Annotated in this window: 57 protein-coding genes, 1 tRNA gene and 2 pseudogenes (2 of these 60 only partly in view); 28 read left to right on the top strand and 32 right to left on the bottom strand. The window is 69.4% G+C overall.

The features are described from left to right. On the top strand, positions 1-829 hold the end of the coding sequence (locus BLS95_RS20950) for a ThuA domain-containing protein (RefSeq protein WP_090933742.1). The gene continues 2,651 nt to the left of window position 1, outside the view; 829 of the gene's 3,480 nt are visible here — the last part of the coding sequence; the start codon falls outside the window, past its left edge; its stop codon occupies positions 827-829. Positions 830-1,009: 180 nt separating this feature from the next. On the opposite strand, the gene BLS95_RS20945 is transcribed toward BLS95_RS20950, so the two are convergent. The 3 genes from BLS95_RS20945 to BLS95_RS20935 all read right to left on the bottom strand — a co-directional run bounded on the left by BLS95_RS20945 (position 1,010) and on the right by BLS95_RS20935 (position 3,348). Continuing rightward, positions 1,010-1,192: a substrate-binding domain-containing protein gene (locus tag BLS95_RS20945; RefSeq protein WP_090933740.1), complete on the bottom strand. Its 183-nt coding sequence runs from the start codon at positions 1,190-1,192 to the stop codon at positions 1,010-1,012. A 764-nt stretch (positions 1,193-1,956) separates the two neighbouring features. Next, complete coding sequence (locus tag BLS95_RS20940) at positions 1,957-2,580, bottom strand: NADPH-dependent F420 reductase (RefSeq protein WP_090933738.1); 624 nt, start codon at positions 2,578-2,580, stop codon at positions 1,957-1,959. A gap of 33 nt (positions 2,581-2,613) precedes the next feature. Then, positions 2,614-3,348 carry an SDR family NAD(P)-dependent oxidoreductase gene (locus BLS95_RS20935; RefSeq protein ID WP_090933736.1) on the bottom strand — a complete coding sequence of 245 codons (735 nt, stop codon included), beginning with the start codon at positions 3,346-3,348 and terminating at the stop codon, positions 2,614-2,616. Positions 3,349-3,492: 144 nt separating this feature from the next. On the opposite strand from BLS95_RS20935, the gene BLS95_RS20930 reads away from it, so the two are divergent. Continuing rightward, positions 3,493-4,134, top strand: a complete 642-nt coding sequence (locus BLS95_RS20930) for a TetR/AcrR family transcriptional regulator (RefSeq protein ID WP_090933734.1) — start codon at positions 3,493-3,495, stop codon at positions 4,132-4,134. Positions 4,135-4,436: 302 nt separating this feature from the next. Here BLS95_RS20930 and BLS95_RS20925 read toward each other — a convergent pair whose 3' ends face one another. Beyond that, positions 4,437-5,348, bottom strand: a complete 912-nt coding sequence (locus tag BLS95_RS20925) for a LysR family transcriptional regulator (protein ID WP_090933732.1) — start codon at positions 5,346-5,348, stop codon at positions 4,437-4,439. Between the two features lie 313 nt (positions 5,349-5,661). On the opposite strand from BLS95_RS20925, the gene BLS95_RS20920 reads away from it, so the two are divergent. Genes BLS95_RS20920 through BLS95_RS20910 form a run of 3 tightly spaced genes read left to right on the top strand, consistent with a single transcriptional unit; the run spans position 5,662 to position 7,969 of the window. After that, entirely contained in the window at positions 5,662-6,252 is a 591-nt protein-coding gene (locus tag BLS95_RS20920) for an NADPH-dependent F420 reductase (protein WP_090933730.1), read from the top strand. A gap of 49 nt (positions 6,253-6,301) precedes the next feature. Next, a complete protein-coding gene (locus BLS95_RS20915; RefSeq protein WP_090933726.1) occupies positions 6,302-7,243 on the top strand; it encodes an SDR family oxidoreductase in 942 nt (313 codons plus the stop codon). Between the two features lie 57 nt (positions 7,244-7,300). Next, complete coding sequence (locus tag BLS95_RS20910) at positions 7,301-7,969, top strand: NADPH-dependent F420 reductase (RefSeq protein ID WP_218135889.1); 669 nt, start codon at positions 7,301-7,303, stop codon at positions 7,967-7,969. An 88-nt stretch (positions 7,970-8,057) separates the two neighbouring features. On the opposite strand, the gene BLS95_RS20900 is transcribed toward BLS95_RS20910, so the two are convergent. The 4 genes from BLS95_RS20900 to BLS95_RS20885 are packed head-to-tail and all read right to left on the bottom strand — an operon-like array spanning position 8,058 to position 11,573. Continuing rightward, positions 8,058-8,948 carry a TauD/TfdA dioxygenase family protein gene (locus tag BLS95_RS20900; RefSeq protein ID WP_090933720.1) on the bottom strand — a complete coding sequence of 297 codons (891 nt, stop codon included), beginning with the start codon at positions 8,946-8,948 and terminating at the stop codon, positions 8,058-8,060. A gap of 22 nt (positions 8,949-8,970) precedes the next feature. After that, complete coding sequence (locus BLS95_RS20895; protein ID WP_090933718.1) at positions 8,971-9,762, bottom strand: ABC transporter ATP-binding protein; 792 nt, start codon at positions 9,760-9,762, stop codon at positions 8,971-8,973. Next, complete coding sequence (locus BLS95_RS20890) at positions 9,746-10,780, bottom strand: taurine ABC transporter substrate-binding protein (RefSeq protein WP_090933717.1); 1,035 nt, start codon at positions 10,778-10,780, stop codon at positions 9,746-9,748. Before BLS95_RS20890 ends, BLS95_RS20895 begins: the two co-directional genes overlap by 17 nt. 31 nt (positions 10,781-10,811) lie before the next feature. Next, positions 10,812-11,573: an ABC transporter permease gene (locus BLS95_RS20885; RefSeq protein WP_090933715.1), complete on the bottom strand. Its 762-nt coding sequence runs from the start codon at positions 11,571-11,573 to the stop codon at positions 10,812-10,814. On the opposite strand from BLS95_RS20885, the gene BLS95_RS59055 reads away from it, so the two are divergent. Beyond that, a complete protein-coding gene (locus BLS95_RS59055) occupies positions 11,572-11,703 on the top strand; it encodes a hypothetical protein (RefSeq protein ID WP_281250024.1) in 132 nt (43 codons plus the stop codon). The genes BLS95_RS20885 and BLS95_RS59055 overlap by 2 nt on opposite strands. Positions 11,704-11,889: 186 nt before the next feature. Here the strand turns inward: BLS95_RS59055 and BLS95_RS20880 are convergent, their stop codons facing one another. Further along, positions 11,890-12,210 carry an LUD domain-containing protein gene (locus BLS95_RS20880; protein ID WP_090933713.1) on the bottom strand — a complete coding sequence of 107 codons (321 nt, stop codon included), beginning with the start codon at positions 12,208-12,210 and terminating at the stop codon, positions 11,890-11,892. A 90-nt stretch (positions 12,211-12,300) separates the two neighbouring features. Here BLS95_RS20880 and BLS95_RS20875 point away from each other — a divergent pair, with 90 nt between their 5' ends. Together BLS95_RS20875 and BLS95_RS20870 are read left to right on the top strand one after the other, a co-directional pair. Next, positions 12,301-12,711, top strand: a complete 411-nt coding sequence (locus tag BLS95_RS20875; RefSeq protein WP_281250018.1) for a winged helix-turn-helix transcriptional regulator — start codon at positions 12,301-12,303, stop codon at positions 12,709-12,711. Between the two features lie 307 nt (positions 12,712-13,018). Next, a complete protein-coding gene (locus BLS95_RS20870) occupies positions 13,019-13,210 on the top strand; it encodes a hypothetical protein (protein WP_090933711.1) in 192 nt (63 codons plus the stop codon). Between the two features lie 9 nt (positions 13,211-13,219). Here BLS95_RS20870 and ssuE read toward each other — a convergent pair whose 3' ends face one another. The 5 genes from ssuE to BLS95_RS56930 are packed head-to-tail and all read right to left on the bottom strand — an operon-like array spanning position 13,220 to position 17,064. Continuing rightward, positions 13,220-13,729, bottom strand: a complete 510-nt coding sequence (ssuE, locus tag BLS95_RS20865) for an NADPH-dependent FMN reductase (protein WP_090933710.1) — start codon at positions 13,727-13,729, stop codon at positions 13,220-13,222. A 14-nt stretch (positions 13,730-13,743) separates the two neighbouring features. After that, positions 13,744-14,895, bottom strand: a complete 1,152-nt coding sequence (locus BLS95_RS20860) for an acyl-CoA dehydrogenase family protein (protein ID WP_090933708.1) — start codon at positions 14,893-14,895, stop codon at positions 13,744-13,746. Then, a complete protein-coding gene (locus BLS95_RS20855; protein WP_090933706.1) occupies positions 14,892-16,046 on the bottom strand; it encodes an LLM class flavin-dependent oxidoreductase in 1,155 nt (384 codons plus the stop codon). The genes BLS95_RS20860 and BLS95_RS20855 overlap by 4 nt, the downstream gene beginning before the upstream one ends. Before the next feature lie 8 nt (positions 16,047-16,054). Beyond that, positions 16,055-16,576: an acyl-CoA dehydrogenase family protein gene (locus BLS95_RS56935; RefSeq protein WP_245765187.1), complete on the bottom strand. Its 522-nt coding sequence runs from the start codon at positions 16,574-16,576 to the stop codon at positions 16,055-16,057. A gap of 50 nt (positions 16,577-16,626) precedes the next feature. Next, positions 16,627-17,064 carry an acyl-CoA dehydrogenase family protein gene (locus tag BLS95_RS56930; protein WP_218135888.1) on the bottom strand — a complete coding sequence of 146 codons (438 nt, stop codon included), beginning with the start codon at positions 17,062-17,064 and terminating at the stop codon, positions 16,627-16,629. 83 nt (positions 17,065-17,147) lie between these two features. On the opposite strand from BLS95_RS56930, the gene BLS95_RS20845 reads away from it, so the two are divergent. From BLS95_RS20845 to BLS95_RS56910, 7 genes and pseudogenes are all read left to right on the top strand, one after another. Beyond that, positions 17,148-18,761, top strand: coding sequence for an ABC transporter substrate-binding protein (locus BLS95_RS20845; RefSeq protein ID WP_176993297.1), 1,614 nt, complete (start codon positions 17,148-17,150; stop codon positions 18,759-18,761). Next, positions 18,749-18,946 (top strand): hypothetical protein, encoded by a 198-nt coding sequence (locus BLS95_RS56925; protein WP_218135887.1) that lies wholly within the window; start codon positions 18,749-18,751, stop codon positions 18,944-18,946. The genes BLS95_RS20845 and BLS95_RS56925 overlap by 13 nt, the downstream gene beginning before the upstream one ends. A 38-nt stretch (positions 18,947-18,984) precedes the next feature. Beyond that, positions 18,985-19,137 (top strand): annotated as a pseudogene (locus BLS95_RS59555) (ABC transporter substrate-binding protein); the annotation flags it as partial. Positions 19,138-19,237: 100 nt separating this feature from the next. Then, positions 19,238-19,516 carry a site-specific integrase gene (locus BLS95_RS58005; RefSeq protein WP_245765186.1) on the top strand — a complete coding sequence of 93 codons (279 nt, stop codon included), beginning with the start codon at positions 19,238-19,240 and terminating at the stop codon, positions 19,514-19,516. A 128-nt stretch (positions 19,517-19,644) separates the two neighbouring features. Beyond that, positions 19,645-20,184 (top strand): winged helix-turn-helix domain-containing protein, encoded by a 540-nt coding sequence (locus tag BLS95_RS20830; protein ID WP_090933700.1) that lies wholly within the window; start codon positions 19,645-19,647, stop codon positions 20,182-20,184. An 83-nt stretch (positions 20,185-20,267) separates the two neighbouring features. Next, a complete protein-coding gene (locus BLS95_RS56915) occupies positions 20,268-20,411 on the top strand; it encodes a hypothetical protein (protein WP_218135885.1) in 144 nt (47 codons plus the stop codon). Positions 20,412-20,422: 11 nt separating this feature from the next. Next, positions 20,423-20,719: a transposase gene (locus tag BLS95_RS56910; RefSeq protein ID WP_218135884.1), complete on the top strand. Its 297-nt coding sequence runs from the start codon at positions 20,423-20,425 to the stop codon at positions 20,717-20,719. Between the two features lie 148 nt (positions 20,720-20,867). Here BLS95_RS56910 and BLS95_RS54305 read toward each other — a convergent pair whose 3' ends face one another. Both BLS95_RS54305 and BLS95_RS54300 read right to left on the bottom strand, forming a co-directional pair. Beyond that, positions 20,868-21,377 (bottom strand): hypothetical protein, encoded by a 510-nt coding sequence (locus BLS95_RS54305; RefSeq protein ID WP_143043813.1) that lies wholly within the window; start codon positions 21,375-21,377, stop codon positions 20,868-20,870. A gap of 377 nt (positions 21,378-21,754) precedes the next feature. Further along, the gene (locus BLS95_RS54300) at positions 21,755-22,249 is read right to left on the bottom strand and encodes a UvrD-helicase domain-containing protein (protein WP_143043812.1); all 495 of its coding nucleotides are present in this window, start codon (positions 22,247-22,249) and stop codon (positions 21,755-21,757) included. 190 nt (positions 22,250-22,439) lie between these two features. On the opposite strand from BLS95_RS54300, the pseudogene BLS95_RS20820 reads away from it, so the two are divergent. The 5 genes and pseudogenes from BLS95_RS20820 (at position 22,440) to BLS95_RS56900 (ending at position 33,222) form a co-directional block, all read left to right on the top strand. Beyond that, a pseudogene (locus tag BLS95_RS20820) lies at positions 22,440-23,708 on the top strand (IS701 family transposase). Between the two features lie 474 nt (positions 23,709-24,182). Further along, a complete protein-coding gene (locus BLS95_RS20815) occupies positions 24,183-31,067 on the top strand; it encodes a DNRLRE domain-containing protein (RefSeq protein WP_176993295.1) in 6,885 nt (2,294 codons plus the stop codon). Between the two features lie 102 nt (positions 31,068-31,169). Next, positions 31,170-31,709, top strand: a complete 540-nt coding sequence (locus BLS95_RS20810) for a hypothetical protein (protein ID WP_090933694.1) — start codon at positions 31,170-31,172, stop codon at positions 31,707-31,709. A 480-nt stretch (positions 31,710-32,189) separates the two neighbouring features. After that, positions 32,190-32,642, top strand: coding sequence for a helix-turn-helix domain-containing protein (locus tag BLS95_RS56905; protein WP_218135883.1), 453 nt, complete (start codon positions 32,190-32,192; stop codon positions 32,640-32,642). Between the two features lie 88 nt (positions 32,643-32,730). Then, positions 32,731-33,222, top strand: coding sequence for an integrase core domain-containing protein (locus BLS95_RS56900; RefSeq protein ID WP_218135882.1), 492 nt, complete (start codon positions 32,731-32,733; stop codon positions 33,220-33,222). Between the two features lie 521 nt (positions 33,223-33,743). On the opposite strand, the gene BLS95_RS20800 is transcribed toward BLS95_RS56900, so the two are convergent. Together BLS95_RS20800 and BLS95_RS20795 are read right to left on the bottom strand one after the other, a co-directional pair. Continuing rightward, positions 33,744-33,817: transfer RNA gene (locus BLS95_RS20800), tRNA-Ile, on the bottom strand. Positions 33,818-34,348: 531 nt separating this feature from the next. After that, on the bottom strand, positions 34,349-35,281 hold the full coding sequence (locus tag BLS95_RS20795; protein WP_090933692.1) for a LysR family transcriptional regulator: 933 nt from the start codon (positions 35,279-35,281) through the stop codon (positions 34,349-34,351). 95 nt (positions 35,282-35,376) lie between these two features. On the opposite strand from BLS95_RS20795, the gene BLS95_RS20790 reads away from it, so the two are divergent. Both BLS95_RS20790 and BLS95_RS20785 read left to right on the top strand, forming a co-directional pair. After that, positions 35,377-35,604 carry a DUF6158 family protein gene (locus BLS95_RS20790; protein ID WP_090933689.1) on the top strand — a complete coding sequence of 76 codons (228 nt, stop codon included), beginning with the start codon at positions 35,377-35,379 and terminating at the stop codon, positions 35,602-35,604. Then, positions 35,601-35,840, top strand: coding sequence for a hypothetical protein (locus BLS95_RS20785; RefSeq protein ID WP_090933687.1), 240 nt, complete (start codon positions 35,601-35,603; stop codon positions 35,838-35,840). Before BLS95_RS20790 ends, BLS95_RS20785 begins: the two co-directional genes overlap by 4 nt. 1 nt (position 35,841) lies before the next feature. Here the strand turns inward: BLS95_RS20785 and BLS95_RS20780 are convergent, their stop codons facing one another. From BLS95_RS20780 to BLS95_RS59050, 3 genes are all read right to left on the bottom strand, one after another. Continuing rightward, positions 35,842-36,528 (bottom strand): hypothetical protein, encoded by a 687-nt coding sequence (locus tag BLS95_RS20780; protein WP_090933685.1) that lies wholly within the window; start codon positions 36,526-36,528, stop codon positions 35,842-35,844. Further along, positions 36,525-37,721, bottom strand: a complete 1,197-nt coding sequence (locus BLS95_RS20775) for a vWA domain-containing protein (protein ID WP_090933683.1) — start codon at positions 37,719-37,721, stop codon at positions 36,525-36,527. Before BLS95_RS20775 ends, BLS95_RS20780 begins: the two co-directional genes overlap by 4 nt. 64 nt (positions 37,722-37,785) lie before the next feature. Then, on the bottom strand, positions 37,786-38,934 hold the full coding sequence (locus tag BLS95_RS59050; protein WP_281250017.1) for an AAA family ATPase: 1,149 nt from the start codon (positions 38,932-38,934) through the stop codon (positions 37,786-37,788). Positions 38,935-39,081: 147 nt separating this feature from the next. On the opposite strand from BLS95_RS59050, the gene BLS95_RS20765 reads away from it, so the two are divergent. Then, positions 39,082-39,864, top strand: coding sequence for a putative hydro-lyase (locus BLS95_RS20765; RefSeq protein ID WP_218135881.1), 783 nt, complete (start codon positions 39,082-39,084; stop codon positions 39,862-39,864). A 1-nt stretch (position 39,865) separates the two neighbouring features. On the opposite strand, the gene BLS95_RS20760 is transcribed toward BLS95_RS20765, so the two are convergent. Then, positions 39,866-40,435 carry a P-loop nucleotide/nucleoside kinase family protein gene (locus tag BLS95_RS20760; RefSeq protein WP_090933679.1) on the bottom strand — a complete coding sequence of 190 codons (570 nt, stop codon included), beginning with the start codon at positions 40,433-40,435 and terminating at the stop codon, positions 39,866-39,868. An 88-nt stretch (positions 40,436-40,523) separates the two neighbouring features. Between BLS95_RS20760 and secY the strand changes: the two genes are divergently transcribed. Then, complete coding sequence (secY, locus tag BLS95_RS20755; RefSeq protein ID WP_090933677.1) at positions 40,524-41,813, top strand: preprotein translocase subunit SecY; 1,290 nt, start codon at positions 40,524-40,526, stop codon at positions 41,811-41,813. Between the two features lie 21 nt (positions 41,814-41,834). Here secY and BLS95_RS20750 read toward each other — a convergent pair whose 3' ends face one another. The 4 genes from BLS95_RS20750 to BLS95_RS20735 form a co-directional block, all read right to left on the bottom strand. Then, positions 41,835-42,494: a response regulator transcription factor gene (locus tag BLS95_RS20750; RefSeq protein ID WP_218135911.1), complete on the bottom strand. Its 660-nt coding sequence runs from the start codon at positions 42,492-42,494 to the stop codon at positions 41,835-41,837. A 74-nt stretch (positions 42,495-42,568) separates the two neighbouring features. After that, positions 42,569-43,843 carry a sensor histidine kinase gene (locus BLS95_RS20745; protein ID WP_090933674.1) on the bottom strand — a complete coding sequence of 425 codons (1,275 nt, stop codon included), beginning with the start codon at positions 43,841-43,843 and terminating at the stop codon, positions 42,569-42,571. A 44-nt stretch (positions 43,844-43,887) separates the two neighbouring features. Continuing rightward, a complete protein-coding gene (locus BLS95_RS20740; protein ID WP_176993294.1) occupies positions 43,888-44,277 on the bottom strand; it encodes a PPOX class F420-dependent oxidoreductase in 390 nt (129 codons plus the stop codon). Positions 44,278-44,311: 34 nt separating this feature from the next. Beyond that, positions 44,312-45,217 carry a phosphotriesterase family protein gene (locus tag BLS95_RS20735; RefSeq protein ID WP_342742738.1) on the bottom strand — a complete coding sequence of 302 codons (906 nt, stop codon included), beginning with the start codon at positions 45,215-45,217 and terminating at the stop codon, positions 44,312-44,314. A gap of 160 nt (positions 45,218-45,377) precedes the next feature. Here BLS95_RS20735 and BLS95_RS20730 point away from each other — a divergent pair, with 160 nt between their 5' ends. Then, positions 45,378-45,833: a TIGR02611 family protein gene (locus BLS95_RS20730; protein WP_090933670.1), complete on the top strand. Its 456-nt coding sequence runs from the start codon at positions 45,378-45,380 to the stop codon at positions 45,831-45,833. Positions 45,834-45,845: 12 nt separating this feature from the next. Here BLS95_RS20730 and BLS95_RS20725 read toward each other — a convergent pair whose 3' ends face one another. Next, entirely contained in the window at positions 45,846-46,166 is a 321-nt protein-coding gene (locus BLS95_RS20725) for a GroES family chaperonin (protein ID WP_090933668.1), read from the bottom strand. Positions 46,167-46,231: 65 nt separating this feature from the next. Between BLS95_RS20725 and BLS95_RS20720 the strand changes: the two genes are divergently transcribed. Then, positions 46,232-47,485 (top strand): ArgE/DapE family deacylase, encoded by a 1,254-nt coding sequence (locus BLS95_RS20720; RefSeq protein ID WP_090934069.1) that lies wholly within the window; start codon positions 46,232-46,234, stop codon positions 47,483-47,485. Between the two features lie 71 nt (positions 47,486-47,556). Here BLS95_RS20720 and BLS95_RS20715 read toward each other — a convergent pair whose 3' ends face one another. Genes BLS95_RS20715 through BLS95_RS20705 form a run of 3 tightly spaced genes read right to left on the bottom strand, consistent with a single transcriptional unit; the run spans position 47,557 to position 50,479 of the window. Then, positions 47,557-48,399 (bottom strand): ABC transporter ATP-binding protein, encoded by an 843-nt coding sequence (locus BLS95_RS20715; RefSeq protein ID WP_090933666.1) that lies wholly within the window; start codon positions 48,397-48,399, stop codon positions 47,557-47,559. Then, positions 48,399-49,406, bottom strand: a complete 1,008-nt coding sequence (locus BLS95_RS20710) for a FecCD family ABC transporter permease (protein WP_090933664.1) — start codon at positions 49,404-49,406, stop codon at positions 48,399-48,401. Before BLS95_RS20710 ends, BLS95_RS20715 begins: the two co-directional genes overlap by 1 nt. Beyond that, entirely contained in the window at positions 49,403-50,479 is a 1,077-nt protein-coding gene (locus BLS95_RS20705; RefSeq protein ID WP_245765185.1) for a FecCD family ABC transporter permease, read from the bottom strand. Before BLS95_RS20705 ends, BLS95_RS20710 begins: the two co-directional genes overlap by 4 nt. 85 nt (positions 50,480-50,564) lie before the next feature. Here BLS95_RS20705 and BLS95_RS20700 point away from each other — a divergent pair, with 85 nt between their 5' ends. Beyond that, positions 50,565-51,566 carry an ABC transporter substrate-binding protein gene (locus tag BLS95_RS20700; RefSeq protein WP_090933660.1) on the top strand — a complete coding sequence of 334 codons (1,002 nt, stop codon included), beginning with the start codon at positions 50,565-50,567 and terminating at the stop codon, positions 51,564-51,566. Here BLS95_RS20700 and BLS95_RS20695 read toward each other — a convergent pair. Further along, complete coding sequence (locus tag BLS95_RS20695) at positions 51,550-53,961, bottom strand: helicase-associated domain-containing protein (protein ID WP_090933658.1); 2,412 nt, start codon at positions 53,959-53,961, stop codon at positions 51,550-51,552. The two genes, BLS95_RS20700 and BLS95_RS20695, sit on opposite strands and share 17 nt — an antisense overlap. Before the next feature lie 79 nt (positions 53,962-54,040). Further along, positions 54,041-54,535 (bottom strand): ATP-binding protein, encoded by a 495-nt coding sequence (locus BLS95_RS20690; RefSeq protein ID WP_090933656.1) that lies wholly within the window; start codon positions 54,533-54,535, stop codon positions 54,041-54,043. 230 nt (positions 54,536-54,765) lie between these two features. Between BLS95_RS20690 and BLS95_RS20685 the strand changes: the two genes are divergently transcribed. Next, positions 54,766-55,236 carry the 5' portion of a helix-turn-helix domain-containing protein gene (locus tag BLS95_RS20685; protein WP_218135910.1) on the top strand. It continues 351 nt past the right edge of the window, so only the first 471 of its 822 coding nucleotides appear in the window; it begins with the start codon at positions 54,766-54,768; its stop codon lies beyond the right edge, outside the window.

Genomic DNA, 55,236 nt, shown 5'->3' with positions numbered 1-55,236 from the left:
CTCCGCCGGTATCACCCTGCAGCCGAAGCACAAACAGGCCGAACACTTCACCGGCTCGTCCGGGATCCGCGTCATCGACGAGTCCGGAGCCGAAGGCGGCAGGCGCATCGGTGACATCTCCAACAATGACTGGATCTCCTTCACCCCGATCAGCCTGTCCGGCATCGACACGGTGTCCTTCCGTGTCTCCGCGCCGTCCGGCACCGGGGCCTCCATCGAACTGCGCGCCGACTCGCCGACCGGAGCCCTCCTCGCCACCAGCACCGTGCCGGCGACCGGGGGCTGGAACACCTACGTGTCGCTGCCCGCGGTGCGGGTCACCGACCCCGGCGGCACACGCAATGTCCACGTCGTGTTCAAGGCGCCGTCCGCGAACGCGTTCGACCTGGACTCCATCACCTTCAACGGCAGGGGCGTCGGCCAGGATGACGGCTCGCCCCCGGACACCACGACCGCGCTGCGAGGCGCCGGGTCGGGCCGGTGCCTGGACGCCGGGTCCTCGCAGGCCGACGGCACACAGGCGCAGATCTGGGACTGCAACGGGCAGGCGAACCAGCAATGGACCACGACCAGCGCGGGCGAGCTGCGGATCTATGGCGGTAAGTGCCTGGACGTGACCGGCGCCGGCACGGCCGACGGCACCGCAGTGGTCATCTGGGGCTGCAACGGCCAGAACAACCAGAAGTGGCGCCTGAACGCCGACGGCACGATCACCGCCGTCGGCGCGAACAAGTGCCTGGACGTGCCCGGCAACGCCACCGCCAACGGCACCAAGCTGACCATATGGTCGTGCAACGGCGGCGCCAACCAGCGCTGGACCCGTTCCTGACTCCGGCCACGGCGGGGGCCGTCGCCGGATCTCCTGGCGACGGCCCGCGCCACGGTCAGGACGCCTGCCTCAGCGACATCACCGTCCAAGGCGAGCACGCCGTCATCGGGCACGGTCAGCGTGTACCCCCGGAGCGAGCCGGCGACCCCGCCGGCGGCCTGAGACAGCCGGGACGACGGCTCAGGCGGTCGGGGGAGGGGCGGTGCTGTCGCGTATGACGAGTTCGGCGGCCGGCTCGACGCGGCTCTGCGCCAGCGGCTCACCCTGGGCCAGGGTCAGCAGCATCGCCGTGGCGGCGGCCATGTCGGTGAGGGGCTGGCGGATGGTGGTGAGCGGGGGGATCGCCCATCTCACCGACGGCATGTCGTCGCGAGGCGGGCCCGGCCAAGGACGGCATCACCACCCTCGGCGAGGCCGTCCTCCGCGCCATCCCCGGCGGCGGCATCAAAGCCCAGAAGGGCACCTGCGTGTCCGTGGCACTGGTCACCGGCGTGGCCGCCCTGCTGGTGAGCATGCAACGCCATCGCGGTCGGCCCCTCGATCGGCTCGCGTGCGCGACGCGCTGCCGGCCACCGCCCGCCCCTGCACCCCCGACCAGGCCCACGGCCGCCCCGAGCGGTGCCTGAACGGCTACCTCGACCTGCGCGCCGCCGCCCCCCTGTTCCCCGACCTGCCGCCGCTGCTGCCCCACCTCCCACCGGCTCCCCCAGCCGTACGCTCCGAGGCCCCGCCGCCACCGGCAGTTCCAAAGGCGGCATCGCGGCTCAGCGTGCGCCTGGTCACTCTCGCCGACCGGCCTGACTTGGCCGCTGCCGGTCCCGCCGGCCAGCAGGAGGAGTCCACGTCCGGGGCGGTCAGCACGCCCTGTTCGATGATCTGCGCCTGGCCGCCGTCAATGCCGGACCTCACCGTCGCGCACGCGAGTACGGAACAAACGCGCAGAGGACTGCTGACAATCCGGTGCTTCACAGTCCTCTGCACAGAGCCGCGAATGCCCAGGACGTCCGTGCACGCGACTTCAGAAAGTGACAGTACTGGCATTCAGCCGCACCCGGCTGGTCGCCGTCGCGGCGACGGTCCACAGCAGCACCGGGTCGAGGTAACGCTTCATCTGCGGCGGGTACGGCTCAGACGGGAAGTTCGGTGATGCTGAGGGCGAAGTCCAAGTTCCCCACCCCGTGGTTGGCGAGGCCCACCGTGACCACGCCCGCTCCTTCCAGCCAGTGCGCCATTTTCAGGCCGCCGACGTCCAGCGGGCGCAGCCCGAGGCTCTCGATGAACGCCTCCACACTTGCCTTCGCCTGCGCATTATCGCCGGCGATGAAGACGTCGGGCCGGCCCTTCTCCAGGACGTGGCGGAAGATGGTGTTGAACGCCTTCACCACGCTGGCGCTGGCCGGTGCCACCTTGGCGACTTCCTGCGCGATCGAGGTCTCCTCGCGGTGGGCTAGCCCGTCGAACGTGGAATTGAAGGGATTGCTGATGTCGACGATGACCTTGCCCGCGAGAGCGTCTCCGTACTGGGCGACGACCGGCACGACACCGTCGTACAACAGGGCCACGATGACGATGTCCCCGGCCGGGGCGGTGCCCCATTCTCCTGTTGTGGCGCCGCCGCCGAGAGCCTTGGCCAGGTCAGCAGCCTTGGACTGATCGCGGCCCATGACCTCGACGGTGTTGCCGCCCGCTATCGCCCGCGTGCCGATGGTGCGGGCCATGTTCCCGGTGCCGATGATGCTGATGTTGCTCATGAGATGTCCTGCCCTGGTTGTGCGTTGTTCGGTTCAGATGGCGGTGGTGCCGCCGTCGACGACGAGTTCCATGCCGTTGACGTAGCTGGAGTCGTCGGAGGCGAGGAAGAGGGCGACGGTGGCGATTTCGTCGGGGCGGCCCATCTGGCCGCGGGGGATGAGGGACTCGAACTGGCGCTTGGTGGCCTCGTCGAAGAGTTCTTCCTGCTTGGCGGTGGCGACCTGGCCGGGGGTCAGGACGTTGACGCGGATGCGGCGGTCCTTGAGCTCGTTGAGCCAGACGCGGGCCCAGGCCTGCTGGACGGCCTTGCTACCGGCGTAGACGCTCCAGCCGGGGAAGGCGCCGAGTGAGGCGTTGGAGCCGGTCATGAGGATGGAGCCGCCGTCGTTGAAGAGCGGGAGGGCCTTCTGGACGGTGAACAGGGTGCCGCGGGCATTGAGCCCGAACCAGGTGTCGAACTGGGCCTCGGTGATCTCGCCGAGCGGGGCGGGCTCGCCCCCGCCTGCGCTGGCCCACAGCACGTCGAGGCTGCCCTTCTCCCGCTTGACGGTGTCGTACAGGCGGTCCAGGGCGTCCAGGTCGGCGGCGTCGCCCTGGACGCCGGTGACGTTGCGGCCGATCTGCTTCACGGCCTCGTCCAGGGCGTCCTGGCGGCGGCCGGTGATGAAGACGTGCGCTCCCTCGTCGACGAACAGCTTCGCGCCGGCCAGCGCCATGCCGCTGGTGCCGCCGGTGATGACCGCGACCTTGCCGTCAAGCTTTCCCATAGTCGTTCCCTTGAGTCGTTGGTGCCGTGCGCACCTGTGGTGACGGTGTTATGTACACCGTTCTGTGTGCTTACGGTACGGGGCAGGTGGCCGGGACGCAAACTATGTACACCGGTCGTTACCCAGCTGCGGTACGGTGGATCCATGACGGAGTTGGAGAAGGGCCCCACAGGCCGCCGCCGCGGCCGGGGCGCCCGCGAGCGCATCCTCAGCGCGTCCCAGCAGCTGTTCCGCGAGCAGGGCATCAACCGCACCGGCATGGACCAGCTCTGCGCGGCGGCCCAGGTGTCCAAGCGCACGGCCTACCAGCACTTCACCGGCAAGGACGAACTCGTCGCCGAGTACCTGCGCCGGTTCGACCCCTCCGTTCTGTCCGGTGTGTTCGACCGCACCGACCTCACGCCCCGCGAACGGCTCCTCGCCGCCTTCGACATCCCCCCCACCACCCCCCTGTGCCCCTACATCGGCGCCGCCGTCGAACTCCACGACCCCCAGCACCCCGCGTCCCAGTACGCACGCGACTACAAGAAAGCCGTCGCCGCGCGGCTCGCCGACACCGCCCGCGAAGCCGGCGCCGCCGACCCTGAACAGCTCGGCGAACAGCTCGCGCTGCTCATCGACGGCGCCGCGGCCCGCACCCGGGTCCTCAACGCCGACGCCTTCCCCACCGCCGCCGCCATCGCCGCCGTCCTCATCGACAACGCCATCCCCACGTCATCTCCTCGGCAGCCCAGCGATGACCGCGGAACTACCGGGTCTGCTCCCGTTCCGGTGGGAGGCCAATGACGGCCCGATCACGCCTCGTCGGCCGGAAGACGACGTCGAGTTCGGCGCGGCCTAGATCACGCCGTACAAGGGCAAGAACGAACCCGACTCGCAGAAGGTCGATCGACTCGCCAAAGCCATCCACGTGCTACAGACCTACGAAGCAACCGTAGGATGAAAAAGGTTCTTTCATTACTGCAGAGGCAGCCGCGCGGCGATGTCGATTCTCGATGTACGCGAACGTAGCCTTCGCCGTCGCACATTAATGCCTTCGCCTTTGCTGTGGCGCTCTCTGTTGGCTCTGATGTCGTCGGTCGAACTGATCAACCGTGTTGTGAAGCGGCACCGCTTGCCAGCTGCCACATTTCATCGTTCCCGCATTCTGCGGTGATCTCGGCCGTCGCGTGAGCTGCGGCGAGGAAGTCGTTGACCACCGGTGAGGTGCGCGATGCCGCCACCGCGAGGCACACCTGGTCGGGCGCCAGATCCGTGACGGGCACATAGCGGACTTCCGGGTGTGAGTAGAACACGGCTGTCGAACGGGCCAGGAACGAGATGCCCCGGCCGGCCGCGACATGTTCGAGCGTCTCGTCCACCCCGCGCACCAGGTATCCGGCGTTGGGGTGCGGGCGCTTGGTGGGCTGGGTGCTCGTGTCGGGGTGCCAGAGCAGCGGCTCGCCGGCCAGGTCGGCCTCGGTGATCTGTTGCTTGCCGGCGAATCGGTGGCCGGCGGGCAGCACCGCCACCCGCGGCTCGGTGTACAGCGGGGTGACACGCAGGCCGGTCTCGTCGATGGGCAGCCGCACATAGCCGACGTCGATGCGGCCGTCGAGCAGCATCGCGGCCTGGTCGTCGGACTCGATCCGCTGCACGTCCACGATCACGTCCGGGTGCCGGATGGCGAACTCCCGCACCGCGGCGGTGGCCGTGATGCCCGCGCGGAAGCCGACCATCAGCCGCTGGCTGCCACGCGCGGCCACGGTCACCCGGCGGCGGACCGCGTCCGCGGAGGCCAGCAGCGGGCCGGCGTCGGTCAGCAACTGCCTGCCGGCGTCGGTCAGCGCCACGCCGTGGCTGTCCCTGATCAGCAGCGGGGTGCCAAGATCCTGTTCCAGCGCGCGGATCTGCCGGCTGAGCACCGGCTGTGCGATGTGCAGGTCATCGGCGGCGCGGCCGAAGTGCAGCCGGTCGGCGACGGCGACGAAGTAGCGCAACTTGCGCAGGTCCAGATCCATGGAGCCCCCCGGTACGGCGATGCCTCCAGGGTATCGCCATCGCTGAAATAGGTCTTGGACACCCGCTCAGACTAATGAAATCCTCAATAGGTACCCGGGGGGCCGGAGCGAATCCGAAACAAGAATTCGACAAGTAGGTCCCCGGAACTTGAATTAGCACGTCTTTGATTGGCCCAGGCCCGTCGTGTCATTCGATGGCATCGACGACACGACCATTAACAACAACGGGGTGGGCGTGGCGTTCTGCCCAGATATTCCACTCCAGAAAGCAGGCACTCCATGAGCAGCATCAGCATTATCGGCCCTGGGGGGTATGGGCCGCGCCATTGGCGCCCGCGCGGTCGAGAGCGGCCACGTCGTCGAGGTCGTCGGTCGTGACGCGGCCAAGGCCAAGGACCTGGCCGCCGCGCTCGGCGGCGGCGCCACGGCCGGGACATTCGGCACCGCCCCAGCCGGCGACATCGTCATCCTCGCCGTGCCGAACGCCAGCGCCGTGCCGGTCGTCGCCCAGTACGGGGACGCGCTGGCCGGCAAGGTCATCATCGACATCACCAACCCCATGAAAGCCGACGCCACCGGGCTGACCACCCCTGACGGCACTTCCGCCGCGCAGGAGATCGCCAAGGCCGCCCCGGCGAGCGCGCACGTCGTGAAGGCGTTCAACACCGTCTTCGGCCACGTCCTGGCCCAGGGGCGCCCATTGGACGTGCTCTTCGCCGGCGACGACGCGCGGGCCAAGGCAAGCGTATCGGCGTTCATCGAGAGCCTCGGGTTGCGCCCCCTGGATGCCGGAGGCCTGGAGATGGCGCACTGGCTGGAAGGGACGGGCCTGCTGATGATCAACCTGGCCCGCCACGGCGTGGGGGACTTCGACTTCGCCCTCGGCGTCAGCAATCTCCCTTGAGCACAGCCGCCCCACCAATTCTCGCGCCTCACTCATAAGGAACAGCAGAATGCGCGTTTTCGTCACTGGCGGGACCGGCCATTCCGGTTCGTACATCGTCCCCGAGCTCATCGCCGCCGGGCACGAGGTCACCGGCCTGGCCCGGTCGGACACGGCTGCGGCGGCGCTGTCCGCGCTCGGCGCGAAGGTGCGTCGCGGCGACCTCGGGGATCTCGACGGGCTCAAGGAAGCGGCTGCGGACTCCGACGGCGTCATCCACGTCGCGCACCGGCAAGACCTGCTTTTCTTCGGTGGGATCCACGCCGTGGCCGCCGCCGAGGTCCCGATCATGCTCGCCTACGGTGAGGCACTGGCGGGAACCGGAAAGCCGCTGGTCGCGGCGGGGAGCATCGGCTCGCCCGGGCAGGGATTCCTGGGCCGGACGGCCACCGAGGAGGACCCGGCCCTTCCCAGTGGCGATGAGCACAAGGGCACCCTGCGGGCTCGTAACGTCGTGGAAACCACCGTAATCGGCCTCGCCGAGCAGGGCGTGCGGTCTTCGGTCGTGCGGATCGCCAACATCGCGCACAGCACGACCGATCGTGCCGGCTTCCTTCCGACGCTGATCGCGCTCGCGAAGGAGAAGGGCTTCATCGGCTACCCAGGAGACGGCGCGAACCTGTGGAACGCCGTGCACATCCGCGATGTCGCCTCCTTGTTCCGCCTGGCGCTGGAGAAGGGCCCGGCCGGCAAATACTGGCACGCGGTCGACGACGGGGGCATCCCGTTCCGGGAGATCGCCGAGGCTATCGGCAGCCGTCTGGGCGTGCCCGCCGTGAGCGTTCCCGTGGACGAACTGGTGCTGCCGGGATACTTCGGGTTCCTCGCGAACATCGTCACCCAGAGCTACCCGGCGTCCAACCTCGTCACCCGCCGGACCCTCGGCTGGGAACCCGCTCAGCCCCGCCTGCTCGCCGATCTGGACAACGGCCACTACTTCCCCGCCGGCTGACGGCAAGGACCCGAGTCTCAACGAGTCCGGCACATGACAAGGAGGGCGGCTCAGAATATGACGACTGTGGGATTCATCGGCAGCGGCGCCATCGGCAGCACCATCGCGCGGCTCGCCGTCGAGGCCGGGCATCAGGTCGTGCTCAGCAACTCACGCGGTCCCGAAACGCTCGCGGACATGGCCGCGGAACTGGGGCCGCGGGCGTCCGCGGCGACCAGCGGGGAAGCCGCGGCGGCAGGCGACATCGTCGTGATCACAGTGCCGGTCAACGCCTTCCCCCACGTCCCCGCCGCGCCACTGGCCGGGAAGACGGTCATCGACACGTGCAACTACGGCCCCGAGCGTGACGGGCCCATCCCCGAGCTCGCCAGCAAGTCGCTCACCTCAAGCGAGCTGCTGCTGCAGTATCTCCCGGACGCCAGGGTTGTGAAAGCATTCAACAACATCTTCTTCAAGCACCTGTTGTCACTCGCCCGCCCGGTGGGGGCGGCCGACCGCTCGTACCTGCCGATCGCCGGGGACTCCGCGCCGGCGAAGGCGGCGGTGACCGAATTCATCGAATCCATCGGGTACAGCGTGCTGGACGCGGGATCACTGGCCGACAGTTGGCGGCAAGCGACGGGCACGCCGGTATGGGGGACCCCGTACGGGCCGTACTCGAACGAGAAGGGCCAGCCGGTCGCCGAGGACGCCATCCGCGTGGCACTGGCCGCCGCAACGCGGTAAACCCGCGAGCCAAGCGGCAGCCGAACCTGCTGTTCGGGGTCGTCCGGTTGCTTGGCCGGCCGGTCGAGGATCCGGCCGAGTTCCATGATTACGTGGTGGCGAACTGGCCGGTGATCGAGGCGGAGGGCCCGAACGGCCGGTCGCCGCGCAGCGTGATGCGGTGCATGACCCGGTGGGCGGTGCCGTAGTCGCGGTTGGCGTAGTGGGCGGTGCTGCGGTTGTCCCACATGGCCACGTCGCCGAGGCGCCAGCGGTGGCGGATGATGTGCTCCGGCTTGGTCAGGTGGGCGTAAAGCAGGTCGAGGATGTGGCGGCTCTCGGCCTCCGAGACGCCGACGATGTGCGAGGTGAAGCCGGGGTTGACGAAGAGACCCTTGCGCCCGGTCTCGGGGTGGACGCGGACGACGGGGTGCTCCACCGGGTCCAGCCGGGTGACGACCTCGCCATCCCAGACGCTGCCCTTGCCGCCGCGCCGCTGGGCCAGGTAGTAGCCGAACTCGCGGTTGCCGTCGTGCACCGCGGTGAGCTGGTCGGCCAGTTCCTGTACAGGTGCGGCCAGTGAGTCGTAGGCGAGCTGGCTGTCGGCCCAGCTGGTGTCCCCGCCGGTGGGAGGCAGGACCACGGCGCGCAGGATCGAGCCGAGCGGCGGGCGCGGCATGAAGGTGACGTCGGTGTGCCAGACGTCGGCGAAGCCGTTGTCGGCACTATCGAGCGCGTAGATCTCCGGGTGCGCCTCGTCCACGCCGCCGACGACGGGGTGGGAGGCGGTCAACTCGCCGAGGCGGCGGCCCAGGGCGACCTGGCCGTCCTCGTCGAGGCTCTGCCCGGAGAAGAAGAGCGCCTTCCACTCGACGAGGGCGGCTCGTACCGCGGCCAACTCCTCGTCGTCGGCGGTCGCCAGGTCGAGCCCTTCTATCTGGGCGCCGAAGTGCGGCCCGAGCGGGCGCAGGGTGAGCGTGGCGGCCAGGGGTGTGGACATGTGCGCTCCTGTTCTGTGGTGGTCATCCGGCGGCGTCGCGGACGGCGTGGCTGACGGTGGCGCGCAGGGCCGCGTACTCGGGGAGGGCGCGGAGTTCGTCGGGCTCCAGGCCGGTGCGGGGCAGGGGGATGGCGAGGTCGAGGGCGATCTGGCCTGGCCTGCTGGTGAGCACGACGACGCGGCTGCCGAGGAAGACGGCCTCTTCGACGCTGTGGGTGACGAACACAGAGGTGCGGCCCGTCTGCTCACTGACCCGGCGCAGGTCCTCCTGCAGCCGCTCGCGAGTGAGCGCGTCCAGGGCCGCGAACGGCTCGTCGAGCAGCAGCAGCGGATCGTCGCCCGCCAGCGCCCTGGCGATGGCCACGCGCTGTTGCTGACCGCCGGACAGCTGCCAGGTCCGGCGGTGGGCCACGTCGTGCAGGCCGACCCGTTCCAGGAGCTCCGGCACCCGGCGGGCGCGCTCCTCGCGGGGGACGCCGGCGTAGCGCAGGGCCAGCTCGACGTTGCCGCCCACGCTCTTCCAGGGGAACAGCCGGGGCTGCTGGAACACGATCCCGGCGCCGGTGCCGGGTATCGGCGCAGCTCCGGCGGTGCGGACGATGCCGGCGCTGGGCCACTCGAAGCCGGCGATCAGGCGCAGCAGCGTGCTCTTGCCGCAGCCGGACGCTCCGACGATCACGAGGAACGAGCCGCGGGGGACGTCGAGCGAGATCGGGCCAAGCGCGGTCACGACGTCCGTGCCCGTCCCGTACACGTGCACGACATCCTTCACGTGGACGGCGGCCTGCGTGCCGATCTCAAGGGGTGAGGACATCGGGCAGTCCCTTGTTGTAGATGGCGTTCCGCACGGTCGTCAGGTCGGGTACGGCTTCGATCTTCTGCAGGTCCTTGAGGAACTGCGCGGCGTTGACGAGGTTCTCGGCCAGGGCGCCGGGCCGCTCGGGGGTGCCGAGCCACTCGGGGGAGGCCAGGTCGGCGGGCTTGAGGAAGACGCCCTGGGTGAGCTGGTCCTCGGCGTCCTCCTTGGTGAGGTTGAGCTCGGTGGCGACGGCGGCGGCGGCCTCGGCGCGGTTGTCGGCGATGAGCTGCAGGGCCCTCGCCTCGGCCTTGCGCCAGGCGTCCACCGCCTCCGGGTGCGCCTTGAGGAACGCGGTGGACACCACCCCGAGGTCCAGCGTGGGCTTGCCGGCCGTGGCCAGTTCCCGGCTGGCGATCAGGACCTTGCCGTTCTTCTTCAGCTCCTTCAGGGTGGGCAGCCAGGTGTAGGCGGCGTCGATGTCGCCGCGCGTCCAGGAGGCGAGGATGTCCTGCGGTTCGAGGTCGACGATGGTCAGCTCCGACTCGCGCACGCCCGCCTGGCCGAGCGCGGCCAGCAGGCTGTAATGGGAGGTCGAGGCGAACGACGTGGCGACCTTCTTGCCGCGCAGGCCCTCGATCGCCGACACGCCGCTGTCGTTCCTGACGACCAGGGCCTCGTTGTCGCCGGCCACGTCGAGCACGAACGCCACCTGGTACGGGATGTTCAGCGGAGCCGACAGCCCGCGGGCCACCGGGCTGGAGCCGATGGCGGCGATGTCCACGCTGCCGGCCACGAAGGCGGTGTTGATGCTGGCGCCCGAGTCGAACTTCGTCCACTGGATCTGGTAACCGGGCAGCGCCTCCTCCAGCCACCTCTTGTTCTTGACGATGAGGTCGCCGCTGGGGAATGCCTGGTAGGCGAGGCGGATGCGGTTGGCCGCCGCGCCGTCACCGCCTCCCCGGGACGCGGTGCCGTCACCGCAGGCGGCCAGGACCGCGATCAGCACGAAGGACAGCAGGAATCTCAGACGCATGGCGGCTTCCTCATGAGGGACGTGCGGCGGGTTACGAGCGGCCCCGCCAGGGGATGAGCCGTTTCTCCGTGACCCGCAGCAGAGCGTCGATGAGCAGGCCTGACAGGCCGATGGCCAGCAGTCCCAGCACCACGACGTCGGTCTGCAGGTAACGCTGGGCGTCCCGGACCATGCCGCCGATGCCCGGTACGCCGTTGACCGTCTCGGCGGCGACCACGGACGAGTACGCGATGCCGACGGCCAGGCGGACGCCGGTGAAGATCTCCGGCAGCGCGTTGGGCAGCACCACGTCCCGGATGACGTCCCGCCGCGAGGCGCCCAGCGCCCTGGCCGCCTCGACCAGGTGGGACGGCGCGCCGTGCACGGCGGCGGCGGTGGCCACCGCCACCGGTGGCAGCGCCGCGATCGCCAGCAGCCACAGCTTGGGCGTCTCGTCGATGCCGAACCAGATGATGAGCAGGCTGAAGTACGCCAGCGGCGGCAGCGCCCGCACGAAGGTGACCACCGGCTCGGCCACGACGCGGATCCACGGCACGGTGCCGAGCACGACGCCCACGACGAGCCCGCCGGCCACGCCGATCGCGGATCCGATGAGGATGCGCCGCAGGCTGATGCCCAGGTGCTCGACGAGCAGGCTGCCGCTGTAGCCGCGGATGCCGTCGTGGGTCGTGGACAACCGCAGGAATTGCTCCCACACGGCGCCGGGGGAGGGGATGAAGGAGGCATTGGCCGCCGCGGCCGCGGCGAGCTGCCACAGGCCGAGGAGCGCGGCTCCGGCGAGCACGCGCACCATGATCCTGCGGGTCGCCGGCCGCCATCGCCGGGTGACGGACGCCGGTCCGCCGTCGGGAACGGCGGTCGAGGGGGCGGCCGTCGAGGTGGGCGAGGTCACCGCCTCGGACGCCTGGTCGGGGGGCTCATGACCACGAAGCTACGGCGACACTCGCCTAAAGTCAACATTTCCTACTAGGTATATCGGTTATAGCGATGGTGTCGTACGTGTTCGCGAAAGGCGATCTCCATGTCCTGTTCGGCGCCTGTGGCGGCGGTGGTGCCGCACGTAACGACGGCGAGCCCATGTACGGCGGCACTCTGGCCTACCTGGAGTATCAGGGCCCCGTGGCCCGCTCCGGCAGGGCCTCGCGCTCCACGATGAGGATCTTGCCGATGAACGATGACTGCCCGGACTCCTGGAGGCGCCGATGCTCGCGCGGCAGGCTGTAGGAGCGAACCCGCCGCAGCGCCGTCTCCAGGTCCGGCACCACCTTCTGGGCGCCGGCCACCCAGACGACCTTGCGCGCCCCCGACGCGTACGGCGCGAGCTGGCTGCCGCTGGCCGAGGCGATGACCAGGTGGCCCTCCTCCGTCACCGCGTGCACGCTGCCCACGACGTACTCGGCCGTGGCGCCGAGACGGACGACCGCCTGCACGTCGCCCTTGGGGTCCTCGGCTGCGGCCCGGACGGAGGCGAACCGGCCCGACTCGTCGAGGTCGGCGGCTCAGTGAAGCGGAGGGAACTCTTGCACGTCGACAGACCCGCCAGCGGCGCGAGTTCCGTGCTCAAGGCGCGTGACGAGATGACCTGCCAGGTCCGCGATGTCCTGAACCGTGTGGGGGACAAGTGGACCCTGTCGGTCGTCAACGAGCTCGGAGCCGGTCCGCGCCGCTTCAATGAGCTCAGGCGCGCCGTTCCGGGTATCAGTCAGCGCATGCTGACCGCCACCCTGCGCGTGCTCGAACGCGACGGGCTGGTCATACGCAGCGTGTATGCCGAGGTGCCGCCTCGCGTCGACTACGAGCTGACGCCGCTCGGCCGGACGTTGCTCGAGCGGGTCTGGGGACTGGTCGACTGGGCCGTGGAGCACCACGACGACATCGAGGGCGCCCGCGACCGCTACGATGCCCGGCGCGCACCCGACAATTCCCCATGAGCGCTCGTGCCCACTCTCCGATGACGGCCGCCATCTCGACCGCGCGCTGCATCAGGTCCGCCGCCGTGGACGACGAGTACAGCAGGCGCTGGCGGGCCAACCCCGACCGGCACGGCAGGTCGGCGCTGCGGCCGCGGCCCCGGTCTCTGTACTGGGGGCGGCAGGGGTCGTGCTGTTCTTCCTGGAGCCGGCCGCCGCCACCGGGCACAAGGCGTACCTGGAGGAAGCGCAGCGCGGTGCGGAGCGGCTGGCGGCCACCTGACGGCAGGACGATGACCTGACACTGCACCACGGGCCGCCCGGCACGATGATCGCGCTTATCGAGGCCGGCTGGGTGCTGGTGGACGGGCGCGCCATCCGGGGGATCGACGAGCGCTGCGTGGTCTTCCAGGAGCCGCGGCGCTGTTTTGGCGCGACCTCGCCAGGGCGCCGGCCCGGCAGCCCGGCGTGCCTGCTGGCGAGGAGCCTGTCCGGGCCCCTCGCTCAAGATTCCGGGTGACGAACGGCGTCAGGCGACCGCCCTCAGCGGGACCGCGTTCACCTCGTCGGCCAGCGCTCGAAGCCGGGGCCGCAGTTCCTCAGCCAGCGGGGTGATCTGCGTGTCCAGCACGAACAGCCCCCGCGTCACGTGCCGCGCCCCCAGCACGCTGAGCACCGGCCGCAGGGCGTAGTCCACCGCCAGCAGATGCCCCTGTGTGCCCCCGGTGGCGATGGGCACCACGGTCTTGCCGGCGAACGCCTTCTGCGGCAGCCCGTCCAGGAAGGCCTTGACCAGGCCGGTGTAGGCGGCCTTGTAGATGGGCGTGGCCAGGACGATCACGTCGGCCTCGGCCACGGAGCGCGCCGCCGCCACGAGGTCCGGATGGTCGCCGCGGCCGAGCAGGAGCGGCTCGGCGGGCAGGTCGCGCAGGTGGAGCAGGGAGACCGCGCCGTCCAGGAGTTCGGCTACGTGGTCGAGGAGTCGTCCGGTGCGGGAGGTCGCGGAGGGGCTGCCCGAAATCAGAAGCACGCGGGTCATGACGGAGATCCCTTTCAGAAAAGCCCGTTCAGCGGCGGCTGCGCGCCGGTGAGGTGGTAGGCGCCGACCACGGCGGCCTTCCAGGCGCGGGGGTTGTGGTTGGCGACGGTCCTGGCGTTGCGCCAGTGCCGGTCGAGGTTGTGGCGGCGCGAGACCGCGGAGCCGCCGCCCACGTCGAACAGCAGCTCGGCCGCCTTCAAAGCCGACTCCGCTGCGACGAACTGCGCCTGGGCCACCTCGACGGCCGCGTCTGTGAGCAGGTCGGGCTCCAGGTCGCCGCCCCAGGCCCGGTCGATCGCGGCGGCAGCCCGCAGGACCGCGGATTCGGCGGCGTAGGCGCGGGCGGAGATCTCGCCGACGGCGTGGCGCACGTACGGGTCTTCGACAGAGCGGGCGGCGCTGCTGTGCTGGATCGGGCGAGCGCGCTCGCGGGTGAAGCCGACGGCGTCGGTCAGGGCGCCCCGCGCGATCCCGGCCAGCACGGAGGCCAGGTAGAGCTGCATGAACGCGCTGACGGGGGAGCGGGCGCCGTTCCCGGGACGTTCGGCGATCTCCTCCTGCCGCACCTTGACCCCGTTCAGCCGGGTCGTGCCGCTGGCCGTGAGCCGCTGCCCGATCCCGTCGAAGTCGTCGAGCAGTTCCAGCCCCTCCCGGTCGCGCGGCAGCGTGAAGAACACCCGCTCGCCGGAGTCGTCCACGGCGGACGCGCTGACCCAGTCCGCGTACAGCGCGCCCGTGCTGTAGTACTTGCTGCCGTTCACGACGCCGTCGCGGTCGATGCGGGTGCGCACCTCCCCGCTGGCGCCGCCGATCTCCCAGCCCGCGTTGCCGAACACGTCCCCGGCCAGGAAACGCGGGAACCAGCGTTCGCGTTCCTGCTCGGAGGCGGTGAGCAAGTGCTCGACCCGGCCGAAGCTGGGGCGGACGGCCTGGGCGATGTTGGAGTCGGCGGCGGCCAGGGAGATGAGGAAGTCGAACACCTCGGCCACGCTGGAGCCGCCTCCGCCGTACGAGGCGGGAATGCGGAAGGTGAACAGGCCGGCGGCGGCCAGGGCGCGGATTTCACCCTGCGGGAGCTCGCGGGCGAGCTCCCGCTGCCCGGCTCCGGCCGCCAGCTCGGGAAGCAGCTCGGCGGCGCGCCGCCGCAGCTCCGTCAGCGTGCTCACAGCGCTCCCGCCGTGGCGAACGGGATAGAGGCCGGTTCGGCGGCGGCCGGCTCCGTGGGATGCCGCCACAGGCCGCGCTCGCGCAGGAGGGGCAGCACGCCCTCACCGAACCAGTACGCCTCCTCCAGGTGCGGGTACCCGGACAGCACGAACTCGGTGAGCCCGAGCCGGTGGTACTCCTCGATGCGGTCGGCGACCTCGGCGTGGCTGCCGACCAGCGCCGTGCCCGCCCCGCCGCGCACCAGGCCGACGCCCGCCCACAGGTTCGGGTAGACCTCCAGGTCGTCGCGCCTGCCGCCGTGCAGGGCGAGCATGCGCTTCTGCCCCTCCGACTCGCTGCGGCCCAGGCCGGCCTGCACCTTCTCCAGGGTCGCCTGGTCGATGCCGTCGAGCAGCCTGCGTGCCTGAGCCCACGCCTGCTCGCTGGTGTCGCGGGTGATGACGTGCAGCCTGATGCCGTGCCTGAGCGTACGGCCCTCGGCGGCGGCCAGCCCGTTCACCCACGAGATCTTCTCGGCCACGGCGTCCGGCGGCTCGCCCCAGGTGAGGTAGGCGTCCACGTGCCGCGCGGCCACCCGGCCCGCGGCGGGAGAGGAGCCGCCGAAGTACACGTCGGGCACCGGATCGGGCAGCCGGTTGAGCCGGGCGTCCTCGACCTGGAGGTGCTCACCGGACAGGCTCACCGTCTCGCCCCGCCACAGCGCCCGCACCACCTGCAGGAACTCGTCGGTACGCGCATAGCGGGCGTCCTTGTCCAGGAAGTCCCCGTACGCGCGTTGCTCGTGGCTCTCCCCGCCCGTCACCACGTTCAGCAGCAGCCGCCCGCGCGAGTGCCACTGGAAGGTGGCCGCCATCTGCGCGGCCAGCGTGGGGGAGACCAGCCCGGGGCGGAAGGCCACCAGGAACTTCAGCCGCTCGGTGGTGTCGGCCAGCATCGCGGTGGTCAGCCAGGCGTCCTCGCACCACGCGCCGGTGGGCGTCAGCGCGCCGACGAAGCCGACCTGCTCGGCCGCGTGCACGATCTGGCGCAGGTAGGACAGGGTCGCGGGGCGGGAGCCGGACGCCGCGCCCGCCGGGAGCCCGTGGCCGCCGCCCACGACGTCGCGGCTGTCGCCGTACGTGGGCAGGAACCAGTGGAACGTCAAAGTCATCGTTTCTCCTAGAGCAGGCCGTGCCGGGGCGGAAGCCGGCCGTTGAGCACGTAGCGGCCGATGTGCTGGATCTTCCAGCGGGCCGGGTCGTGCAGGGTATGGGTGCAGGCGTTGCGCCAGTGGCGGTGCAGGTTGAGCCCCGTCCAGGCTGGACCGGGTGCCGCCCAGCTCGCGTTGCCCGGCTCCACCGCCACCGGGTCGGCGAACGCCTTGGCCGCGGCCACGGCGATGGAGGCGGCGGCGGCCGTCTCGTCGGTCCTGTCGTCCCGGGCGGTGTCCACGGCCTGTGCGGCCCGGTCGAGCAGCGCCTCGGCGGCGCGGACCTTGACGGGCAGCTCGCCGGCCCGCTGGATGACGAACGGATCGCCGGCCGCGCGGTCGTGACCGCTCTCGAACCACGGCCTGGCCTTGGTCCGGACGAACTCCAGCGCCTCCTCCAGCGCTCCGCCTGCGATGCCCACGTCGATCGCGGCGTGCAGGAGCTGGGAGTACGCCACGTGCAGCGTCCGGTCCTCCCGCCGTGCCAGCACCGGGATCCAGTGCGCGAACAGCGCGCCCGTGCTGTAGTGCTTGATGCCGTTCAGCAGGAAGCCCCTGCGGGGGCGGCGGTCAGCGAGGTCCGGTAGTCCTGGACGTGCTTGGTGCCCGCCTCGGACTGCGCGTTGCCGAAGCGTCCGCCGTCCAGCACCTCGCCGAAGAAGAACTCGCGCTGCACGTCCGTGCCCTGCTGCCGCAGAACGTTGACGTCGACGAAGTGGCGGTGCGGGATCTGCGCGAGGTTCGGGTCGGCCGCGGCCGGCAGCCGGAACACCTCGGCGAGGGTGCGCGCGCTCACGTCAGCACCGCCGTACGCACGCGGCACGGGGATGGCGAGCAGACCGCCGGCCGACAGCCTGTCGAGCTCGGGCTCAGGCAGGGGGCGTTCGGCGTCGCGGGCCGCCGCCTCCGCCGCGAACCCGGCGGCGAGCTCGCGCGCCGCCGCAAGCGTCTCGGCGTCGCCGGCGATCACGTGGGTCATGTGTTTCGTCCGTTCTGCGTGTTACGTTATGGTTCACCCTAATCCCTGCAATGCAGGTAGGCAATATGTGTTTAAGGACTCCCATGCTCACCCGCTTCACAATGCTGCTCGTCACGGCCCTGCTGCTGGCCGGTTGCGGCGCTGACGCCACGCCGCAACCGGTCGCCGGCGACGACGGCCCGAAGCCCGGAGGCACGCTCGTGCTCGGGGAGAACGCCGACGAGCCCGCCTGCCTCGACCCCCACCAGCTGTCCACCACGAACACCACGGTCGTGGGCCGCCCGATCTTCGACTCCCTGCTGTGGCAGGACGCCGAGGGCAACCTGAAGCCCTGGCTGGCCGCCGCCTGGAAGATCTCCGACGACGGCCTGACCTACACCTTCACCCTCCGGGAGGGCGTGACGTTCCACGACGGGTCGGCCTGGAACGCCGAGGCGCTGAAGCTCAACCTGGAGCACATGCGCGACCCGGCGACCAAGTCGCCGCTGGCCGCCTCGTACATCGCGCCGTACAAGGACGCGAAGGTCGTGAACGAGCGCACCTTGGAAGTGCGCCTGAGCTCGCCGTACTCGGCGTTCCTGAACGTGCTCGCGCAGTCGTACCTGGCCATGATCTCGCCCAAGCAGCTCAAGGAGGACCCGGCGAGCACCTGCGAGCACCCGATCGGCTCCGGCCCGTTCGTCTTCGGCAAGTGGACCAAGGGGCAGAGCATCACCTACCGCAAGAACCCCGGCTACGCGTGGGGGCCGACCGGCCGCACGGGTCCCGCGTACCTGGACGGGCTGGAGATCCGCTTCATGGCCGAGGACGCGACCCGCTACAACGCGCTGCTCGCCGGCGAGGTCAACGTGATCGACAACACCCCGCCCGTCAGCGTCGAGGACGTCAAGGCCAACCCCGGCCTCGCCTTCACTACCATCGACCGGCCGGGACACCCGTTCTCGGTCTGGCTCAACACCGGCCGCGCCCCGTTCGGCGACCAGAAGGTACGCCAGGCGCTCACGCTGGCCGTGGACCGCAAGGCCATCATCGACAGCGTCTCGTTCGGACAGTGGAGTGTGGCCACGGGCTTCGTCACCCCCTCCACCCCCGACCACGCCCAGGGCGGGCAGATCGCCTACGACCCGGCCAGGGCGAACGAGCTGCTGGACGAGGCGGGCTGGACGCAGAAGGACAAGGACGGCATCCGGCTCAAGGACGGCAAACGCCTGACCGCCGTCGCCCTCGACACGGGCGTGAACCCGCAGAACACGCAGATCCTGGTCCAGACCCAGGCCGCCGCCGCCAAGGCGGGCATCGAAATCAAGATCGAGAACGTCACGGCGCAGGTCTCGTCCGACCGCACGGCCAAGGGCGACTTCGACGTGTCCGTCGGCATCTGGACCACGAACACCGCCGACGTGCTGTGGATCCAGTACTCCTCGAAGAACATCACCACCGCCGAGCGGCGAGGCCAGAACACCACCAGGCTCTCCGACGACGACCTCGACAAGCTGCTCGAAGAGGCCAGGGCCAGCACCGACGCCGCCCAGCGGGCCGGAATCTACGGCAAGGCGCAGGCCCGGCTGCTCGAACTGGCGCCCGCCATCCCGCTCTACGACAGGCCCAGCCTCGTCTCCTCGCAGAAGCGGGTGCACGGCCTGACGTGGGACTACGCCTACGGCGCTGTCACCTTCCAGGACGCATGGGTGAGCTGACACATGACCAAGACCCCCTCGCCGTCCTCACGCTCGCGCTGCTGCTCGCCGGATGCGGCAGCGCGGCCGGGACCTCGGGCGGCACCACGAACGCCCCCAAGTCCGGCGGCACCCTGATCCTGGGCGAGAACGGGCAGCAGCCGCCCTCGACCCGCACTGCAACGCCAGTTCCGACGGCCCGGTGAGCACGGTCCCGGTGGCCGACTCGCCGGTGTGGTTCGACATGGACGGGACGATCCAGCCGTGGCTGGCGGACAGCTGGGAGATCTCCGATGACGGCAGGACCTATACATTCAAGCTCCACCAGGGCGTGAAATTTCCTGACAGGGCGGTCTGGAACGCCGAGGCCCTCAAGGCCAACTTCGAGCACATGCGCGACCCAACGATCAAGTTGTTCCTAGGCGGCCACCCACCGGCTGTCCGCGCTGTATCGGCTGATCGCCCTGCGGGGTCTGCGCCGAGGGGAAGCGGTCAGGTTGCGCTGGAAGGCCGTCGACCTGGCCGCCGGGACGACCGGGGTGCACTGGCAGATCACCCACCTGGGATGGGAGCCGGTACAGGGCAGACCGAAAACCGAGGCCAGCGACCGCACCATCGCCCTGGACGAAGACACCATCAGCGCGCTGCGCGCGCCCCGCAAGCGCCAAGCCGCGGAGCGGCCGGCCGCGGGCGAGGCCTGGACGAACAGCGGGTTCGTCTTCACCGACGAGATGGGCCGGCCGCTGCATCCACAGCAGGTCAGCGACCACTTCTGACACCACAGTGTGAGATTCGTGCCCTAGGACCGAGCGCTTCTCGCCGCCCTCTGGACCTCGCTACACAGGTTGAATGCGTAGAGTCCTAACTCGGTGACGGACCGCGTTCGGTGCGGTATGACCGGAGCATGCGGTACGGGCAAAGGGGTGGGTACACGCCCGCTGAGCAGGAACGGCGGAAGCGTGTACGGCTGCGGGCGGCCGAGTGGTTCGAGGCCGGGGAGTCGACCAGGACGGTCGCCGCGCGGTTACGGGTACACGAGCGGTCGGTGACCCGCTGGCGTATAGCCTGGCGGGAGGGCGGCACATCGGCCCTGCGGTCGAAGGGGCCGGCGTCGAGGAAGAAGCTGTCGGCCCGGCAATGGACGCGGCTGGATGCCGAGCTCCGGCGGGGCCCGCTGGCCTGGGGCTACGCCGAAGACCAGTGCTGGACACTTGGCCGGGTCAAGCTGATCGGGCGGCTGTTTCACATCGGCTACACCATCGACGGGGTGGGCAAGCTGCTGCATCGCCACGGCTGGTCGGTGCAGGTCCCGGCCCGGCGCGCGATCGAGCGGGACGAGGAGGCCATCGCGCTGTGGAAGGCCGAGGTGTGGCCCGCGGTAAAAGCACCGCGGCGGACCTGGGCGCCTACCTCTGCTTCGAAGACGAGACCGGGCAAGGGCTGAGGCCGCCGAAGGGACGCACCTGGGCGCCGGTCGGTGCCCGGCCGGTGGTGACGGTACGCGGCAGAGGTTCCGGCCGGGTCAACATGGCCGGCGTCCTGTGCTACCGCGACGGTGAGCGGCCGCACCTGTTCTACCGCTTGCACGTCTACCACGGCCGCAAGGGCGAACCCAAGACGTTCTCCTGGATGGACTACCGGGACCTGATCGTGGCCACCACCAGCACTTAGGTGCACCGCTGGTGTGGTGCTGGGACAACCTGAACGTGCACCTGGCCGGCCAGCTCGCCGACTTTGCTGCCGCGAACACCGACTGGCTGCGCATCGTTCAGCTCTCCACCTACGCTCCCGAGCTCAATCCCGCCGAGGGCGTCTGGTCGCTGCTCCGCCGGACCCTGGCCAACTTCGCCGTCACCGACCTGCCCGGGCTCGTCCGGATCGTCAAACGCAAGCTGAAGAAGATCCAGTACCGGCCCCACCTACTCACCGGCTGCCTCACCCAGACCGGGCTCACCCTCGATACGCCGGCAAATCCATGACCGACTCTACGAATTCAACCTGTGTATCTGCGATCGGGGCGCCCTCCAGCGCCTGGACCCAACGATGTCGCCTATGTTCTCTCCGTCCACAACCCCTCGGCGCCACAAGTCACACGGAGCTCCGACGCTGATCACGTTCAATGCGCCCTTAAACGACGATGTCGGCTTCGGTGAGAATTTTTGCCCCGGCCGCTATACCTAACTTCTCAATGGCCGACTTGGCTCCAGCGATGTCATTCGAAAATATGACGACAGCAAGTGACATGATTGCTCTCGAAACGCAAACATATAGTAGCCTGCGGGTTCGCTCCAGGACTGAATCCTTTCCGCTGTCCACGTTCCGTATATCCGTATCCGAAAGTCTTCTGATCCCGAGCAGCTTCTCGTATGAGTAAAGGTTATAGTTGGCTTCTTGATCGTCCGGGACAACGATGACTTTAGGGTATTCGGCACCTTTGGAGCCGTGCTGGGTAGAAAATGGCGATTTCTCTTCAATATATTCAAAATAGGGTCTGATTTCCTTCACGTTGCATGCCATGAAGGAGTCCAATGCACCCGTGACTGTAGATGGCAACACAGCCGGCGCGTGCATGCGATCCGGGAAAAGATGTGCATGAAATCGCGGGTCGGCGTCGATAAAACAGTCTTCGATTGCCAACCTGAGCGCACTCTCTGCAGAGCCCGGGCCGCCCTCTCTGCGATCTGCCTGAGGCGGAGTGTGGCACCGCGTGCTATTGCCATCTTGTCCTTGAAAGTCTGTGGTGCAGCATCGGACGAAAGGGCATTGCCGTATTGGCGTAGAATTCTGATGATCGACGGCGAATCGACGCTTTGTGCTCTGGATATGGGAAGTATGACGTCTTCAAATGGCCTAAGCGGCCAAGCGTTCCCTTTGTCGAAGGCACGCTTCAAGCTGTTTGACTTGCCGTCGTGGAATGCCTTATATAGGTCTTCGAAACCCATCTGCTTCGCAACCATCCGGTGCACAATCATCAAGATCTTTGCATCTGCCTCGTTCCGGGCCGGACCGGCAGTTCAACTGCCTCCGGTGCTATGGAGGCTCAGCCACTCTCGTACGCCCTTCAAACGACTTTCGCGCTCATTGTCGGCTGGCACGACGAAGAAGAATGTTTCTCCTTCTACCTGATCTTCATCGGTCCGACCTGATACCTGAACTAGGCCGTCAGCACTCGATCTTACTTGGTTGATGGCTTGGGGTACTCGCTTCGAGCCACGAAAATTCTGTGGCTTCCCAATCTTTTGCCACCCTGGACCGGGTTCAATGGAGCCGATGCGGCGCTGATAAATTTGCTGCATTGGATCCTCGAAGAACCCGATGCAGAATGATCCCTGTGACTGAGCACTGATGGCCTTGAGTACTTCGACTACGTTGGGGAACGTATCATGGCTCTCATCGACAAAAACATAAGGGTACTTGCTTGCGATGATCCGTCGGAATAGCTCGCTTGCCATGATCAGGTCAGAAGCCATGCGAATGATGTCCTCATGCCCTAGTACGGCAGTCACCATTCACGGTGTGACCAGCACGGATGGGCGATAGGCCGTTGCGATCTTAAGATCGGAAGCAGGCACAACGAGAGCAGCTGCTCGTGATCATGCCTGTGTGACCAGTACAAGATCGAGAGCGGCTGCCGCGCTCATCCTAGAGGCGCGGCGCGTACAACGAAACACCGACGAGCTGCTCAACGCGCTGGCACCGATGTTCACCCGGATCGAGCCCCGCTTGTAGGCCGCCAAGTACATCCGTGCTGTCATGTCCGACCTGCTCAAACGCAACGGGTGGACGATCGCCGAGCGCTCCCCGGTCGCCACTCAGCGGCTGCTGAGCCGGGCCCGCTGGGACACCGCCGGCGCGATGAGTGTGGAACGCCGCTTCGCCGTCGCCCGCCTGGACGCCGCCGCCGCGCCTGCAAGCCTGACCGTCGGCGCGCTGGATGAGTTCGGCCGAGAGAAGAAGGGCAGCGCCACCTCGGGCGTCAAAAGACAGCACATGGGCTGCGCGGGCGGCGTGGACAACGGCGTCAACACCGTCTACCTGGCCTATGTCCGCGCCGGCTCCGGGCATATACTGATCGGCGCCCGGCAGTGGATCCCGGCCGAGCAGATCACCAGCCCCATCACGGCCCTCACCACCGGGCTGCCCCTGGACCTGGCCTTCGCCACCAAGGGCGAACTCGGCATGAGCCTGCTGAGCGACGCCTATGCCGACAGCGTCCGCTTCGACTTCCTGACCGGGGATGAGGTGTACGGCGCCTGCACCAAGCTGCGTACCTTCCTGGAGGAGCACGAGCAGGCATACGTGCTGCGCGTCCGTTCCTCCTTCACCGTGACCCTGGGCGGTGGCACCACCTTGACCTGCGCTCAGGCCGTGGCCCGGTACTGCAGGCCGAAACGCGCCTGGACCATCCGCTCGGTCGGGGACGGCTCCAAGTGCGAGCGCCTCTACGCTTGGGCCTGGATCGCCACCGCCGGTCCTGTCCACTTCCTGCTGATCCGCAAGCACCGCAAGACCGGCGACCTGGCCTTCCACTACTGTTTCGTCCCCGCCGGGCAACCCGCCACGCTGGCCCGCCTGATATCGGCCGCCGGGCTGAGATGGCCGGTGGAAGAGAGTTTCGAGTTCGGAAAGGACCTGTTCGGCCTGGATGAGTCCCAGGTACGCCTGTACGAGGCGTTCCTGCGGCACCTCGTGCTCGTCATGTCCGCCCTGGCCATCTGCGCGGCCAGCGCCGCGGCCGCCCGGCGCCGCACCTACACTCAGGCCCCGTCACCACACCGGCCCGATCAGCCGCCACCCGCCGACCCCGGCGTGATCCCGGTGACGATCGCCGAGATTAAACACCTGTTCAACGCCGCGACCCCGGCGACACCCGCGCTTCTGCACACGGCCCACTGGTCAATCTGGCGACGCCGACATCAGGCTCGGGCCCGCTGGTTTCACAAACGCGCCCGCTTGGCTACGACATAAACCCACAGCTCAGCTCGCGAATGGAGACTGCCGTATTAGGGCACGGAAAACGTTGGCTGGCAGGCGGTCCGCAACGTCCTCGGATACATACAGCACGCAGCCGATGGCGCGGCGAAGCTCATCACGGATCCCGCCCAAGACTTTCGGCATCGCTACGTCGTACACGTGCGGCGCAGTTGGGGTGTGGTTCAGGTGTCCAGAGCGAGCTCGGGACGATGTTAGTGCCCATTACTGGACCCTTGTCGCGATGACAAGTTTACTCTTTCTTTAAGTGATCTTTACTGATACCTTCCTGTCCGAAATGCCAGCTATCGGCAGCCCGTACGCCTTTGTGCGGGCTGTTCGGCGTGCCTCCAGAAAGAGCAGGAGTCAGTGACACCAGACACGCGGCACCGAGGCTTACCCCTCATGCCCGCACACACGCGACGCCGGGGCTTACTCGGCCGTGCCGCGGCCGTCAGCATCGCGACCACCATGCTGATCAGCCTCGCCGCCGCACCCTCCTGGGCTCAAGAGCCCACCCCACCCCCCGCACAACCACCAGCGGAAACCAAGACCCCGCAGCCCTCCGGCACCACCTCGGGGGACAAGGTCCTCGATGCCGCCAAGAGTAAGGCGGCCAAGTCCGGCAAGCGGGTGGAGATCCCGGAACGCAATACCGAGACCACCACGCTGTACGCCAACCCCGACGGCAAGACCGTCCGGCTGGAGCTCAGCACCCAGCCAGTCCGCGTCAAGAACGCTGATGGCAAAGACTTCACGCCGATCGACACCACTCTGGTGGAAGAGGCCGGTGTCATCAAGCCCAAGGCAATAGCGGGCAGCCTGGCCCTGTCCGCCGGCCAGGATAAGACTCTGCTGAAGAGCCAGGCAGCCAACGCAACGGCGAAGATCACCGTGTCGTCGACGTTGCCGAAGCCCACGCTGAAAGGCAACACCGCAACCTACGCGGACGCCTACGGCAAGGGCCGCGACCTGCTGGTAGCCGCGACCCCGACCGGTTTTGAACAGCAGATCATCATTCGTGAACGGCCCACCGGTTCGGTCTCGTTCCGAGTGCCGGTTGAGTTGCCCTCAGGCCTGTCGTTCAAGAAGAACACCGAGGGTCGGCCCACAATTGTGGGTAAGGACGGCAAGACGCTCACCGAGGTACGGCCCACCCTGATACAGGATGCCAAGTCCGCCGACCCCAACGCCCCGCTCGACACGGGCAGAGCCAGCAAAGCCGCCGTCGCCCTCGCCGATGACGGAAAGACCCTCGTCTTCACTCCGGACGCCGCGTTTCTGGCCGACCCGGCGACGGCCTACCCGGTGACGGTGACAGCCGCGAGGGATGACTGGTACGAAGAACACACTGGCTGGCAGAAGGGGGGCATGGACACCTGGATCAACGACGTCGATTACAAGGACAGCTGGGACACCCAGGCCCAGACCCAGATCGTGGTCGGCAAGTCCTACGCCAGCAGTGTCGCCAAGCGTTGGCGCGGCTACCTCAAGTTCCCCAACATTTCCCCCGACTTCGCGGGCAGCAAGGTGCAGAACGCCGACCTGCACCTGTGGAATTACGAGTCCAATGACTGCGGGACTCTCCCTGGCTCCGGAATTACGGCGCGCCAGATCACTTCCGACTGGGATGACCTGACGCTGCACTGGGATCGCCAGCCGAGTGTCACGAGCACAGGCGCGGACAATGAGCCGGGTGCCTACAGCGAAACCTGCTCCTACGCCTGGAACCTGACCCACTCGCTCGATGAGATCGCTCAGGCATGGGTCGACGGCGCCACCAACTACGGGATCCGGCTCACCGCTGGTAATGAATCCGATGTGCGGAACTGGCGGCGCTACACCTCCCACAACGCCGGCGGCTGCATGACGGCGCCACTGGAAGATTGCAAGTTCCAACTCCACCCGCCCATCCTCACCATCGACTTCGAGCTGCCGGTGCCGCCACGCCGGGATACGGTGGTCATCACCTCCCGCGATCCGCTCACCTCGATCCCCGAGTATGAAGAAGCGCTCACCCGGTCCGTTTATGTGCCAGAACCCGGCGAATCAGCTGACGCGCTGGATCCGAGTGATGAGCTGATCGCTGCCAGCGAAACGCACCCGTATGGCAGTGGCGACCCCATCAACACCGACCTGATCTCCCCCGATCTTCCTTATCCCGGCGATAGCGAGGACACCGGCAATTCGGGGGGTGAGGAGGACACGGCACAGCCGCGTGTAGTGGCAACAGCGCCCACCAACGATGACACCGATGTCGCCCAGGACATCCAGGTCCGCGTGACGTTCAGCGAGGAGGTCCTTGGGTCGACGTTCTCGGTGAAAAGTGCCGAGGGCGTTGAGGTTCAGGGCACGACAGGATCTGACGACACTGGAAAGATTGCGACATTTACCCCCACGCAGGCGCTCCGTCCCGGCACCAAGTACACCGTCACGGTGTCGGAAGCGATCGACCTGTCGGAAAACACGATGATTCCCCACACCTGGTCCTTCACCACGCTCCGGCGGGCTGCGGGCCATTGGAAGTTCGACGAGGGAAATGGCGGCACGGCTGCAGACTCCTCAGGGAATGATCACGACGCGAGCCTGAAGGACACCGCGGCGTGGATCGCCGGGAAGAGTGGGAACGCGGTCTCCAACATGCCGTCGCAGGCGCGGATGGCCGCCTCCCGGGCAGCGATCCAGCAGGGCAAGGCTGTGGAGGTCGCGGACGAGACGAGCGCGACCAGCATCACCTACGCCCAGCCTGACGGGAAGACGTTCAAGACCGAGGTCACGGCCGGTCCGGTACGAACCCGGCAGAGCCACGGCTGGGTGCCGATCGACACCGCCCTGGCCGAGCAGGGCGGCAAGCTGCGGCCCAAGGCCCTCGCAGAGGGCACGGTCATGGAACTCTCCCCCGGCGGTACGCACCCGTTCGTGAAGATGTACACCGACGGGAAGTCCTACGCGCTGCGCTGGCCGACGCCGCTGCCCAAGCCGACCGTCAAGGGCAGAGTGGCCACCTACACCGACGCCGCCGGTGTCGGGGCCGACCTGGTGGTGACGGCGCTGCCGACCGGGTTCCGGCATGAGGTGGTGCTGCGGCAGCGGCCCGCCAAGCCGGTGCAGCTGCGGATCGGCGTAGATGACGACGGCCTGACCCTGACCGAGGGCAAGGGCGACCGGCTGCTGCTGAAGGGCAAGGGCGACAAGCCGCTCGCCACGGGGACGCGGCCGATCGTGTCGGACAGCAGCGGCAAGGACCGCCCCGGGTCGGCCAAGCGTGCTGAGGCCGGCATGGACGTGGTCACCAAGGACGGCCGTACGGAGCTGGTGGTCAAGCCGGACCAGGCGTTCCTGGCCGACGCCGGCACCACCTACCCGGTGCGGGTGGCCGCGGCGATGACGCTGCCGCTCGCCGCCGACGTGGACGTCTCCAACTACGACACGGCCTCCTCGCCCGCCTACCCCGACAACGACTACCTGTTCGCCGGCACCATGTCGGACGGGTCGAAGTACCGTACGCACCTGAAGTTCGACACCGCGGGCCTGCAGGGCGGCACGGTCACCGGCGCCACGCTGTCGATGAACACCGTGGACGCCCACAACTGCGGCTCGGCGCTGGCCCGCGGCATCCAGGTCGCCCGGCTGACCAGCGGCTGGAACCCGGCGAACCTGTATTGGAGCGGCAACCCCGCCTACACCACCGAGGACGCCTCGACCAACTTCAAGGGCGTCAACTACGACTGCGAGGTCTACCCGGACAGCATGGAGTGGGACGTCACCGGCATCGCCCAGGACTGGGCCGCCGGCGCCGCCGACCACGGCGTGGTGCTCAAGTCGCCCGGCGAGGCGAACGTCGAGAACTACCGGCTGTTCACCTCCTCGGAGAACCTCTACGAGGAGGGCCCCCCGCCCACGCTGACCGTCACCACCAGTGGCCCCGCCTCCGCGCCGACCGTCTCCGCCCCGGCTATCACGCCGGCGCAGACCTCGGGCGGCACCACGGTGACCAGTTCGCTCACCCCGCAACTGGCCGCCACCGTCGCCGACACCGCCGGCGGTAACCTGACCGGCCAGTTCGAGGTCGAGCATGACCCCGCCGCCACCGGGCAGGGCACCGGTCAGATCTGGACCGGATCGTCGCCCGCCGTCGCTTCCGGCGGCCAGGCCACGGCGAGCGTTCCGGCCGGGAAGCTGGCCGATGGGTGGAAGGTGCGCTGGCGGGCCCGTGCGGTCAACGCCGCCGCGGCGACCGCCTCGGTGTGGTCGAACTGGCAGACGGCGACCGTGGATGTGCCCAATCCGGCGGTGAGCGCCTTCCAGGTCACGCCCGCGCAGGTGGTGGGCGGTGTCACCGTGACCACGAGCGTTACCCCGGCCCTGCACACCACGGTCATCGACCCGGCTGCTCAGCCGGTGCGGGCGGAGTTCGAGGTTGAGCACGACCTGGCCGCGACCGGGCAGGGCAGCGGCCAGATCTGGGCCGGCGCCGTGGATAACATCGCCTCCGGCAGCCAGGCCAGCCTCACCGTTCCCGAGGGGAAGCTGAGCGACGGGTGGAAGGTGCGCTGGCGGGTCCGGGCGGTGAATCCGGCCACCACGGTCGGCTCGCCCTGGTCGGACTGGCAAGCTCTGAGCGTGGACGTGCCCGACCCGGTCTCCGAACCGGCGGTGGGCGCGCTGCAGGTCACCCCGTCGGAGCAGGTGAGCGGCACTACCGTCACCCCCACCCGCACCCCATCCCTGCTCGCTCAGGTGAGCGACCCGGCCGGCAAGCCGCTGCGGGCCGAGTTCGAGATCGAGCACGACCCGGCCGCGACCGGGCAGGGCACCGGCCAGATCTGGGCCGGAGCCGCGGACAACGTCGCGGCTGGCAGCCAGGCGAGCCTCGCCGTTCCGGCGGACACTCTGTCCGACGGCTGGCAGGTGCGCTGGCGGGCCCGCGCGGTCTCGGCCACCGTCGCCTCGGCCTGGTCGGACTGGCAGTCCTTCACTGTCAGCCTGCCCAAGCCCACCGCCACCGGCCTGGCCGTCACCCCGTCGAAGGTGGTGGACGGCGTGACGGTGACCACCAGGCTCACCCCCACGCTGCAGGCCACCCTCACCCACCCGGCCGGCCAGCCGTTGCGGGCCGAAGCCGAGATCGAGCACGACCCCGCCGCACCTGAGGGGCAGGGCACCGGCCAGATCTGGGCCGGTGGCGTGGACAACGTCGCCTCCGGCACCCAGGCCGGCCTCACCGTCCCGGACGGGAAGCTGACCGACGGTTGGAAGGTGCGCTGGCGCGCCCGCGCCATCAGCGCCGATTCGGCCTCGGCCTGGTCGGACTGGCAGCCCATCACCGTGGACGTCACCCAGCCCGGTGAGGAGCCCCTGGCGCAGACCACCGGACCGGTGATCCGCACCGACCAGAGCTTCACCGTCAGCGCGTGGCTGCGCTGGAGCGACAAGGATGGCGACTACACCGTCGCCGAGCAGAAGGGCACTCATCAGGCTCCCTTCCGCCTCGGCAACACGCCCGACCGCGGCCTGGTGTTCACCTTCACCAGCGCCGACGCCGCCGATGCGGCGGTCGAGGGCGTGCTGTCTGATGTCCCGCCACCGGTCGGCGAGTGGTTCCACCTGGCAGGCGTATACGACGCCGCGGCCAAGACTGCCGCGCTGTACCTCAACGGAGCCCTCGTCAAGAGCGCGCCCGTCAGTTTTGCCACGTGGAACGCAGACGCCTCCATGAGCCTGGGCAGCAAAGTGAAGGGTGACCTCGACGACGTTCAGATCTACCAGCGGCCCCTCAGCGCCGAGGACGTCACGGTCGTGGTCACTTCAATCACGGCCCCAGCTTCCGCAGGTGCGCCAGCTTTGCAGAAGGAAGCTGCGAAGGCGCTGGCGGCAGCCGTGCCAGGTTCCTTCGACTACCAGCGCATCAATCTGCAGACGTGTCAGGTCAGTCCGGGTGAGACTGGCTATGCGGAGTACGATGCCCGTATCCGCGAACTGTCATATAATTCGTGCTGGTCGGCCTACCTCTACATCCAGGATTACGAGGAGGACGATTCGGACGGCAAAATGAAGAAATCGTTCTGCAAGAGCATCTTCAGGCTGAAGATCCCCGCATATATCTGCAGCCGATTGAATCCGTTGGATGAGGATCTCGCGTTCCGTTTCCGCGCCACCACGATCATCCATAGCTATCTTGGCGACAGGACAGGGAACGGAGTGGTCGGCGGCGCCGGGAGCGGCATCAAACCGTCGGACATGAAGGTGTTCGTGCAGCTCGATGACTTCGCGATCGTCGATGAGGATGGGCGCGTTGTCGTCCCTGCGGCACAGCTGAAAGACCTGCCCATCTCGGCGGCCGTGGATGCCCACGCTGACAGCTCGCTGGCAGATGGCGATTGCGAATCTGAGCCGGACAAGAGAAAGGACATCAAGGACTGGATCTCCAGCCCGTCCGAAACTTTCAAGGTTCAAGCAACGATCGACACGTCAAGCGCCTTCATCTGCAGAATCAAGCCGTTCGCTGTGTTCCACGATGAAATCCTCGGGATAGAGTATGACTGGCTCACCCTTCCTCTCTGGAGTCAGGAAGTTGTGGGCAGAGACGGCAAAGTACTCGGTGTATTCCGAAAGGGAAGTGGACAGCCCTCAGGCTGGAAGCGATGGATTCCAAGCTTCCGCTGCGACAGCATGGCCTTCGGTGCCAGGAATTCGGAAGTCGAGGATAGCCGAGGCGGCTGCATCAACACTAGAGCCAAGCGTATATTCGTCATGTCTTACAGCAGGAACCCGAATTTTGCAGAGGTCATCAAGCATATCGAGGAAGCATTTACTCCCGGCGGTTTCACGCCGACCTATCCGCCCTACCGGCCGGCGTGGGTCTGGGATACGCCGTCGCTGGTACCCACCAAGAAAATCCTGGGCAACGAGCAGCCAAAACGGATAACCGCTGGAAACTGGGAAACCGCGGGCCCTCCGCTGACGAAGCTCGATACCGATGACTACGATCTCAACAGGACACGGTTCTCCAAGATCCCCATGCTCATGGATCAGGGGACGCCGGAGGAAATGAATTGGCTGATTCCCGCAGACAATACACGCCATAAGATTTACATCAACTACTGTAAGTACTATGAGCCCAAAAAATATAACGAACCCTTCAGGCCGGATCGACTGCCGATCGGCGGACCCAATAGCTGTGACGAATACCCATTCGCCTCAACCAAGGAAGGGGCCGGTACTGCTCAGGGTAAGTACTCGTTGCGAGCCTTGAACAGATCGCACAACTCGTCACATGGAGGAACCATTAGAAATTGGTACAAAGATTATCGAGTCGGCACCGGAAACTCGTTCTGGGTGCTCATTGAGCCCTAAGGTCTGACGGAAGTGGAGAGTTCCGAAAGAAGGGGCATGGGGAGCCGAGGTGCTGCTTCTTCCGCTTCTTTCGGACTCTCTCGAAATGGAATCGAGATAGCCGTGTACCTTTTTCCTGACGAAAATCAACAGCGCCTTTTAGCGGCGCACGGGCTCGACGGGTGGTTCGTCTCCCAATGGGTCAGCATTGAGGATGGGCTCGAGGTGGCCCGGCGTTTGCGCTTCCCGACGGAGACGATAGAGGCCTGCGATTTTCAAACCGCCATGAGGTCACACGACCCTGCGGGCTCTGGGCAGCGGGTTTGGATCACGCCGCATGCACCCGGCTGGTCTCATGTCCTTCTTCTCCGCGGCGGGCAAGCGTCGTCCGCGGAGGAGCTCAGCCGCCGTGGCCGGCGAGTATTTGAAATCTCCTACGCAAATGGGGAGCTTGACGAGCCGATCTACACCCACGATGGCGCGTATAGAAGCATCTTTGATGAGACCGAGTATGACGTCCATTGGGCGGATCTATCATACGACGAAACGATGCCGGAGACAGAACTGCTGGACCAGTTTCTGATCATCATTGGAAGAATCACTGGGCGATTCCTCGATCGGGACTGGATCTCGTCCCAAGGGCTAATGTGTATCAAGTCCTGATACTGGCTTAATGCCTCAAGTGCATGCGTCAGGGAGGCGGTCAGGCGGACCGGGCTGAGAATATCGGCCAATCTAGTACGGCAGGCGGTGCGCCCAGAGATCGAGGAGGTGGTCGTTCAGCGGCCATGACCTGATCACAAGCTCGTCGTCGCCTGCCGGTGTGAGTCCGGTCCGGGTAATCGCCGGGGAGCCCGGTAGCAGGCTGGCGGCTTGGTCTAGAAACGGGCCAGGTCGAAGCCCAGCGTCGAAAGCCCATTTTGGGGAGCAACTGAGCGGTCCGTAGCGGAAGCGAAGCCTGCCGCGTCGTTAGACACCAAGAGAGAGCCGAGCCGGGCGGTTCACGGCGAAGGCCATGGAAGCGGTGAAGATCCTGGAGGGCAGCCGCGAGGAACCCTACGGCGTAAGAGGGCGCGGAACGTTCAGAAGGTGGCTGCGGGAACTGGGGAGGCCTTTCCCGGCCGAAGCGTGCTGCGGATAGGCATGGACAGCGTCGTTCTCGGTTGGCTGGTGCTGCTCGCTCGGGGCAGCGCTTCCAAAGAGGAGATCTTGGTGTTGCGGCATGAGGTCGCAGTGCTGCGTCGCCAGGTCGCCCAGCCCAGGCCGGACTGGGCTGATCGGGCGTTGCTGGCCGCGCTGGTCAGGCTGTTACCTGCTCGACTTCGGCTGCATCGCATCGTGACGCCCTGCACGCTGCTTGCCTGGCACCGCAGGCTGGTCAAGAAGACGTGGACCTACCCCGCCAAGCAGGGCCGGCCCCCAATATCCGAAGAGATCCGCGATCTGATCATCTGGTTGGCGCGGGAGAATCCGCGGTGGGGGCACCGGCGCATCCGAGGCGAGCTCCTCGGCCTTGGATACCGGGTGGCGGAGGGGACGGTCCGCCGGGTCCTGAAGGCGGCGGGGGTGGAACTGCGCCACGCCGGGCTTCGCTGACCTGGCGCCAATTCCTCCTCTCTCAAGCCTCCGGCATCCTGGCCTGCACTTTCTCCACGTCGATACGGCGTTCCTCAAACGTCTGTACGTGCTGTTCGTCATGGCGATCGAAACGCGGCGCGTGCATATCCTCGGTGTCACAGCTCATCCAAGCGGCGCCTGGAGGGCACAGCAGGCGCGCAACCTGCTGATGGAACTGGGCGAGCGAGCCGACAGGTTCACGTTCCTGATCCGGGACAGGGACGGCAAGTTCGGCAGAGAATTTGACGAGGTGCTCGCCGGCGCGAACGTACACGTACTCAAGACTCCGCCACGCTCGCCACGGGCGAACGCCTTCGCCGAGCGGTTCGTCGGCACGCTCCGGCGCGAATGCCTCAACCACCTCCTGGCCTACGGCGAGCGGCACCTGCGCCAGACCCTGACCGAGTACGAGCACCACTACAACCAGCACCGGCCGCATCAGGCGCTGTCACTACGTCAACCTATGCACGATCCGACGGAGGTGGTCGATCTCACGGCTCGAATAGAGCGACAAAGCGCCGTCTGCGGTCTGATCCGTGAGTACCGTAGAGCCGCTTGATGACGCGCGAAACCGCAGGCAAGCGCTACAGGAGAGTTTTGGCACCGGACAGGCCCGGCTGATCACCCTGCCGACCCACACCTGAGCCACCACCTGAGCCACCGAACACAGGCAGGCCCGCCGATTCTTCGGCGAGCCTGCCTGTTTGCTCTCAACGGTGATGCGCAGACGGTGCAGCCGATCGATCCCCGGCCTGCACTGTGAACAGGGCCGAGAGGATCGGGGGGGAGGAGCAGCGGATCTTTTATCTGCTGGTCACAAAAGGCCTGGTCGGAGAGGTGAGCCGACTTGGACGAGGCTTGACCGGGCATGAGGTCCCGTTGGCCAACGATGCTGGGCGGACCTTCCGGCTTGATCTTCGTATGGTGATCTTTGGGGTCTGAGCTGACGGTGGCGGTCTAAATGATCTACCGCGATACACGGTCCGTACACAAGGGCAACCACCGAGCAACCATGATCAACAACGAGATCCGAGGCTGGCGATAACCGAGAAACCCCAGGTCGGACGCGGTATTGGTGAGTAGGGCGGGTGGGACTTGAACCCACGACCCACGGATTATGAGTCCGATGCTCTAACCGGCTGAGCTACCGCCCCTGGATTCAGTTGTGTGTGGCGTGCCGGGGCACTTCGGGAGGATCATGTTGAGCTCCTGCATGCTAAGGCTAGAGCATCAGATCCTGTCGTGGTGCCTGGCCGGGCAGGAGATGGGTCTCGCTGATTATTCCATGACCGGCAGGGTCGTCGGGCCATGTGTGATCATGATCTGGTCGGGTCGGGGGCGGGAATTTGGTAAGGCGGGCCCGGGACCGTGGTGGGTGCCCGGGCCTTGGATGGTAGGCGTTGTGGGCCTGGGGTTTGCTGGTGCCGAGGTCGTGGTGCGGGGTGGTGACCGCGGCGGAGGGCGGGGCGCGGCGACGGTGCGACGGTGAGGGTGGCCGTTGCGGGTGGGGTGTCGGTCGCGGTGGTGATCAGGGCCGGAGTGGGGTGTTTTCGGCCGCTGGGTTTTGGGGGTCTGGAGGTCTGGGGTCTGGGGTGGGGTGTGCGGGTTCGGGGTGGGGCCTGGGGTGGGGTTAGGGAGGGGGAGGCAAAGGAGCGGAGGGGGGCTCCTTTGCCGTTGGCGGCGGGTTAGGGGGCGGTGCCATATCCGGGGTTTCGTACGAGCCAGTCGTAGTAGATCGGGCTTCGGCGTACTGCGTCCATGTGGGCCTGTTTTGCCTGTGCCACTACCCAGGCGGCTTCGGGGGCGGTGGGGTGGCGGCCGAGGAGTTGCCGCCAGCGCAGCGGCGCGCCGGCCAGGGGGACCATGGTCAGGCCCTGGGCGGGCTGGTGGGTGGCCTGGCAGAGCACCACGGCGCGGCCGACCTGGGCGAGGTGCGTGCACGTCGGTACGTCGGTCTCGTAGATCGTCCCAGGCGTGAACCCGGCACGCGCGCACGCCATCGCGAAACAGTCCGCGAAGCAGCCGTCGCCCGGCGTCACGGCCCACTGCTCTCCCGCCAGGTCGGACAGCTCCACCTCCTTCTCCCTGGCCGCCGGATGATCGTCGTTCACCAGGCAGAAGACCGGATCGACACTGATCGTCTCCCAGAGCAGCGTGCCGGTGGGGGTGCCGGAGTCGCCGCACGCGCCGGTCAGTACGTAGTCGAGGCGCCCGAGCTCCACCATGCTGTTCAGTTCATGGGTGGACCAGGACGTGTACGTACTGACCGTGCGTTCCGCGGCCAGCCGGTCGACCAGGCCGCCGAGTATGGGCCCGTTCGTCGCGCCTATGCGGAATCCGGGGGAGGGGGCGTGGGCGAATCGTACGGCCTCGTCCTGCAGTTCCTTGGCCGCGGGGAGGAGTACCCGGGCCCGGGCGAGTACCAGCTCGCCAAGCCGGGTGGGCCTGGCGCCGTGGCGATCGCGTTCGAACAGGGCGCCGCCGAGCACCCTCTCGATGCGCTTGAGCTGGGCGGTCAGGGCCGGTTGTGCCAGCCCTAGAAGGGAAGCCGCTTTGCTGACGCTTCCCGCGTCCGCGACCGCGCGGACGATTCTGAGGTGCCGTAGCTCGAGGTCCATAACGGGAAGGTAAAGCGACGATCTCTTACAGACAATGCCTCTATGTCAGGACTTGTGACAGATATTGTCGGAGGAGTCTGGGGTAGGGGGAACCCATGACGACAATGGGGATAGATCCGGCCCAGCTCAGCGACGAGGACGTGGTACGCGAGCTGCGCCAACTGCACGCGACCCGGAGCGACACGTTCTTCCACGGATCGGATGACGCGCTGGCGAATCACACCTCCCGCACCGACGAGCTGGAGGCCGAGTACCTCCGCCGCCATCCCGAGCGAGAGGTGGACCCGTGCCGGTTGCGGGAGGGAGCGAGACAGCGATCATGACGGAAGGCCACGATGTGCAGGAGCTGTCGGACGTCGACATCCACGTGTACGAGGCCGTGGCGTCGCAGGTGGTCGAGTCCGGCGGGGCGGGGTTCCCGGGGCTGGTCCGGGCGACCGGCCTGACGGAGGACGAGGTACGCCAGAGCGTGACCTACCTGGTCGAAGAGGGGTACGTGGTGCCCAGGGGCGGCGACTCGTACGGACTGGGGCCGCACACGTTCGAGGTCGAATACTGACTTATCCGTCGGGTGGCGACAGCGCCCGGAGCACGCCCGCCTGATCGGCCGTGACGCCCGCGGCCCGCTGCGCCGCGGCCTCCTCGGGCCCGAACCCCGCCGCGCACCACGCCGCCACCTCCGCCATCGGCACCGCGCCCCACCAGGCGGCCATCGCCTCGACGGCGGGCAGGCCGGTGCGCACCGCCTCACCGGCCGTGAACCCCAGTGCCCTGAACACCCGCGCGTCTCCTTGATCCACCCGCCTGCGTGCCCAGGGCTCGGCCTCGGCCGCGTCCCACCCTGCCTCCGCGTAGGCCCGGGCCACGTCCGCCGGCACGCCCGCCCGCGACAACCGGCGCAACACCTCGGTACGCGCGGGATCGGGCTCGGCGGGCTCCGGCGCCGCCAGCAGCCGCGCCAGCCACGAGACCCGGTGCGGCCGCTCGCCGCCGAGGTGTCTGCGGGCCGCGTCGTGCGGGGCGACGCCCAGCTCGTGCCAGCGGACCGCGTCCCGGGGCGTCATCCCCGCCCGCTGCCAGGTGATGACCGTCTCGGGCGTGGCGGCGGCGGTGCGCCACAGGCGGGCGTCGGCGGGTTCCGTCACGCCTGCCGCCAGCCAGGCCGCCGCCTCCCCGGGCTCGAACCCGGCCGCGCGCCACCGCCTGACCTCGCCCTGGGTGAAACCGTGCGCGTCCCAGGAAGTCACGTGGCACTCCCGACCCCGGCCGGCCGCGGCACCCGGACAGGGTGCGCCCAGGACGGGGCCGTGCCACCCTCCCCGAACAGGCAGACCACGACGTACGCCCGGGGCCGCCGCTCCGGCCACGGCGTGTCGCCGTCGGTCAGTACGATCACCACGTCCGCCCCGCCGGCAGCCACGAACCCCGGCCGCAGATCCGTGCCCCCGCCACCCACCAGCTCGACCTCGGCCGCGGCCCGGACCCGCTGCACCGGATACGCCTCGCTGTCGCAGCAGATCACGTCGATCCGCCGGTGCCCGGCCGCGTGCAGCACGCCGTCCAGCTCGCCGAGCGCCTGCGCCAGCTCGGTACGCCCGACGCTTCCCGACGTGTCGATCACGACGGCGATCCGGGGGAGCGGGCGTACCAGGGCGGGCAGAATGATCGCCGGCACGGCGGCGGCCCGCCTGGACGGGCGGCGATAGCTGTAATCCACCCGGCCCGCCGCCTCGGCCGAACCCCTCTTCACCACGGCCGCCAGCCGGGTCCGCCAGTCCACCTCCGGACGCAGCCGCGCCTCGGCCCAGCGCCGCCAGCCGCCGGGTACGTCGCCCCGCGCCTCGATGCCGGCGGCGACGGCGCGGGCCAGCAGGTCGCGTTCCAGCGCGGTCATCGTGCCCGGACCGGTGAACGGTGGCCGCCCGCAGGTCAGGAGGTGCGATGGGACGTCGTCGATGAGGTCGAGCAGCTCGGCGTACCGCTCGGCCAGCAGGCCGTCAGGGAGGCCCAGCGCGTCGGGGGTGATCGCGTCGGCGGGTCCGCCCTCCAGGTCGTCGTTGACCTCGGCGTCGGCGGCGCGGTCCCAGCGCGCCCGCTTCCCGGCCTCCGCGTGACCGGGTGCTTCCGCCTCTCCCGCCGGGTGCGGGTCCGGCGTCGGGCGCCGGTACCGCTCGGCGCGGGCGTGGTGGTCCCTGAGGAGGTGGCCGACCTGGTGGAGCAGCCACCAACCCAGCTCGGGGACAGGGGTGTCGCGGAGGGTCGCCGGGTTGAGGTGGACGTTCCAGTGCTCGTCGGCGGGCAGGCGTGGCGGGGCGGTGTCGTGGATGAGTGGCGTGAGTGCGAACAGCGCCGAGGCCAGGTACGGGGCCCGCCCGGCAGCCCAGGTCCGGGCCGCCGCGAACCGCTGTTCCGGGGACTCAGGGTCTACAGGCCTGTTCATGTGCTTTCAGGGTCTTCGGGCCGGTTCATGTGCTCCTCCGGGTGGTCGGGGTCATAGGGGCGGTTCATGGCATGAGTCCGGCGGAGCGGAGGATGGGGGCGAGTTCCAGCACCGTGGCGGGCAGGGTCGCGCCTTTCGGCCGGCGGGTGGCGAGTAAGCGGGCCGCGCTGGCCGCCACGTCAGGGGCACACTTGGCCACTCGGCCGATCAGCGTCCAGGCCCGCTGCCAGGAGTCGGCGCCGCCGTCGGCCGTCACGTGCGCGACCACCGACCCGAGTACGGCGTGCACCCGGTCGATCCGGTCGGGCAGTGGCGCGGCGGGGTCGGTGAGCAGGGTCTCGGGGTCCGGCAGGTCCAGGTCGCGCAGCCAGGACAGCAGCTCGAACCCGGCCGCCTCCCCGACCGCCCCCACCACCAACTCGGCCCGCACCCGCTCCACGTCGGCGTCCCTCACCTCGAAACCTCCCCCGCCGTCCCCGACCGTTCCGGAGGTGGCGGGGTCGCCGCTGGTCCCGGGGGCTTTCCGGGCGGACCTCGGGACGGAGGTGCAGGCCACGGCGGTGGCGGCGAGTTCCCAGGTACGCGGGCTGGGCCAGGCGCGGGCGGGCCCGTCGGGTACGGACAGCACCAGCTCGGGCCGTACCCGCAGGAAAGCACCCACCAGCGCCCGCGCCCGGGCCACCGCTGCGTCCCCGGGCGGCGGCGCCCAGGCCGGATCCGGGCCGGGGAAGCCGCTGGTGAACCCCTCGGCGACCGAGGCGGCGCTGATCGTCCAGTCCAGGTGGATCAGCCGGTTGGCCAGCGGCGCCGACAATTCCCAGCCGTCGGCGGCCTGCGCGGGCGGGTTCGCCGCGGCCACGATCCGTACCGACGGCGGCAGCACCAGATCGCCCACGGCCCGTTCGAGCACCACCCGCAGCATCGCGGCCTGTACGGCGGGCGGCGCGGTGGTCAGCTCGTCCAGGAACAGGATGCCCGAACCGGCCGCGGCCAGCCGCTCCGCCCAGCGCGGCGGCGCGAACCAGGTGCCGCCCTCGCGCACCACCGGCAGCCCGGCGAAGTCGCTCGGCTCCCTGATCGAGCCGACCACCACCTCCACCGGGAGCCCGAGCCGCGCCCCGAGGGCCAGGACGGCCGACGTCTTCCCGGTCCCCGGTGCTCCCCAGAGGATCACCGGCAGGTTCGCGGAAACGGCCACGGTCAATGCGTCCACAACTATCCCCTCGCCCCTCGCGTCAACTTTGATTGACCTCATGAGGGTCAACGTAGGTTGACGATCCCTGCGATGTCAAGCCCGGCCACGCGGGCATGCCGCCGCCTGTGGTGGACCACGCGATGGTGGCCGCCATAGTGTCGAAGAGTGGACGTCGCCGAGCTGAGCCCCGCGCAGGCGCGAGAGCGCTTCCGCGCAGGTTTGCGCGTGCCCACCGCGGGCTGGTGCCGGGGCTGGACGCAGGCCAACCTCATCGCCGTGCCCAGGTGGCTGCGCTATGAGCTGCTGCTGTTCGCCCACCACAATCCCCAGGCGTGCCCGGTGCTCGACGTGGGGGAGCCGGGGGCCTGGTCGACGGCGCTGTTCTCCGGCGACCTGCGTACGGACCTGCCCGGATACCGGCTCTACCGGGCCGGCGAGGCGGTCGCCGACCTCGACGACGTGGTGGCGGAGTGGCGCGAGGACCTGGTGCCGTTCCTGGTCGGCTGCAGCTTCACCTTCGAACGCGCGCTGCAGGCCGCCGGGGTGCCCGTACGGCATCTGGAGCTGGGCACGAACGTGCCGATGTATCTCACGAACGTCCCCTGCCGGCCCACCCCCAGCCTGTCCGGCCCGCTGGTCGTGTCGATGCGGCCGGTGCCCGAGGAGCTCGTGGAGACGGCGGTCGAGGTGACCGGCCGTTACCCGATGGTGCACGGCGCGCCGGTGCACGTCGGCGACCCAGCGGAGCTCGGGATCGCCGACCTGGCCAGTCCCGACTTCGGCGACCCGGTGGAGGTGCGCGCGGGGGAGATCCCGCTGTTCTGGGCGTGCGGGGTGACGCCGCAGGCGGTGGTCATGGCCAGCGGCGTCGAGTTCGCGATCGGCCACCTGCCGGGCCACATGGCGATCCTCGACGCCCGCGACGACGACTACCGTACGGCGTCCTGACCTAAGGCCGCGGCGGGATGCCGGCCGCCGTGAGCTGCTCGCCGACGGGCGGCGCGCCAGGCCGGTTGTCGATCTCCAGATGCGGTACGGTCGGCGGCTCGTCCACCCGGATGGCGCGCAGATAGTCCTCGAACGCCGCCAGCTTCCCCGCGTCCCGCCCGAGCCCCCTGGCCACGAGCCGCTCGCGCAGCGTCGGCCCGTCGGAGCGGACCCACAGCAGCCGCACCGGCTCCCCGCCCAGCTCCGCCACCCACCCGGCCCACAGATCCGCCGCGTGAACCTGGCTGGTGAACGGCCCGTCCAGCATCACCGGGCAGCCCTGCTCCCGGATGTGCCTGGCGGTCCTGGTCAGACCCGCGTATTCATGCCGTTTGACGTGCCGGTCGTACCAGGGGCCCTCGCGCTCGCCGTCCGGCCGGCCCGCGGCCCGCAGGATCTCCGCCACGAAGCCGCCGTACACGGTGTCCTTGTCGAGCAGGGCGGGGACGGGGGACAGGCGGGCGAGCAGCGCGGCGGCCACCGTGGACTTGCCCGCACCCGGCGGGCCGCTGATCACCCAGACAGTGCTCATGCGATCAACCTATCTACGCGGATTCGCGTAGGCCGGTGCCTCGTCCCAGCGGACGACCGGACGGCGCCCGGCGGCCAGACTCCTGCCCATGCTGACCATCTTGACCAAAGCGTTCCGGGTGCCGGACCTGCGCGGGAAACTGCTGTTCACGCTGGGCCTCATCGTGCTGTTCCGCCTGGGGCAGGTCATGCCCGCGCCCGGGGTGGACGTGGTGGCCGTGCGGGAGTGCGCGGGGTCGGCCAAGGGCGGCGTGTTCGACATGATGCAGCTGTTCAGCGGGGGTGCGATGCTGCAGCTGTCGGTGTTCGCGCTGGGCGTCATGCCCTACATCACGGCCAGCATCATCATGCAGCTCCTCGCCGTGGTGGTGCCCCGCCTGGCCGCGCTCAGGCAGGAGGGGCAGCGCGGGCAGGTGAAGATCACGCAGTACACGCGCTACCTGACCGTGGGCCTCGCCGTGCTGAACGCCGGGACGGTCGTGACGCTGGCCCGCGCAGGGCAGTTGCTGCCCGGGTGCCCGCGGCCGCTGCTGCGGGACGAGAGCCTCCTGTCGGTGGTCGTGCTGGTGCTGACCATGGTCGCGGGGGCGTGCGTGGTCATGTGGCTGGGCGAGCTGATCACGGACCGGGGGATCGGGAACGGTATGTCGTTGCTGATGTTCACGCAGGTCGTGGCCGTCTTCCCGGGCTTCATGTCCAAGATCTTCGTGCTGAGCCCGGCCGGGTTCGTGGTGATGACGGTGTCGGGGGTCTTCCTGGTGGCGGCCGTGGTGTTCGTGGAGCAGGCCCAGCGGCGCATCCCGGTGCAGTACGCCAAGCGCATGGTGGGGCGGCGCATGTACGGGGGGAGCAGCACGTACATCCCGCTGAAGGTGAACCAGGCGGGAATCGTGCCGGTCATCTTCACCTCCTCGCTGCTGTACCTGCCCACGCTGGCGGCGCCGCTGCTGGGCGGCGAGGCCGAGACGTGGATCCTGCGCAACCTGACCGCGGGCACTCATCCGCTCTACATGACCGTGTACGTCCTGCTCATCGCCGGGTTCGCCTACTTCTACGTGTCGATCACCGTCAATCCCGACGAGGTGGCGGACAACATGCGGCGCTATGGCGGATTCGTACCGGGGATCCGGCCGGGGCGGCCCACGGCGGGCTACCTGGCGTTCGTGCTGTCCCGGCTGACCGCTTCCGGGGCGGTCTACCTGGCGGTGCTGGCGTTGCTGCCGTTGGTGGCGTTCGCGATTCTGCGGGATCCCGGCACCCAGCAGAACTTCCCGTTCGGCGGGACCAGCGTGCTGATCATGGTGGGGGTGGGTCTGGACACGGTGAAGCAGATCGAGGCGCAACTCCAGCAGCGCAACTACGAGGGCTTCCTGCGGTGAGCCGGTGAGCCGGTGGGCCGGTCAGCCGGGGACGGCGAGGCCGGCTCGCATGGCGAACACCACGAGCTGGGCCCGGTCCCTGGCGTGCAGTTTCACCATGGCGCGGCTGACGTGGGTGCGTACGGTGTCGGGGCTGATCACCAGCTCCTTGGCGATCTCCTCGTTGGACCTGCCGGTGGCCACCCACGCCACCATCTCCCGTTCCCGGGGAGTGAGCGTGTCCAGGCCCTCGACCGGTTCGGTGCCGTGCCGGGCGAACAGGCCGATGACCTTCCTGGTGATCGACGGGGACAGCAGCGCCTCTCCTGCGGCGACCACGCGTACGGCGTTGACGAGCTCGTCGGGGGCGCTGTCCTTGAGCACGAAGCCGCTGGCCCCGGCCTGGAGGGCGGCGAAGACGTATTCGTCCACGGCGAAGGTCGTGACGACCACGATCTTGGTGCCACGCAGCTCCGGATCCCCGGCGGCGGCCCGCAGCGTGGCCACGCCGTCCGTGCCCGGCATGCGGATGTCCAGCAGCAGCACGTCGGGACGGGCACGGCGGAGCAGGGCGAGCGCCGCCGCCCCGTCGGCCGCCTCGCCCACCCACTCCATGTCGGGCTCCCGCTCCAGCATGGCCCGCAGCCCCATGCGCACCACCGCCTGATCGTCGGCCACCGCCACCCTGATCACCCCCGCCATGGCAGGCCGCGCGCCGTCGGGGGCCGCTGGAGGTTGCGCGCGGTTGGGCCGGGGCATGGTCTCGTCGGGAGGCGTCACGCTGAGACCTGCGGGAACCTGGCCACCACCTGGAAACCGCCGCCCTCGCGTGGCCCGGCGGTGAACCGGCCGCCCGTCTCGGTCACCCTGGCGCGCATCCCGGCGAGCCCGCGGCCCTCGGCCGAACCCGTCCAACCAGTGCCCCGGTCGGCCACCTCCAGCACGAGCTCGCGCGCATCACCGCTCACCCGCACGAGCGCCCGGGTCGGGCCCGCGTGCCGCAGCACGTTGGTGAGGGACTCGCGCACCACCCGGTAGACCGTGTCCCGGAGCGGGGTGGGCACGGTGAGGTCCGCGGGCTCGACGTCGACCGGCAGGCCCGCCGCCCGCACGCCGCCGATGAGCCCGGCCAGGTCTCCACCGGGCGGATCGATCCCGTCCAGCGCCGCCCGCAACTGGGCCAGCGCCAGGGTGCTCGTGTCCCTGATCGCCTGCAGCGAGGCCCGGGCCTGCTCGGGGTCGTCGTCGAGGGTGACGAGCGCCAGCCCGGCCTGCATGGCGATGGCCGCCAGCCCGTGCCCGGCCGCGTCATGCACCTCACCGGCGATCCTGGCCCGCTCCGACACCATCACGTCCGGCCACGCCCCGGCCCCGTCCACCGGGGCACTGCCCGCGAAGGCAGCGGGGGCACTGCCCGCGAAGGCAGCGGGGGCACTGTCCGCGAACGCAGCGGCGGCGCTGTCGGCGAAGGCGGCGGGGGCGCTGTCGCGGGTGCTGCCCGCGAAGGTGCTGGGGGTGCTGTCGGCGAAGGCGGCAGGGGCGCTGTCGCCGGTCGGGGGGAGGGCCCGTGCCGGGAGCATCGTCCTGAGCCGCTGCCCCGCCTGAGCCGTGGCCGGCATGCCCCACGCTGCCTGCGCGGACGCCCCCTGGCGCACGAACTCCGCGGAAGCGCCACGCTGGACCGAACCGGCATGGGCAGGGGACGAAACGGAATCCGGGTGAGCGGCGGGCCCGAGCGCGCCCGTGTGCGTGGCGGGCGGGACAGAACCCGATCGCGCGGCCGGCCCGGCCGCGCCGGCGGCGGGCCGTCCGTGATCCGTGGGGGGATCCTGGTGGACGCCGGAATCCGGGAGCCGGACCTGGGGCGGCGAGGCGTTGGCGGCGGCCGCCCGGGCCTGGGCGAGGCCGCTGAACGACCAGGGCACGGCCAGCCAGCCGGCCCACGCCAGCATCATCACGACCGGGATGTCGCCCAACCGGCCCAGACGCCTCAGCGTGGCGAACGGCCCGCGCAGAGGCCCGCTCCACCGCCGCGTGTGCTCCGTCGCCATCCCCCACCCGCTCAGGCTCGTGTAGCCCCGATCCTAGCGAGCTTTCACACCGTCCTGCTCAGCCGCGGCCCGTCCAGGTTCCAGGAGATGATCTTGGTGGGGGTGATTCTGATGATCTCCCGGGAGAAGCCCGGCATGGGCGGCTCGTGGTCCGTCAGCGCCACCGCCGTGCCCCGGATCTCGATGCCCCGCGGCGCCCACGGATCGACCGTGGCCAGGTCGTCCACGACGAACGCGACCGTGCTGCCCCGCTGGATGTTCCGGAACTTCTTCGACGCGCCCAGCGCGTGCCCGCCGATGACGATGGCGCCGGTGTCGGCCTCGACGAAGAAGCCGGTCGGGTTGTTCTGAGCCTGCCCGTCAGGCGAGACCGTGGCCAGCCGCCCGAGGTGCTGTGTGGCCAGGTAGTCGAGCTCCGCTTGAGTGAAGATCATGCCGTTCAGTCTGCAACCTTGACATAAGTGGAGGTCAAGCCCGCTGGGCCAGCCCGCCGACCAGCCAGCGCAGCGGGTTGTCATGGGTGATCAGGCGGATGGTGTCCTCCTCGACCCCGCACTCGCGCAGGCGTGGCAGCACCGCGTGGAAGAGCTGGGCGTACCCCGGCCCGCCGTACTTCTGCACCTGCCCCACCCGGCTCAGCCCTGTGCTGATCAGCAGGCGCGCGGCGTGGCCGTCCTCGATCAGGCCCAGCGCGATCCTGGCCGCCTGGTCCGGGCCGAGCCCGAGCACGCTCAGGCTCACGTACGCGCCCGCCTCGACGATCTTGCGCGCGGCCCCGAGGTCGGCCCCCGTGTACCCCACGGCCACCCGGGAGCCCGGCAGGTCCTGCCCGAGCAGGATCTCCAGCAGGGCCAGCGGGCTCCTGCCGTGCGTGGCGACCGGCAGGCGCGACTGGAGGGCGGCGCGCCCGGCGGCGGCCAGGCAGCGCTCCTCGCGCGGCGTGGGCTCGGCGCCCCAGGACCCAACCTCGCCGATCACGCCGGGGAACACCCCGGTGCCGTCCACGCCGCTGAGGATCTCGTCCATCAGCCGGGCGGTGAGCGTGTCCACGTCCTCCTCCCCGACAGCGGTGAACGGCTCGGCGAACAGCCCGGTCGAGGCGATCACCGGCACCCGGCTGCCCGCCGCGATGCGCGCCAGGGAGGCGGGGTCGCGGCCCATGCCCAGACAGGTCAGCTCGACGACCAGCCCGAGATCGTCGGAGTGGCGCAGTTCGCGGAGCTCGGCGGCGACGGTGTGTTCCTCGTCGAGCCAGCGATGCGGGTCGGAGTCGACGCCGACCGCCCAGCGCATGTCGGTACGCAGATGCTCATGGGGGAGTACGGCACCGTTGACCGCGGTCACCCGTACGGGACCGGTGACGGTGCGAAGCAAGACTTCGGGCATAGCAGACGTTAACCGATGTTTGCCGCAACGGCCCTGTTCCGGCAGCAAATTTTACCCTTTGGGTGGTTTGGTGATTTGCTAGCCGTCTGCAAGTGGGCATGCGGGGTAGGGCCGTATTCTTAGGGCACACCGACTGCCGGGGGGCATTGTGCAGGTTCAGAACTCCGACACCGGCGACGCCGACGTGATCAAGGGTGGTGCCGCTGCCCGCTCAGACATGCCCGGGCGCCGTACCGGGATCCAGGGGTGGCTGGACGGTGTCAGGTCCACCCGCGCGGGGGCGCTCACGCTGAAGATCGTGATCGGCGTGATCGGCGCCGTCATGGTGGTGGGCGGCCTGATCATGGTGCCCTTCCCCGGGCCGGGGTGGCTGGTGGTGTTCGCCGGGCTGGCGGTGCTGGCCACCGAGTTCCACTGGGCGCACAAGCTGCTGGAGTTCGGCAAGGGCGTGCTGCACGCCTGGACGCAGTGGTACAAGCGGCAGGGCTGGATCCTGCGCATCCTCGTGCTCATCGTGACCGCCATCGTCGCGGCGGTCATCGTCTATGTGGGCCTGCGCACCCTCGGCATCGACGTGATCGGGATCGCCCAGCGGTTCATCTGAACCGCCGCGCCCTCACAGGTAGAGCCCGGTGCCGTGGTCGGTTTCCTGGGTGGCCACCGCGTGCAGGTCACGCTCACGCATCACGAGATAGACCTGCGCGTGCAGCTCCACCTCGAACTGGTCCTCCGGATTGAACAGCACCTTGTCGCCCACCTTGACCGAGCGCACGTTTGTGCCGACGCCGCAGACCTCGCCCCAGGCCAGGCGGTTGGCCATCTTGACCGTCGCGGGGATGACGATCCCGGAGCCGCTGCGCCGCTCCTCCGCCTCCTGCTCCAGCCTGATCATGACCCGGTCGTGCAACATCTGAATCTCGAACTTGGGCTCTACCACAGGCACAAGTTTACGAGCCGCGCAACGCCGCGTAACACGATCGGCGTTCGTGAGAAGGTGTGACCATGTGCGACGTCGAAGCCAGAGTCCTCAACGCCATCGACGCGGCGGAGACCGTGGACCTACTGGCCGAGACCGTCAGGGTCCCCAGCGTCACCGGCACCGACGCCGAGTCCGAGCTGCAGCACCGCTTCGCCCGTCTGCTCGCCGAGGCGGGCCTGGACGTGGACGTCTGGAAGCTCGACCTCGACGCCCTGACCGCCCGCCCCGGCCACCCCGGCACCGAGGCCCCGAGGACCGAGGGATACGGCGTCGCGGCCGTCACCGGCGGCGAGGGTCCGCCCGCGCTGGCGCTCCAGGGCCACGTGGACGTCGTCCCGACCGGCGACCTGGCCAAGTGGGAGGGCAGCGACCCGTTCGCCGCCCGGATCACCGGTGACGTGCTGCACGGCAGGGGCGCGTGCGACATGAAGGCCGGGCTGGTCGCCAACCTGGCCGTGGTCAGGGCGATCCACCGGGCCGGGGTCAGGCTGGCCAGGCCGCTGGCCGTGCACTGCGTGGTCAGCGAGGAGGACGGCGGGCTCGGCGCGTTCGCCACGCTGGCCAGGGGACACACCGCCGAGGCCGCGGTCATCACCGAGCCCACCAGCGGCACGGTCATCACGGCCAACGCGGGCGCGCTGACGTTCCGGCTGGAGATCGCCGGGCGGGCCGCCCACGGCGCCACCCGGTACGAAGGGGTCAACGCCGTAGAGGTGTTCTGGCCGGTGTTCGAGGCGATCAGGCGCCTGGAGGCCGAGCGCAACCGCGACGTGCCCGGGATCTTCGGCGGCAACGCGATGCCCTATCCGATCGAGGTCGGGACCGTCCGGGCCGGTGACTGGGCCAGCAGCGTGCCCGACCTGCTGGTCGCGGAGGGGCGGCTCGGGGTGCGGCTGGACGAGGACCCGGCCGAGGCGCGGGCCGCGTTCGAGACGGCGGTCGCGGAGGTGGCGCATCCGTGGCTGCGGGCCCACCCGCCCGTGGTGACGTGGCCGGGGGGCCAGTTCGCCAGCGGCCGGCTGCCCGCAGGGCACGAGCTGCTCGACCAGGTCAGCACCGCGGTCGCCGACGTCACGGGCGCTCGCCCGGCGGAGTCGGCCGCACCTTACGGGAGCGACCTGCGCCTCTACGCGGCGGGCGGGATCCCGACGTTGCACTACGGCCCGGGTGACGTGCGGTTCGCGCACGCCCCGAGGGAGCAGGTCGCGCTGAGCGAGCTGCGCACGGTCACGCGGGCCCTGGCACTGCTCGCGCTGCGCCGCTGCGGCACGCTCTGACTCAGCTTCAGTGCGCCTCCAGAACGCTCTGACCGGCGCGCCTGACCGGCACGCTCTGATCGGTGCGCCGGTCAGGCGGAGGCGCGCACACGGCGGCGGCTGCCGGCCAGCATGGGGACGATGAGCGGCGTGCCCGACTGCGGATCGGGGATGATCTCGCACCGCAGGTCGAACACCGAGCGCACCAGGTCGGGCGTGACGATCTCGGCCGGGTCGCCCTCCGCGACGATCTCGCCGGCCCGCATCACGATCAGGTGCGTCGCGTAGCGGCACGCCTGGTTCAGGTCGTGCAGCACGGCCACCATGGTCCGCCCGGCCTCGTGCAGGTCGGCGCAGAGGTCCAGCACCTCGATCTGGTGGGAGATGTCCAGGAACGTGGTGGGCTCGTCCAGCAGCAGGATCGGCGTCTCCTGCGCCAGCGCCATGGCCAGCCACACCCGCTGCCGCTGCCCGCCCGACAGCTCGTCCACGATCCGGTCGGCCAGCTCTGTCACGTCGGTCGCCCGCATCGCCTCGGCCACCGCCGCCTCGTCGGCCTTCGACCACTGCCGCATGAGCCGCTGGTGCGGATAACGGCCGCGGGCGACCAGGTCGGCCACGGTGATCGCGTCGGGCACGATCGAGCTCTGCGGCAGCAGCCCCAGCCGCCGCGCCACCTCCTTCGACGGCAGCGACGTGATGACGCTCCCGTCCAGGTGCACGGCGCCCGTCCTGGGCCTGAGCATCCTGGCCAGCGCGCGCAGCAGGGTGGACTTGCCGCAGGCGTTCGGCCCGATGATCACGGTGAAGGAGGCGTCGGGGATGGCCACCTTCAGTCCGGTGGCCACGACACGCCGGTCGTAGGCGAGGGTGAGATCGGAACCCGACAGTCGCGCGGATCCCGTGAGTCGGGCCGAAAGTCCGGTGGAAGCCATCAGCGGCGCTCCTTTCGCAGCAGCAGGGCAAGATATGTGCCGCCGATCGCGGCGGTCAGCACGCCGACGGGCAGTTGGGTGGGCGCGAGCAGCCGCTGCGCGGCCAGGTCGGCGGCGGTCAGCAGGACGGCCCCCATGAGCGCCGAGGCCCCCAGCGTGACCCCGGGGGAGCGGGTGAGCCGCCGGGCCAGCTGCGGCGCGGCCAGCGCGACGAACACGACCGGACCGGCGGCGGCCGTGGCCACCCCGGCCAGCAGCACGCCCGCCGTGATCGCCACCGCCCGTACGGCCTCGACCCGGATGCCCATGGACCGGGCCGCGTCGTCGCCCATCTCGATCATCCGCATCGGCCGCGCCACGGCCGCGCACATCGGCAGCAGCACGGCCAGCGCCAGCGCCACCGGCACCGCGTGGTCCCACCCGCGCCCGCTCAGGCTGCCGGTCAGCCACGCGCCCGCGGTGGCCGCGTCGTTGATGTTCGCCCTGGTCAGCAGGTAGGAGTTGACGGCGACCAGCAGCGCGTTGACGCCGATGCCGACCAGGACCAGCCGGTAGCCCTGCACGCCCCGGCGGAAGGCCAGCGCGTAGACCAGCAGGGCCGTGACCATGCAGCCCGCCAGCGCGCCGCCCGCGATCTGTGTGGCGGTGCCCCCGGCCACCACCGCTACGATGCCGCCGGTGGAGGCCCCGGCGGTGAAGCCGATGAAGTCAGGGCTGCCGAGGGGGTTCCTGGTGAGGCTCTGGAAGATCGCGCCGCTGACCCCGAACGCCGCCCCGACCAGCAGGCCGGTCACCACCCGGGGTGCCCGCAGCCGGCTCACGATCAGCTCGGCGACCGGCGTGCCCTGGCCGAACACCGCCCGTACGATGTCCGGCACGGGCACGGTGAACTCGCCGGTCGACAGCGCCGCGACGCTCACCACGCACAGGGCCGCGACGAGTCCCAGGCAGGCGATCAGGGCGCGCGGCGCCAGCCGTACGGACCAGGGGCCGACTCGAACGGTCACAGCGCGGCCACCCGCCTCCGCCGGGCCAGCATGATGAAGACCGGCGCGCCGATCACCGCCCACATGATGCCCACCTGCACCTCCCCGGGCCGGGCGATCAGCCGGCCCACGACGTCGGCCCCGAGCAGCAGCACCGGCGCGGCCAGCGTCGAGTACGGCAGCACCCACCGCTGGTCGGGCCCCACCAGCGCGCGCACGGCGTGCGGCACGATCAGCCCGACGAACCAGAGCGGCCCGGCGGCGGCCGTGGCCGCGCCGCACAGTAAGGTGACCGCCACCCCGGTGAGGATCCGCGTCCGGTTGACCGCCACGCCCAGCGCCTGGCCCGCCTCGTCGCCCAGCGCCAGCGCGTTGAGCGGCCTGGCCAGCAGCAGCCCGAGCACCAGCCCCACGGCCATGAACGGCGCCAGCCGCGCCAGCGTGTCCGCCGTCTGCCCGGCCAACGACCCGGTCAGCCAGAACCGCATGCGGTCGAAGGTCTGGGGGTCCATGCGCAGGATGGCCGAGGACACCGCCGTGAACACCATGCCGAGTGCGACGCCCGCCAGCGCGAGGCGTACCGGGCTGGAGCCGGCTCGGCCGGAGGAGGCGAGCGTGTGGACGGCCATGGCGGCCAGCGCCGCGCCGCCGAAGGCGAACCAGACGTAGACCGCGGGATCGGACAGCCCGAACAGGCCGAGCGCGAGGGTGACGCCCAGCGCCGCGCCCTCGTTGACGCCCAGCAGCCCGGGGTCGGCCAGCGGGTTGCGGGTCAGGCTCTGCATCAGCGCGCCCGCCAGCCCGAGCGTCGCGCCCACGCCGAGCCCCAGCAGCGTACGCGGCACGCGCAGCTCGCGGATGACGGTGTGGTCGCTGGAGCCGTTCGGGACCAGGAAGGCGTCGATCACCGTCGAGAACGACATGGACCGCGCGCCCAGCGCCACGCTCGCCATCGCCACCAGCACCAGTAAGCCCGCCGTCACCAGCAGCCCGGCGACCAGCACGGCGGCCCGCCCGCGCGACCCGCCACCGGCCCCGCCGCCCACCGCGCCTCTTTCCGCGCCGCCCACCGCCGCCTCCTCAGCCGAGCGCACCCCGCCCCCCTTCCCTGGCATTCGAACTTAGGTAAGGCTAATCTCATGACCACTTAGTGAGGCAAGCCTAACCTTAGGAGCGCACATGTCAGGACCGGTACTGGCACGCAGGGGATTCCTGTCGGCGGCGATGGGCCTCACGGCGGCCGTGACGCTGGCGGCCTGCGGCGACGAGCCACAGCAGGCCACGCCCGGCGCGGGAGCGGCCCCGGCCCAGCGCTGGACGTTCACCGACGACCGCGGTACGAAGCTCGACCAGCCCGGCCGCCCCGCCAGGATCGTCGCCCAGGTGGGCGCCGCCGCGGCCCTGTGGGACTTCGGCGTGCGCCCCATCGCCGTCTTCGGCCCGCACAAGCTCAAGGACGGCAGCAGGGACCCGCAGGTCGGCAACGTCGACCTCGCCAAGGTCGTGGGCCTGGGCAACGTGTGGGACGAGTTCAACGTCGAGCAGTACATCTCCCTCCAGCCCGACCTGCTGGTCAGCGGCATGTACGAGAAGGGCGCCCTCTGGTACGTGCCCGAGAAGTCCAAGGACACCATCGAGCAGGTCGCCCCCACCGTCGGCATCATGCTCACCGGGCGCAGTGCCACCGAGGTGATCGGCCGCTACGAGGAGCTGGCCAGGACCCTCGGCGCCGGCATGCGGGGCGTGCCCGAGGCCAAGGCGCGGATGGAGGCCGCCACCAAGGAGCTCGCGAAGTTCGAGGACCTCAAGATCCTGTTCATGTCCGGCGGCCCCGACACGATGTGGGTGGTCAACCCGCCCGAATATCCGGACATCATGCACCTGATGGCGGCCGGCCTGGACGTCGTCAAGCCGTCGCAGGTGGACGAGGGCGGCTTCTTCCAGTCGCTGAGCTGGGAGAACGCGGACACGTACGCCGCCGACGTGATCCTCTACGACACGCGTACGCAGTCGCTCAAGCCCGAGGAGATGCTGGCCAAGCCCACCTTCGCCAAGCTGCCCGCGGTCGAGGCGGGGCAGCTCTACCCGTGGAACGCCGAGGCGCCCTTCAGCTATCAGGGCTACGCGGCCTTCCTGGAGGGGCTGGTGGCCAACCTCGGGAAGGCTAGTAAGCTCCCCTGACCTCGACGATCTCGGCGAGGGGGAACTCCAGGTAGTCCCCTGCCTCCTCGCACCAGGCGTCCAGCGCGCCGCCCTTGAGCTCGCCGTGGCTGATCGTGGCGGTCAGCCCGCCGGTCAGCGTGATGCCCGCGCGGACCCCGCGGTCGACCACGAACCCGAGCAGCGACTGCTGCGCCGTCGGCAACCGCGTCGCCATCCGGCCGATGACCGCCCAGGTGCGGCCGCCCTTCTCGGCGTCCTGCCGGGTGGCCAGCAGCCGGCGGGCGTGCTCGTGCGGATCGGGCGGCGGCTCGGCGAGCATGTGCAGCGGCGCCTCGGCCAGGCCGGGGAAGTCGGACAGCTCGGCCACCTGGCCGCCGGGCAGCAGGATCAGCTTGCCGTTGGGCGGCTCCTCGGCCCTGGCCCGGTGAATGGTGATCTCGCCGGTGTCGGAGACGGGCACCGGTGAGTAGCCGACCTCGCGCAGCGCGGCCAGCGTGCGCTCGGCTCCGACCCCGCTCACCAGCACCGTGGGGGCCAGCAGCCGCAGGCCGAGCCGGCCCAGCCGCCGGTGCGCGGCGATCTCGGCGAGCAGGGCGGGGTCGCCCGCCTGGATGACGCAGCCGACCGTGCTGACCGTCACCTCGCCGTGCCGGCGGGCGGTGTCGCGTACGAGGTATTCCAGCGGCTGCGGGATGGTGCCCACCGTGGCCAGCTCGTCCAGCAGGTCGTCGGCCTCGTGACCGTGGTCGAGCGCGCGGCGCACGCTCTCGGTGGTGAAGCGCCACACCGAGGCCGCGCCCCGCGACTCGCGCTCGGCGACCCGGTCGAGCAGCGCCGCCAGCTCCGCCGACGGCGGTCCCGTCACCACCGCGGTCAGGTCGGGGCCGAACAGCGCGCTCCTGCGCACGCTCGCCAGCGCCCGGGTGGCCGCCTCGGCCAGCACCGGATCGTGCTCGATCATCGGTACGGAGTCGTCGTTCTCGTCACCCGGCTGGGCGGTGAGCCCGGCCAGCGCCCGGCCGAGGTCGGTGAGCGAGTCGTTGGCCAGCAGGCCGAGCAGCCTGGCCTCGTCGAGCACCGCGGGCGTGCAGGCGAACAGCAGCTCGCGGTCGATCAGCGGGGCGTGCCAGTGCACGTTGCGCGCGAGACTGGTCCGGTCGGCGAAGGCCATGCCGGCGGGCAGGTGGGCCAGCACCGACAGCACGGCCCGGCGGATCCGGGCCATCACGCTGCCGGCGGGGTCGTCGCCGAGCACCGTGCCGTACTTGCCGTCGACCTTGCGCAGCGACGACCGCTCCATGCGCCACCAGGCCGACAGCAGCACCCGCAGCCGGGCCGAGCCCTCGTCGAGCCGCCAGCGGTCGAAGCGCTCGGTGGGGATCATGCCGCCGGACGAATCGTCCCAGGCCAGCAGCCTGGCCACCGCGCAGACCTCCAGCAGCAGGCGGGTCTCGTCCTCGTCGCAGCCGGTCTCCTTGGCCACCCTGCGGACCTCGCGCACCCCCACGCCGCCGGTCTTGAGCAGTGGCAGCGGGGTCTTGGAGGCGTTGTCGAGCAGCGCCGCGCACCGCTCCACCACGTGCGGCGCGGCCAGCGTCATCAGGTGGTCGACCTCTTCGGGGTCGACCGGGATCGTGGCCACCTCGGGCCCGTCGGGCAGGAAGGGCGGGTGGTAGCCGGGGCCGCGCAGGCAGATCGCCACCTCGCGGGGGATCTCGGCGACGTGCCAGCTCGGCCGGAAGAGCAGGCCGTGGTCGGCGCACCATTTCTCCGGCGTGCCGGGGCTGACGAACGCGCCGCCGTCGATGTTGAGCGCGGGCCCGTCCCAGGCGAAGCGGTCGAGCAGCGGCACCGTGCCGTCGGGGGCGTTTCGCATCAACGCGGTGACGCGCTCATTGTCGCTGAGCGCCTCGGTGACCCGGGTGATGACGCGGCGCTTGTTGCCCTGCGCGGGCAGGCCGAGGTTGCGCGCGAGCGCGTGCAGGGCGTCGTTGCTGATCGTCCAGGAGTTGAGGTAGTGGTCGAGCGGCTCGCCGAGGCTGAGCGGGGCGGACCACCAGCGCGCGACCCCTTCGGCGAGATGGATCACCCCCTCGCCGTCCGGCCAGGCCAGCGCGTGGTCATAGAGGTGTTCGAGCCAGCGGGTCACCTCGTCGGGGCGGGCGGCGACGAAGGTCGCCAGCCGCTCGGCCGTGGGGCGGCTCATGGCCAGCGCCGCCTCAGCGAGCTGCAGGCAGGGCAGCGGCAGGCGCCGCAGGGTCTCCATCACGGCGAAGCCGTTGCCGAGTCGCTGGGCCAGGGTGTCGAGCCGGCGCGGCCAGGGGGCGGCGATGGCATCGGGCCGGTTGGCCAGGACACGGCCGAGTCGGTCTTCGTCTAGTGTTCGCAGCCAGCCGAGCAGGTGATCTTCCATCTGTCAGCACTCTCATGGGGTCGCGCGCTGGGACTCACCGTGAGCCATGACCATCCACGGTAATGCAGATCACCGCCGGTCAGGAGAGGACCGCCCAGACGATCTTTCCGTGTGGTGCGAGTGCTGACCAACCCCAGCGGAGGCTGATTGATTCGACGATGTGGAGTCCGAGGCCGCCGGTGTCAAGGGGGCCAGGGTATCGCAGCACCGGCACCGAGGCGCCTGGATCGGTGAAGGCGCTGGTCACGAGGGGGCCGCGGCGCACGAGGGACATGTGGACCGCACGCTCGCGGCGCGGGTCGTCCAGGCACAGCCCGTGGCGCAGCGCGTTGGTCGCCAGCTCGGAGACCACCAGCTCCATGTTCTCGATCAGCTCGGCCAGTCCCCAGCCGGTGAGCACGCCGGTGGTGAAGGCGCGGGCGGCGTGGACGGAGGACGCCGTGGGCGGGAGCACGAACGTGGCGCTCCCCGCCGGTCCGGGGACCAGCAGGTCGCGGGCCGCCTCCGGCCACCAGCCGACAGGAGGCCACCAGTCGAACGTGGTCCACTCGCCGGTCGCCGTGGTGGATTGCACTTGATCATTCTGCTTCAAACTCTCGTGCAGGTGCAAGAGCGAATGCACGTGCAGACAATCCGTGCACACGATACGGTTGCCATCAAATGGTCAATATGGGGGAAAGGGGATCTTGTCCGCGGCCCATGATCTATCGGCCGTGAAGTGACAGACTGTCTCGCAAGGAAACGACCAAGGAGCAGCACGTGTCCATTGATCCGCCCGGATCCGGTTCGACCGTTCGGCGCATCATGCTCGGGGCGAGTCTAAGGCGCCTGCGTGAGGCGAGCGGGCTCGACCGTGGACAAGCCGGATTCCACATCCGGGCGTCCGAGTCCAAGATCAGCCGCATGGAGCTCGGCCGCGTCGGCTTCAAGACACGTGATGTGGAAGACCTGCTCACCCTGTACGGCGTCGTCGACGATTCCGAGCGCCGTGCCCTGTTGGAGATGGTTCGCGAGGCCAACACCCCCGGGTGGTGGCACAAGTACTCGGCCGAGTTACCCACGTGGTTCACCACGTACGTGGGCCTGGAGGAGGCCGCCAGCGTGATCCGTACCTATGAGGTGCAGTTCGTGCCGGGCCTGCTGCAGACGGCCGCCTATGCGCGCTCGGTCTTCCAGCTTGGCAACCCCGATGCAACCCCGGACAAAATAGAACGCCGTGTGCATATGCGCATGCAGCGTCAGGAGCGTTTCACCCAGAAGGACGGCCCCCGCCTG

Origin of the sequence: Nonomuraea jiangxiensis (assembly GCF_900099965.1) — a bacterium.
Lineage (GTDB): Bacteria > Actinomycetota > Actinomycetes > Streptosporangiales > Streptosporangiaceae > Nonomuraea > Nonomuraea jiangxiensis.
Note: the sequence above shows the minus strand (reverse complement) of the source record. Positions and strands in the feature narration are given on the sequence as shown.

Coding starts and splice junctions, on each gene's coding strand:
- BLS95_RS20945 (WP_090933740.1), bottom strand. CDS start 1,192: ATGCCGTCGGTGAGATGGGCGATCCCCCCGCTCACCACCATCCGCCAG.
- BLS95_RS20940 (WP_090933738.1), bottom strand. CDS start 2,580: ATGAGCAACATCAGCATCATCGGCACCGGGAACATGGCCCGCACCATC.
- BLS95_RS20935 (WP_090933736.1), bottom strand. CDS start 3,348: ATGGGAAAGCTTGACGGCAAGGTCGCGGTCATCACCGGCGGCACCAGC.
- BLS95_RS20930 (WP_090933734.1), top strand. CDS start 3,493: ATGACGGAGTTGGAGAAGGGCCCCACAGGCCGCCGCCGCGGCCGGGGC.
- BLS95_RS20925 (WP_090933732.1), bottom strand. CDS start 5,348: ATGGATCTGGACCTGCGCAAGTTGCGCTACTTCGTCGCCGTCGCCGAC.
- BLS95_RS20920 (WP_090933730.1), top strand. CDS start 5,662: ATGGGCCGCGCCATTGGCGCCCGCGCGGTCGAGAGCGGCCACGTCGTC.
- BLS95_RS20915 (WP_090933726.1), top strand. CDS start 6,302: ATGCGCGTTTTCGTCACTGGCGGGACCGGCCATTCCGGTTCGTACATC.
- BLS95_RS20910 (WP_218135889.1), top strand. CDS start 7,301: ATGACGACTGTGGGATTCATCGGCAGCGGCGCCATCGGCAGCACCATC.
- BLS95_RS20900 (WP_090933720.1), bottom strand. CDS start 8,948: ATGTCCACACCCCTGGCCGCCACGCTCACCCTGCGCCCGCTCGGGCCG.
- BLS95_RS20895 (WP_090933718.1), bottom strand. CDS start 9,762: ATGTCCTCACCCCTTGAGATCGGCACGCAGGCCGCCGTCCACGTGAAG.
- BLS95_RS20890 (WP_090933717.1), bottom strand. CDS start 10,780: ATGCGTCTGAGATTCCTGCTGTCCTTCGTGCTGATCGCGGTCCTGGCC.
- BLS95_RS59055 (WP_281250024.1), top strand. CDS start 11,572: ATGATCCTGCGGGTCGCCGGCCGCCATCGCCGGGTGACGGACGCCGGT.
- BLS95_RS20885 (WP_090933715.1), bottom strand. CDS start 11,573: ATGGTGCGCGTGCTCGCCGGAGCCGCGCTCCTCGGCCTGTGGCAGCTC.
- BLS95_RS20870 (WP_090933711.1), top strand. CDS start 13,019: ATGATCGCGCTTATCGAGGCCGGCTGGGTGCTGGTGGACGGGCGCGCC.
- ssuE (WP_090933710.1), bottom strand. CDS start 13,729: ATGACCCGCGTGCTTCTGATTTCGGGCAGCCCCTCCGCGACCTCCCGC.
- BLS95_RS20855 (WP_090933706.1), bottom strand. CDS start 16,046: ATGACTTTGACGTTCCACTGGTTCCTGCCCACGTACGGCGACAGCCGC.
- BLS95_RS56930 (WP_218135888.1), bottom strand. CDS start 17,064: ATGACCCACGTGATCGCCGGCGACGCCGAGACGCTTGCGGCGGCGCGC.
- BLS95_RS20845 (WP_176993297.1), top strand. CDS start 17,148: ATGCTCACCCGCTTCACAATGCTGCTCGTCACGGCCCTGCTGCTGGCC.
- BLS95_RS56925 (WP_218135887.1), top strand. CDS start 18,749: ATGGGTGAGCTGACACATGACCAAGACCCCCTCGCCGTCCTCACGCTC.
- BLS95_RS20830 (WP_090933700.1), top strand. CDS start 19,645: ATGCGGTACGGGCAAAGGGGTGGGTACACGCCCGCTGAGCAGGAACGG.
- BLS95_RS56915 (WP_218135885.1), top strand. CDS start 20,268: ATGGCCGGCGTCCTGTGCTACCGCGACGGTGAGCGGCCGCACCTGTTC.
- BLS95_RS54300 (WP_143043812.1), bottom strand. CDS start 22,249: ATGGTGACTGCCGTACTAGGGCATGAGGACATCATTCGCATGGCTTCT.
- BLS95_RS20815 (WP_176993295.1), top strand. CDS start 24,183: ATGCTGATCAGCCTCGCCGCCGCACCCTCCTGGGCTCAAGAGCCCACC.
- BLS95_RS56905 (WP_218135883.1), top strand. CDS start 32,190: ATGGACAGCGTCGTTCTCGGTTGGCTGGTGCTGCTCGCTCGGGGCAGC.
- BLS95_RS20795 (WP_090933692.1), bottom strand. CDS start 35,281: ATGGACCTCGAGCTACGGCACCTCAGAATCGTCCGCGCGGTCGCGGAC.
- BLS95_RS20790 (WP_090933689.1), top strand. CDS start 35,377: ATGACGACAATGGGGATAGATCCGGCCCAGCTCAGCGACGAGGACGTG.
- BLS95_RS20785 (WP_090933687.1), top strand. CDS start 35,601: ATGACGGAAGGCCACGATGTGCAGGAGCTGTCGGACGTCGACATCCAC.
- BLS95_RS20775 (WP_090933683.1), bottom strand. CDS start 37,721: ATGAACAGGCCTGTAGACCCTGAGTCCCCGGAACAGCGGTTCGCGGCG.
- BLS95_RS20760 (WP_090933679.1), bottom strand. CDS start 40,435: ATGAGCACTGTCTGGGTGATCAGCGGCCCGCCGGGTGCGGGCAAGTCC.
- secY (WP_090933677.1), top strand. CDS start 40,524: ATGCTGACCATCTTGACCAAAGCGTTCCGGGTGCCGGACCTGCGCGGG.
- BLS95_RS20750 (WP_218135911.1), bottom strand. CDS start 42,494: ATGGCGGGGGTGATCAGGGTGGCGGTGGCCGACGATCAGGCGGTGGTG.
- BLS95_RS20745 (WP_090933674.1), bottom strand. CDS start 43,843: ATGGCGACGGAGCACACGCGGCGGTGGAGCGGGCCTCTGCGCGGGCCG.
- BLS95_RS20740 (WP_176993294.1), bottom strand. CDS start 44,277: ATGATCTTCACTCAAGCGGAGCTCGACTACCTGGCCACACAGCACCTC.
- BLS95_RS20720 (WP_090934069.1), top strand. CDS start 46,232: ATGTGCGACGTCGAAGCCAGAGTCCTCAACGCCATCGACGCGGCGGAG.
- BLS95_RS20715 (WP_090933666.1), bottom strand. CDS start 48,399: ATGGCTTCCACCGGACTTTCGGCCCGACTCACGGGATCCGCGCGACTG.
- BLS95_RS20700 (WP_090933660.1), top strand. CDS start 50,565: ATGTCAGGACCGGTACTGGCACGCAGGGGATTCCTGTCGGCGGCGATG.
- BLS95_RS20695 (WP_090933658.1), bottom strand. CDS start 53,961: ATGGAAGATCACCTGCTCGGCTGGCTGCGAACACTAGACGAAGACCGA.